Below are 54,294 nucleotides of genomic sequence, written 5' to 3'. Positions count from 1 at the left end.
CCGCTCATGTCGTCGTGGTGCCGCCGCCTCGGCGGCGGCACCACGACGGATCAGCCCTTGACGCTGCCGGCGAGCAGCCCACGAACGAAGTAGCGCTGCAACGACAGGAACACGATCAGCGGTACGACGATCGAGACGAACGCTCCGGCGGTCAACCGTTGCCACTCGTTGCCCCGGGTGCCGGCCAGTTCGGCCAGGCGCACGGTGAGTGGCGCGGTGACGTCGCTGCCACCGGCGAAGATGAGCGCGACCAGCAGGTCGTTCCAGACCCAGAGGAACTGGAAGATGCCGAGCGCGGCCAGGGCCGGCGCGACCAGGGGCAGCACGATGGTGCGGAAGATCTTGGGGTGGCTGGCCCCGTCGACCCGCGCCGCCTCCATCAGGTCCCTGGGTAGCTGCGACATGAAGTTGTGCAGCAGGAACACGGCGAACGGCAGGGCGAAGCAGGTGTGCGCGAACCACACCTGGGCGAAGTTCTGCGCGCCGTCGAGGTTCCAGGCGGGCATCAGGGTGACGCCGCCAAGGCTGACTCCACGCGAGAAGAAGCTCAGCAGCGGCACCAGGGCCATCTGCAACGGCACGATCTGGAGCGCGAAGATGCCGATGTAGACCCAGTCGCGGCCCCGGAAGTTCATCCAGGCCAGCGCGTACGCGGCCAGGGACGCGAACGCGATCGGGAAGAGCACCGACGGCACGGTGATCACGATCGAGTTGATGAAGTAGCCGGCGAGCTGCCCGGACGAGGCGGACTGCCCGAACAGCACGTCCTGGTAGTTCTCCAGGGTGAACTGCGGGTCGCTGAAAAAGTTCCACCAACCGGTGGTCTTGATCTGCTCCTCGGGTCGGAACGAGGAGACGAGCAGGCCGAAGGTCGGGATGGTCCAGACGACCGCGATCACGATGGCGGCCACTGTGGCGATGCGACTGTTCAGCCGTCCGCGTACCCGCGCGGCCCGGGTGGACCGCTTGTTGGTGTCCTGCGTGCCGATGGTGGCCGGGGGAGTGGTGGTGGTCATCTCAGCTCTCCCGTCGCTGCTGACGCAGGTTCCGGATCTGGAAGATCACGATGGGGATCACCAGGACGAAGAGGAAGACCGCAAGCGCGGAACCCTGCCCGTTCTGGCCGTAGCGGAACGCCTGGTTGTACATCTCGTTCGCGATCACGCTGGTGTCGTAGTTGCCGTTGGTCGTGGTGCGGACGATGTCGAAGACCTTCAGCGTGGCGATCGAGATGGTGACCACCACCACGATCAGCGCGGGTCGGATGCTGGGCAGGGTGATCTGCCAGAACATCTGCCACGGGGTGACGCCGTCGAGGCGGGCCGCCTCGACGATATCGGCCGGGATGGCCTTGATCGCCGCGGAGAGCACCACCATCGCGAAACCGGCCTGGATCCACACCATGATCACGATGAGCAGCAGGGTGTTCAGTGGCGAGTCGAGCAGCCACTGCCGGGGTTCGCCGCCGAGGCTGACCACGATCTGGTTGAGCAGACCGATCTGCTCCTGGTCCTCGCCCCGGTAGGCGTAGACGAACCGCCAGATGATGGCGGCGCCGACGAACGAGATCGCCATCGGCATGAAGATCAGTGACTTCGCCACCACCTCCAGCCGGGCCTTGTCGACGAGCACGGCGTAGAGCAGGCCCATGGTGGTGGCCACCAGCGGGACCAGGATCACCCAGACCAGCGTGTTGAGCAGCACCCGCTCGATCGCGTCCTCGGCGAACATCCACCGGTAGTTGTCCAGGCCGACGAAGTTCTGGCTGCTGCCGTCCATGAACGACAGCAGGATGGTCCGGATCGCCGGGACGACCAGGCCGATCAGGAGCAGCAGCACCGTCGGCAGCAGGAAGAAGAGCGCGAAGAGTCCCTCCCGGGGCTTGGTCCGCGCGGGCAGCGGAGCACCGCTGGCGGACGCCGCGACGAGTTGCGCCTCGCGGCGCCGGGCGAAGAACGCCGGTACCGCGTCGAGCAGAACGAGCAGGCCGCCGACCACCACCGCGAAGCCGATTAGCCCCCACAGCAGCATCATGAATTTCGGGGCCTGGTCGGCGAAGTCGAAGTTCATCAACCCTCCCAGGGGATGGAGCCGGTGGGCCGGCCCGCGCTCGCGGACCGGCCCACCACTGGACTCACTTCCAGCTGCCCTCGATGCCCTGAAGCACGGTGGCGGTGTCCTTGCCGTTGATCCACTCGACCATGCCCTTCCAGAAGGTGCCCTGGCCGACGGCCGCGGGCATCAGGTCGGAACCGTCGAAGCGGAAGACCGAGCTGTCGTCCTGGAGGATCTCCACCGAGAGCTTGTCGATCGGGTTGGCGACGTTGGCCAGGTCGAGCTTGTTGTTCGCCGACACCCAGTCGCCGATCTTCGCGCGGCTGTTGGCGTACTCACCGGAGGCGAGGTACGTCTGCACCGCCTGAACCTCGGGGCGGTCGTTGAACGCCGCCACGAACTCGCCGCCGCCCAGCACCGGCTTGCCCTTGGCCGGGTCGATGGCCGGGAAGTAGAAGGCGAAGACGTCACCGTCCTCCGCCACCTTGGTGCCCGACGGCCACTGGTTGGCGTAGAACGAGGCCTGCCGGTGCAGCGCGCACTTGCCCTGCGTGATCGGCACGCCGGCCTCCTGGAAGGCGGTGGTCGCGATGCTGCGAACCCCGCCGAAGCCGCCGTTCACGTACTTCTCGTTCTTCAGGATGGTGCCGGCGCGGTCCAGCGCCTCGGCGACCCGAGGGTCGTTGAACGGGATCTCGTGCGTCGTCCACTGGTCGTAGACCTCGGGAGTCTGCGTGCGCAGCATCAGGTCTTCGATCCAGTCGGTGGCCGGCCAGCCGGTGGCCTCGCCGGACTCGATGCCGGCGCACCACGGCTTGGTGCCGCTGTCCGCGATGGTGTCGCTGAGCTTGATCAGCTCGTCCCAGGTGGTCGGGACGGTCCAGTTGTTCTCCTGGAACATCTTCGGCGAGTACCAGACGAACGACTTCACGTTCGACCCGAGCGGTGCGCCGTAGAAGGTGCCGTCGACGGTGCTGTACTTCAGCCAGTCGGCCGGGTAGTTCTCCTCGGCCATCGCCTTGGTGTCTGCGCTGGCCGGCTTCAGCTGGCCGCGCTCGGCGAACCGCTGGATCAGGCCCGGCTGCGGGATGAAGGCGATGTCCGGGGCGTTGCCGCCGTCGGCGCGTACGGGCAGCTGGGCCTCGAACTCGCCACTGCCTTCGTGGTTGATGTCGATCCCGGTGCACTCCTCGAACTGCTTCCAGGACTCGTCGAGGCGGTCGGCCTCGATGTCCCGGATCGACGAGTAGATGCTGACCTTCTTGCCGTCGTGACCCTGGTACTTCTCGTATGGCGCGCACTCTGCGGAACCGGCGTTGTTGTTGCCGCTGTTGTTGTCGCTGCTTCCGGTGCCGCAGGCGGCAGCGCTGAGTGCCAGCCCGATCGCGCCGGCGATCGCGAGGGCTTGGCGGGGCCTGGCGTGAAACGCCATGCCGTCCTCCTTCCTATCCGGCGCTGGCCGAGGGTCGCTTCCAGTGACCTGGCGCCGGTCCGATGGGCGTTTTCACATGTAAGCGCTTGCATCGGATGCGGTCCAGCCCTGGACGGACACGACCGAGTAACAATCCAGAAACCTGCTCAGGAGCGGCTGGGTGCGCTCCCACCAGCGCGAAAAGGTTTCGTCGATGCACTGGACGACGCCTCCGACAAGGGGCGTCGATGCATCAATCAAGGCCGGGACGGCGACCGGAAGGGCAGCGGAGCGGGCCGCAACTCAGCTGTTCAACCGCCAGACGGCGAAGTTGAGCGCGGCGGCGAAGGTGACCCAGGCCCAGTAGGGCAGCATCAGCACCGCCGCCGGGCGGCTGGCCCGCCAGAACAACAGGACGGTCGCGCCGATTGCCAGCCAGAGCAGGACGATCTCGGCGAAGGCCAGCCCGTAGCGACCGGCAGCGAAGAAGAGCGGGGTCCAGGCGGCGTTGAGGACGAGTTGGACCACCCAGGCGACCAGCGCCGGGCCGAATCCCACCCGGCGCCAGGCCAGCCAGCCGGCCAGCGCGATCGTCACGTAGAGGATGGTCCAGACCGGCCCGAAGAGCCAGGACGGCGGCGCCCAGGCGGGCTGCTCGATGCTTGCGTACTCGGCCGAGGAGCCCGTGGCGGCCAGGTTGCCGACGGCGGCGGCGGCGAGAACCGCAGCCGCGAATCCGGCAAGTGCCCACCACCGTCGGGCCGTACCGGTGGGCTGCCGGGTGTGCTCCGCAGTCGTCCGCATAGGCTCAGGTTCTCCACCGGCGGGGACGGCAAACCTGCCCGCCGAACCGGGTGTCCCGCGCCTGACGCGGCGGCGTCCCGACGCGGCCGGGCGGCGATCGACCAGCCGGCGCCAGACGACAAACACGCCGAGGTCGCCGCGTCCGGTGGCTCCTGTCGGGAGGACGGAGTTCCGGTCGCGACGACCCCGGCGGGTCCGGTTTGCCGCGGCGCCCTGCGCCGCCGCATCAACTGAAGATGCTGACCCCACCCGGGCCGACCAACAGCCCGACCACGATGAGGACGATGCCCCAGAGAATCTGCCGGCGGAACAGCGCGAGGATGCCGGCAACCACCAGTACGACTGCGAGAATCCAGAGAATCAGCTCCATGGTTGCTGAATACCCCCCGCCCCGATCCCGGAAACCTGTGGCTGATCAAGGTGATCACCCAGGTGGAAGATGCTGTACGCCTGCTTGATCACCGGGTGCGCGACGTTTCGCACCCGGACGCCACCGGGCGTGGTGCCCCGCTCCGAGCCGTGATGTGCGTGCCCGTGCAGGGCCAGCGCGGTCGGCGCGGAGTCGATCGCCTGGCCCAACTGGTAGCAGCCCAGGAACGGGTAGATCTCCAACGGCTCACCGGCGAGGGTGTCCGGCACGGGGGAGTAGTGGGTCAGCGCCACCAGCAGGTCGCAGTCCAGCGAGCGCAACGCCTCGCCCAGCCGGTCGGCGCTCTCGGTCGTGGTGCGGACGAACGCCTTCATCTCCGGCTCGCCGAAGTCGCTGGCGCAGCGCCCGGCGAAGCCGCCGCCGAAGCCCTTGACCCCGGCCACCCCGAGCCGGCCGCCGGGGCAGTCCAGCACCACGCCGTTGCCCTCCAGCACCGTGATGCCGGCCTCCTCCAGCGCCCCGATCACCTGCGGCACCTGGTCACACTGGTGGTCGTGGTTGCCCAGCACGGCGATCACCGGTACGCCCAGCCCGCCGAACTCCTGCGCCACGCACCGTGCCTCGGCCTCGGTGCCGTGCCGGGTCAGGTCGCCGGCGAGCAGCAGCACGTCGGCGTTGCCGGGCAGCTCCTCCAGGGCCGGCCGGAACCGGCCGACCACGTCCTCGTCCAGATGCACGTCGCCCACGGCGGCGATCCGGATAACCATCGAACCTCCCTCAGGGCAGTTGCTCGATCTCCGTGGGCGCCTGCTTGCGGATCACTCCGATGTCGCTGGTGATCGGCACGTCGGGAAAACGTTCGGAGACCCGACGCAGGATCTCGTCCCGCCGGTGTGCGCTCTCCACCTCGCCGTACAGCACGAGGGCGCGCTCCGTGCGGACCACGGTGATTCCCTGTTCGGCGACGGCCGGATCCTCGGTGAGCAGCCGATGGATCTCCGCCTCGACGTACTCGTCGGGTGGCCCGGGTCCGAGGTTGTGCTGGGTGGTCACGGTAATCCCCTCCCGTCGGCCGTGCCCGGTTGCGGCACGACGTCCAGCCTGTCCAGCAGCACCAGGAACGCCTCCGCGTACGGCGAGTGCTGCGTCTCCTTGCGTACCCGTTCCCAGTCGATCTGCTCCCGCAGCGACCGGGCCAGCGGCAGCCCCCGCGCGAAGTCGCAGTAGTGCTGGGAGAAGCTGAGCAGCTTGTGCACCATCAGTTGGGTAGCCGACAGCACCGGCATGTGGATGGCGTCGACCGGGCGGATCACCGTGTCGGTGAAGGTCTCCTCGGTCACCGGCGTCTCGATCGGCCGGTGGATCAGGTCCACCATCCGGCCGCCGTCGTAGACCTTGACCAGCCAGTCCTCCGGCGGTCGCTCGGCGGTGAAACCGGCCGCCACCAGCGCCTCCAGCGCGGCTTCCACGTCCGGCTCCCGGATCAGGAAGTCGACGTCGTGCTCGCTGGAGTGGCCGCCGTGGGCGTAGACGGCGAAACTGCCGCCGAGCGCGAACGGGATGTCGGCCTGCTTGAACACGGCGGCGACCTTCTTCAGGGTGTGCAGGAGAGTCTCGTCTTCGCGCTCGGCCATCTCGCCTCTCCCGTCGACTCGGCACCGGGTGGATGGCGGATCGGTACCCGGCATTCCGGTTGTCCACACCTGTGCGGCTTGCGGAAGGGCGCGAAGGGTACGGAACCGGGATCAACCACACAGGGGGCGGGCGCGGGTCGGATAACCTGTCGAGAGTGGCCAGATCACTAAGAGTCAGGCGACCGGTGTGGCTGGCCCGGGCAGCCGCTGAAGGCCGCCGGCCCCGACTCCGTACGGTGGCGCTGATCGGCATCGACGGATCGGGCAAGACCACGCAGGCGTACCAACTGGCCGCGACGCTCACCGCAGCCGGGCATCCCGCCACCTACCACCGCAACGCCGGTGGGCGACGCTGGTTGGGTCGAGTCGCGCACCGGCTGGGCCGCCCCGACGCCCAGGCGTTGCTCGGCCGGGGTGGCCTGCTCGCGCTGGAGTCCCTGCTGCGTTGGCTGGCCATCGCGATCGCCCTGCTCGGCGGCCTGCTGACCGGCCGGGTGGCGGTGATGGACCGCTACGCCGCCTGCCAGTACGCCAGCCTCCGAGCGCACGGCGGGCAGGGTTGGGAGCGGCTGATCCGGGCCATGTACCGCCTCTTCCCGCCCCCACAGGTGACATTCCTGCTCGCGGTCGATCCAGCCGAGGCGTACCGCCGGATCGAGCGGCGCGGCACCGACCACGAGAGCCTCGGGTACCTCACGGCCGCCGACCTCGCCTACCGCACCCTGCCCGAGTACCCCACGTTCGTGGTGGTGGACGCGGGGCGGCCGGCGCCGGAGGTGGCCCGGGAGATCGAGGGACACCTGACCGGCTGGCTGGCCGCCGGTGACGGTCCAGCCGGCCGCAGCCCGGATCCGGGCGACATCCGGCTCGCCTCCCCGCTACCCGGCCTGATCCTGGCCCAGGCCGGGCCCTGGACCTGCGTGCTCTGAGCCTTTTCGGTCGACCCCACGCCGCCGCCCGGGCCCGGGTCAGGCCCGGCCGTAGACCGGCACGGCGGCGCCGCTGGTCGGCGCGGACTCGTCCGAGGCCAGGAAGCGGATCACCGACGCGATCTCGGCCGGGTCGACCCAGCGTGAGTGGTCGGCGTCGGGCATCGCGGCCCGGTTGCCCGGGGTGTCGATGACGCTCGGCAGCACGGTGTTGCAGCGCACTCCGGCCGCCTTGTACTCCACTGCCACGGCGGAGGCGAAGGCGAGCACCGCGGCCTTCGCGGTCACGTAGCCGGCGACGCCCGGGAAGGGACTGAGCGCAGCGCGGGCCGCTACGCAGACCACCGCGCCGCCACCGGCGGCGACCAGGTGCGGCAGCGCCGCCCGGGTGACCAGATGGGTGGGACGCAGGTTGAGGGTGAGCATCCGGTCGAACTCCTCGACCGGCGTCTCGTGCACCAGACCGGTGCTGGCGTACCCGCCGACCAGGTTGACCACGGCACGCAGCGGCGCCGCCGGGTCACCGGCGGCCACCTCGGCGACCCGCGCCACGTCGGTCGCCTCGGTGAGATCCGCGACCAGCCGGACCGGCGCGTTGGCACCCGGGTCCGGCGTCGGGCCGGGCGGTCGGCGCTGCGGTGCGACCACCCGCCAACCCGCTGCGACGAACACGGCGGTGACCGCCGTGCCGAGCCCGCCCGTGCCCCCGGTGACCAGCACACTGCGATCCGCCATGGGCCCACGCTAGTCGCGGCGTCCGGTCGGCCCGGAGCCCGGGTACGGGTGCCAGCTCAGCATTCTGCTCGAAAGCGGGCATAGGACCGGGCCACCGATTGTTCATCAGGGCGTGGGGTAATACCACCGGCGTGGATGAACCAACCGGTCCGCGTACGCGTATCTGGCAGTGACCAGGATCGCAGCACTGCGGTGACCCGGGTCGCTGTGCCCGTGGCCAGGCAGTGTTGCCATGGACCGGGACGGTCGGCGATACGTCGATCCGTCGACCTCACGGGGGTGCCTGTCAGCCAGTGGCGGGCAGGGTGCTGACAGCAAACATGGACCGTGCTCTCAGCTGATTATCAGGCATTCGTGACACTTTCGACCCATGACATGGAATCCCCGACACGTCTCATCTGTTGTGTAGGTGTCAGCACCGGTGGGCACAGCGGAGGTTACGGGGGAGGGCTGATGAGCGTGGAGACGGCAAGGAACCGGGCAACCGGCGCGAGCGAGGGGACCGTGGGCAACGTGGACAAGAACATCGGATTGCGAACTGATGAGGTCGCCGAGGAGCGGGACCTCGTCGGAGTCTACCTGCACGAGATCTCCCGGACGCCACTGCTGGATGCCGCCAAGGAGGTCGATCTCTCCAAGGCCATCGAGGCGGGCCTCTACGCCGAGCACCTGCTCAGCGAGGACCGCGTGCCCGCCAGCGCCACCCGGGAGGAACTGGGCTGGCTGGTGGCCGAGGGTGAGCGGGCCAAGGACCTGTTCATCCGGGCCAACCTGCGGCTGGTCGTGTCGATCGCCCGGCGCTACGTCCGCTCGGGCATGCCCATGCTGGACCTGATCCAGGAGGGCAACACCGGTCTGGTCCGGGCGGTGGAGAAGTTCGACTACGAGCGTGGCTACAAGTTCTCCACCTACGCGACCTGGTGGATCCGACAGGCGATCAGCCGGGCCATCGCCCAGCAGGAGCGCACCGTGCGGCTGCCGGTGCACCTGGTGGAGGACGTCAACCGGATGCGGAACGTGGCCCGTCAGCTCACCCGCGAGCTGGGCAGCGACCCGGAGCCGGAGCAGATCGCGGCGGCCCTCGGGGTCACCGTCGAGCGGGTCAACGAGCTGGTCCGCTGGTCGCAGGACACCGTGTCGCTGGACACGCCGGTCGGCGACGACGGCGACACCAACCTCGGTGACCTGGTCGCCGACAGCGACGCGCCGTCGCCGGAGGAGATCGTGCTCACCGGCCTGGAGCGGCAGCGGATCGAGGGTCTGCTCAACCACCTCGACGACCGCTCCGCCGGCATCATGCGGGCCCGCTACGGCCTCGAGGACGGTCGGGAGCACTCGCTGACCGAGGTGGCTTCGCGGTTCTCGCTGTCCCGGGAGCGGATCCGGCAGCTGGAGATCCAGGCGCTGGGCCGGCTCCGGGAGTTGGCTCGCGCGGAGGGCCTACAGGCGGCCTGACCTGGTAGTAATGACGACGAACGGCCGGCGTCCGATAGGGGGACGCCGGCCGTTCGCGGCATCACCTCAGCGGACCCGGCCGTAGCCGTACGGGGGCAACAGGTCCACGCTCCGCTTCTCCACGTTGCGGCCGAAGGTCGGCGCGTGGATGACCTGCCCACCGCCGACGTAGATCGCCACGTGCCCGAGACTGCGATAGAAGACGAGGTCACCGGGGCGTAGCTGGCTGCGGCTGATGTGCGACACCACGCCCCACTGCATCTTCGTGTTGTGCGGCAGCTGCTTGCCCGCAGCCCGCCAGGCGGCCGAGGTCAGCCCGGAGCAGTCGTAGCCGTTCGGCCCGTCCTGACCCCAGGCGTACGGCTTGCCCAGCGCACCGTAGGCGTACCGGACGGCGGCACCCGCCTTGCCGGAGACGGCGGGTGCGTCATCGGCGCTGTTCGAGCGGCTGGCCGGGCGCTCGGTGGCCCGGCCGTACGCCTGCCGCCGCAGCTCGTAGAGCTTGGCCAGGTCACGTTCGATCCGCTGCTTCGTGGTGCTCAGTTCCTTGGAGCGCGCCGCCTGCTGGCTGAGCGTCACGTCGAGCCGGGTCTTCTGGTCGAGCAGCCGCTGCTGGTCGGCGGTGTAGCCAGCGATGCTGGCCTGGCGCTGCCGGGTCAGGTGGTCAAGCGTGCCGAGCCGGTCGAGCACTGACGCCGGGTCGTCGGCGTGCATCAGTGCGTTCATGGCGCTCAGGTTGCCGGTCTTGTACGCGGTGGCGGCCATCTCGCTCACGTCCGCCCGGCTCTGCGCGGCCTGCTGTTCCAGCGGGCCGACCTGCTCCTGCAGCCGGCGCACGGCGGCCTGGTTCTCCTTGATCTTCTCGCGTAGCTCGTTGTGGGCCTCCACCACCCGTTCCAACTCGGCGGAGGACTTCTCGATCCGCCGGGTCAGCTCGGCGGGCGAAGGCTCGGCCCGGGCCACCGTGGCGGGCGCCAGCAGGGCCAGCGTGAAGGCGGCGACCGTCAGGGCACGCAGCGTGCGTATCAGGGGCGACAAGAGCGGGTTGCTCCTCTCCCAGGCCGTCGCGGGCTGCTGAGGCGCTGCGGACGGCACCGACCCGGTGCCGTCCGGATGGACGGCGGCCGACCGGGCCGACCCGCCCAAGGTAGTACGGGGCAGGTGTCATCCGCAGGGAAAGGCGGGACCGGTGGTGACCCTGAGACGAAACTCATTCGCTTACGACCGGATAGTGTCGTGTGGGGGAAATGTTCGGATGGTCGCTCTCGGCGTATGACGCCGGGTGGCTGACCGTCATAACCGACAAGCCGGACTTGGTGTCCGTGATCCCCCCGGCCTGACCCACGAGAAGCGCCGATGACCACCGGAAACGGCCCGGCGCAGCTGGCGAACGCGGCACACAATGAATCGCACGGTCGCAATTCCCGCCAGCCTGCTATCGATGGGCAGGCGGGGGCCGGCCCGGCCTCACCAGCCGTGAAGGGAGGGGCCGTGAATCCTGACGGTACGACCACCCGACCGCTGCGCTCGGCGCGTACCACCACCGGCGCACCACGCACCAGCACCGGCGCACCGCGTCGTGCCGCTGGCCGGGAGGCGGCGCTGTTCTACGCCCGACCCGGGATCATCGTCACGGCCGACCGGTTCACCGTCGGCAGCACCAGTTGGCGGATCGCCGAGCTGACCCACCTGCACACCACCCGGGGGCCACACGACCGGGTGGCGACCCGGGCCGTACTGATCTCCGCAGCGGTGATCGTCGGCGCCGGCCTGGTGCTCGGCTTCACCGGTGGACTGCAACGGCTCACCGCCGGGGCGTACCTCCTGCTCGGTGCCGTTTTCCTGGTGCCGGTCCTACTCGCCGCAGCCGGCGACCGGTGGCGTCCGCCGGCCTACGAGCTGTGGGGCCGGCGTGGGGACGCGGAGGAACTGCTCTTCAGCAGCGACAACGAGCAGCAGTTCGGCCAAGTGACCCGGGCGGTGCGGCGGGCGCGGGAGACGCACAGCTACGGCGGCTGGGACGACCCGCTCACCACCGGGCGCCCATGGCGACCGCAGCGTTGACCGAGCCGGAACCCTGACCGGTACCGCCAGGCAAGTGGCCCGGACACCGGTCGGTCCGTCGGCGTGATCAGCCGGCCACCGGCTCCGGGGCCTGCTCGCGTTCCCGCTGCTCGGTCAGGACCAGGGCGCTCACCCGGCGCTCGGCCCAGAACGAGAGGAACGGCACGGTGCCGGCCAGCATCACCAGGACCATGCGCTTCAGCGGCCAGTTGGCCCGCCGGGACAGATCGAACGCGGCGACCAGGTAGACCATGTAGAGGAAGCCGTGCGCCTGGCCCACGGTCTCCACCACGATCGGCTCGTCGAAGCCGTACTTCAACGGCATGCCGATCACGACCAGCAGGATCAGCACCACACCGACGATCCAGGCGATCACTCGGTAGCGGGTGAGGGCAGCACGCACTTTCTCGTCCGTCCTTCCGGGCCGGCTCAGCCGGGGTAGTCGCCGGGCTTCGCGCCCGGATTGGCGTTCAACCATGACAGGTAGCGGTTGTAGGCAGCCAGGTCGGCGTCCTCCCCGCCGTCGTCGACGGCGGCCCGGGTGACGCGTACCGGCCGGCGGATCGCGGGCCGGGTTCGGACCGTACCGTCCTGCTCTGCGCTGGGATCGGCGGTGGCCGCCGGAGCGGCGTCGGCCGTGGGACGAGCGCCAGCCGGGGTGGACCCGTCGGTCGACGGCGCGCCGCGCAGCGCGTGCCGGACCTCACGCCACCAGACGAACACCACGAATCCCGCGAAGATCGGCCACTCCACCGCGTAGCCCCAGCTGATGGCGTTTCCAGCGGCGGCCCGGCTGACCTGCCACCAGCCCAGCCCGAGGAAGGACGTCACCAGCACGACCATGGCCACGTGGCGGGCGATCCACGCCGGGGTCCAGAGCCGCTTCATGCCACGAGGGTACCGGGAGCGGCGCTGCTCTCCGACGCGGTGTCGTAGTGGCGGCGATGGTTTGGCCGCAGCCGGCGTGGGCATCCGTACAGACGCCAGCCCATGACGCACGAGGGGGCACGAGATGACCGCTTCGGGACAGCAGGACGGATTTCCCGCCGGTGGCACGGAGGTGAGCCCCGAGCAGCGGATCCCCGAGTGGGGCGATGACCGGGTCGCGACGCCGGCACTCGATGCGGACCTGCCCGGCATCGACCCGGCCGAACTGGCCGACGACGATCTCATCCGCGAGATGCAGAGCCTGCACCGCACCCGGCTGGACACGCTGCGCCACGCGACCGACTCGGCGCTCGCCAACCACCTGCGGCGTACCGCCGATCTGGAGACCGAGTACCTGGCCCGGCACCCCGGCCGGGAGGTCGATCCGAGCCGGCTGCGGGACGCGTGATGGCGTACGCGGAGCGGGGCGTCTCCGCCCCACCCGAGGTCGTCTACCACACGGCGACCGACCCGGACCGGGTCTCCGCCTGGCTGCCCGAGCCGCTGCTGTCGGCGTCCCGCGACGGCGACGCCAGGCAGTTGTGGGCCCGCTGGGAGGCGCCGAGCACGGCATGGTCGGCCGAGCTGACGGTGGAGCCGGTCGATGCCGGGGGTGCCCGGCTCCGGCTCGATCTCGCCGGCGGCGACCAGGAGACCGGCGGGCTGGCAGAGGAGGCCCTCACCAACCTCGCCCGTGTGGTGGCCGACAACCTGCAGGCCGGCTGATCCGGCCCAACCCCGTCCCGTCCCCAGGGGCGGTCGACCGTTGATCTGACCCGAAGGAGGCCGGGTGAGCGAACTCAAGCAGAAGGTGACACGGCTGCGCCAGGCGTACGCCCCGCACGAGCACCGCCCGCTCGGCGGTTACCTGGTGGCGATGGGCACCTACGCCGGGGTGGCCGGTGCCATCGCCGCTCTGGTCAAGGCGACCGGCCGGAGCGTGCCGGAGCGGCCCGCCACGTCCGACGTGGTGCTGCTCTCCATCGCCACTCACAAGCTCAGCCGGCTGCTCTCCAAGGACGCGGTGACCAGCCCGCTGCGCGCGCCCTTCACCCGCTACGACCGGCCGATCGGCAGCGGCGAGGTGATGGAGCAGGTCCGCGACTCGGGCAGCGCCACCCGGCACGCCATCGGTGAACTGCTCAGTTGCCCGTTCTGCCTGGCGGTCTGGGTGGCCACCGGCTTCACCGGCGGCCTGGTGCTGGCACCGAGACTGACCCGCCTGGTGGCCACCGCGCTGACCGCGGTGGCCGCGTCAGACTTCCTTCAGATGGCGTACGCGACGGCCCAGCAGAGCGCGGAAGGCCACAAGGACTGACAAGCATTGCGTATGCCGCCGGCCGGGGATTCCTCCGGCCAGCGGCATACGGTTGGTTTTCTAGCGCTGCATTCCGGACCAGCCGTGGCTTTCTAGCGCTGCATTCCGGACCAGCCACGCGGAGACTCCGGCTCGCGTTCGTCCTCGTCTGCTCCGGTGATGATGTCCCGGTCGACGGCGGTACGTTCGTGTTCGTTGGCGAAGTCCGCCTCGGGCAGGGTGTCCGTACCCTCCGGGGGCTGGCCGAGCGCGGTGACCCGCTCGTGGTGCTCTTCCTCAGGATGCGACATTCCGCTCCTCTCCTTGTCGCCGGTCCTCTTCGTGGCTGACCGGCGCACCTGCCGCGCGGCGGCGGATCAGCTCGTCGAGCCACCCAGCAGATCGGCCAGCTCGTCCACCGCGTACTCGCCCTGGGGGAGCGCGTTCAGCCGGGAGAGCAGTTGTGCCGGTAGCTCCGCGGCGACCGCCCGGCGGTAGATGTCGACCTGGCTGATCCGCTCCTGACCGTGGTAGAGATCGTCGAGCAGTTCGTCGAGCGGTCGGGTGTCCACCTCCTCGGCCTGCACCTCGTCGGGTACGGCGGCCGCCGTACCGGGCAGCTCGGTGGTGGGCGGATCGATCGCGGCGGTGTCGACCACCGGCACGTCGGCCAGGATGGCCTCCGGCAGCCGTGCCTCGGTCGTCGGTGCCGCAGGTGCCGTGGGTGCCCCGGTCACGGGTACGTCGTCGGTCACCCCCGTCAGCTACCCGCACCCCCACCCCCCAAACGCCACCCCCACCCCCGTCTCCCACCCCGTCTCCCACCCCGTTGATCATGAAGTTATTGCCACGGAAAGCGCTTGCCGGGAGCAATAACTTCATGATCGGCGCGGAGAGAAGGGGGCAGAGAGGGGGCAGAGAGGGGGCGCGGACAGGGGGCGCGGAGAGGGGGGTGGGGAGGGGGTGGGGGTTAGGCGGGGGTGGGGGTGGGCCTGGGCGTTGGGGTGGGCGTTGGGTGGGTGGGGGTGGTTCGGCGGGTGCGGACGGCGGTGGCGAGGTGGGTCAGCACCTCGTCGGTGGTGTCCCAGCCGATGCAGGCGTCGGTGACCGACTGGCCGTAGGTCAGCTCGCGGGTGGGGTCCAGATCCTGGCGGCCCGCTTCGAGGAAGCTCTCCAGCATGATGCCGACGATGCCGCGCTGCCCGGCGGCGATCTGACCCGCCACGTCGGCGGCCACCGTGGGCTGGTTGCGGTGGTCCTTGCCGCTGTTGGCGTGGCTGGCGTCGATCACCAGCCGCTCCGGCAGGCCCGCCGCGCGCAGCAGGTCCAGCGCGCCCGCCACCGAGGCCGCGTCGTAGTTCGGCCGCCCGCCACCGCCGCGCAACACCAGGTGACCGTCGGCGTTGCCCCGGGTGTGCATGATCGCCGGCGTGCCTGAGACGTCGATGCCGGGGAAGACGTGCGGTACGCCGGCCGCGCGGATCGCGTCCACCGCCGTGGCGATGCTGCCGTCGGGGCGGTTCTTCATGCCGATCGGCATGGACAGGCCGGAGGCGAGCTGGCGGTGCACCTGGCTCTCGACGGTACGCGCCCCGATCGCTCCCCAGGCCACGGTGTCCGCGATGTACTGCGGGGTGATCGGGTCGAGGAACTCGCAACCCACCGGCAGGCCAAGACGCAGCACGTCGAGCAGCAGTGCCCGGGCCTTGCGCAGCCCGGTGTTGACGTCACCGGAGCCGTCCAGCGCGGGATCGTTGATCAGGCCCTTCCAGCCCACCGTGGAGCGCGGCTTCTCGAAGTAGACCCGCATCACCACAAGCAGGTCGTCGGCGACCCGCTCGGCCGCCTCGCGTAGCCGGTGGGCGTAGTCCAGGGCCGCGGCCGGGTCGTGGACCGAGCAGGGGCCGACCACCACCAGCAGCCGGTCGTCCTGTCGGTCGAGCACCCGACCGACGGCGCGTCGACCAGCCAACACGGCCGAGGTCAGGTCGTCGTCCAGGGGCAACTCGTGGTGCAGCAACGCCGGGGTGGTCAGCGGCACGACACGGTCGATCCGCTGGTCGATGACCCGGTGGTTGTCCGGGGTCGTCACGGTGGGCATCCTTCCGCCGACCGTCCCCGGGGCCGGTGCCCGGGTCGAGCCGGCTGCTCGTACGCGAAAGGGCAGGAACGAAAGCTCCTGCCCGGCCGGCTCGAAAACGGTGACGTCAGATCATGGTGAGGTCACCGGCTTGCGAGCCGGCTGCCTAAACCATCGATACGACCGCGTCACGGCGGTAAGCGTACCCGACCGTGGCCGAGCCACCACCCCCTTGTCGGCAGCGCCTCGTCCGGCGTTCATTCCCGTCGATGAGGGTCGCGGGTAGCCAGCGCCAGTGAACGTCATCGAGGGAGGTCCCGATGGATCGTCGTACCCTGCTGCGCTGCGTGCCACCGTCGCCGGTGGCGCCGCCGCCTTCTCCGGCAGCCTGTGGCCGGTGCCGCCGTGGCCGCTCCCGCGCAGCCCGATCCCGCGCAGCCCGATCCCGCGCCAGCCTGCTCCCGCGCAGCCCGGTCCTGCCCAGAGGCCGCCGCCTGCGACCCGGACCGCCGGGTGATCTACCTGACCGAGGACGAGACCAACGCCTGCTTCTACCGGTTCCGGCCGGCGACCTGGGGAAACCTCTCCGCCGGAACGCTGGAGGTGCTGGTCGCCGGTACCGCCACTAGCGGCCCGGCCACCTGGGCAGGGGTGCCCGACCCGGCGGCGGCGAGCACGCAGACCCGCAGCCAGGTCTCCGGCGTCAAGCACTTCAACGGTGGTGAGGGCTGCTGGTACGCCGACGGCACCTGCTGGTTGACCACGAAGGGCGACAACCGGGTCTGGGCGTACGACGCGGTCAACCAGCGCATCGACCTGGCGTACGACGACTCGCTGGTCTCCGGCGCCGCGCCGCTGACCGGGGTGGACAACATCACCGGTGCCCGCTCCGGCGATCTCTACGTCGCGGAGGACGGCGGCGACATGGAGATCTGTGTCATCACGCCTGACGAGGTGGTGGCGCCGTTCCTGCGGATCACCGGCCAGTCCTCCGCAGAGATCTGCGGGCCGGCCTTCTCCCCGGACGGCACGCGCTTCTATTTCTTCTCGCAGCGCGGTACCTCCGGCTCGTCGTCGGGCGGGATCACCTACGAGGTACGCGGCCCGGTCCGCTGAAGTACACGGCCCGTTCCGCTGAGGTACGCGGCCCGGTCCGCTGGGGTGGACGGCCGGCGCTGCTGAAAGTGATAAGAGGGGGCCCCTTTACTACGCCAGGCGTTAACAAGGGGCCCTTCCTTTCCCGCGTGCCGGCGGGTGGGGTGGGGTATGAGAAGCGGCATGAGTGATGAACGGAGCGACCAGGAGCGGGTGGAGTCCCGTGCCCACCTGCTACCCGAGGAGGCCGCCGCCGGCAGCGACGACGCGCACGCACAGGCCGAGGCGATCCTCGCCGAGTCCGACATCCGGGAGGCCGACCGGAACGCCGCCCCGGACACCGTGCTGGAGCGGCGCACCTCGGATCAGACCGTGACCCCCATCGAACCGCCGGACTGAGCCCGGGCCCCGCGTCCCCGGCGGGAGCCCCGGTAGGAGTGCTGCCGCAGCCAGCGCAGCGGTCCGGCCAGGCGCAGTTCCTCCGGCAGGTTGCCCACCGGCTCGAAGGCCAGCACGGCGTCCTCCCGGGCGTCGAGCTGGTCGCCGAGGCTGACCTGCCCGAACGGCCGCCACGGCCCGGCGGCGGAGGTGACCAGTGAGGACCTGCCTGGGCCGCCCGGGCCGCCGGCCAACTGCTCGGCGGGTCGAGTGCCGGGCGGTGTCGGTGTCCCGGAACCGCCGGCTCGCCGGTGGATGTCTCGGAACCTGACCGGGCGTGAGATCGGATAGCGTCGGTGCCATGCCCGACAGTGGTTACCCCTGGCCCATCTCGACGACCCGACTGGAAAATGGCCTGCGCGTGGTGGTCAGCGAGGATCGCACCGCCCCGGCGGTCGCGGTCAACCTCTGGTACGACGTCGGCTCGCGGCACGAGCCGACCGGACAGACCGGCTTCGCGCACCTCTTCGAGCACCTGATGTTCGAGGGTTCGAAACATGTCGCGAAGACCGAGCACATGAAGCTGGTGCAGGGGGCGGGCGGGTCGTTGAACGCGACCACCAACCCGGATCGCACCAACTACTTCGAGACGGTCCCGGCCGAGCACCTCGAATTGGCGCTCTGGCTGGAGGCCGACCGGATGGGCGGGCTGGTGCCGGCGCTGACCCAGGAGACGCTGGATAACCAGCGGGACGTGGTCAAGAACGAACGTCGCCAGCGCTACGAGAACGTGCCGTACGGCGACGCCTGGTTGCGGTTGCTGCCCCTGCTCTATCCGCCGGGCCACCCGTACCATCACGCCACCATCGGCTCCATGGCCGACCTGAACGCCGCCGATCTGGCCACCTTCCAGGCGTTCCACCAGACCTACTACGCGCCGAACAACGCGGTGCTCACCGTTGTCGGCGACACCGACACCGATGAGGTCGTCGCGCTTGCCGAGAAGTACTTCGGCGCCATCCCGGCCCGGTCGGAGATCCCGCCCGCGCCCGACGGCCGGGTCGTACCGGCCGGTGGCGTGCCGGTCCAGGAGATGGTGATCACCGACGTGCCGGCGCCCCGGGTGTACGTCGCGCACCGGACCCACCCGTACGGCAGCCCGGGTTACGACGTGGTGACCGTGCTCGCCACCGTGCTCGGCAGCGGCCGGGGCAGCCGGCTCTACCAGCGGCTCGCCGACGGTGAGCGGATCGCCCAGCCGGATCTGGTCGGGGCGTACGGGGTGGACCTGGCGCACGGGCCGGCGCCGCTGATCGCCACCGCCACCGCGCGGCCCGGGGTGAGCGGGCAGCGGCTGGCCGCTGGGCTGGCCGAGGTGGTCGACGAGCTGGCCACGGTGCCGGTGACCGCCGCCGAGCTGGACCGGGCGAAGGCGCTGCTGACCACCGCCTGGTGGCGGCAGATGTCCACGGTGGACGGTCGGGCGGACGCGCTCGGCCGGTACGCCACCCAGTTCGGTGACCCGGCCACCGTGGCCGAGCGCCTGCCGGCCTGGCTGGCGGTGACCGCCGAGCAGATCACCGAGGTGGCCGCCGAGTTGCTCGGCGCCGACGACCGGGTGACCCTGACCTACCAGTCCGAGGAGCAGCCGTGACTCTCATCGCCGATCGTCCCGGTCCGGGCGCGGCCCGCCCGTACCGCTTCCCCCAGGTGGTCCGGCGCAGCGTGGCGGGCGGCCAGGTCGTCGCCGCGCACCTGCCCGGGCAGAACCTCGCCGTGGCGTTGCTGCTGCTGGACGCCGGGGCCGGCCGGGAGCCGGTCGGCAGGGAGGGGCTCGGTGGGGTGCTGGCAAAGGCGCTGGAGGAGGGCACCGTCCAGCGCAACGCCACCGCGTACGCGCTGGCCATCGAGGCGCTCGGCACCGAACTGGTGACCGGGCTGGACTGGGACACCTTCCAGGCCAGCGTGCAGGTGCCGGTGGACCGGCTGGGCGCCGCCGTGGAACTGCTCGCCGAGGCGGTACGCACACCGAAGCTGGACCCGGCGGACGTCCGGCGGGTCCGTGACGACGAGGCGACCGCGCTGCGGATGGACTGGGCCAATCCCGGTCCGCGCGCCGACGCGGTGCTCCGAGCCGACCTGTTCGGTGCCGCCAACCGCTGGGGCCGCCCGCTGTACGGCTCACCGGACTCGGTGGCCGCGCTGGACGTGGAGGACGTCACCGTCTTCCACTCCGAGTGGTTCATCCGGCCCGGAACCCTGGTGGTCGTCGGTGACCTGGACCGGATCGACCTGGACGGGCTGGCCGCGACGGCGTTCGCCGGTACCGTCGGCGGGCCGGTGGACCGGGGCGTGCCGATCGAGGTGCCGCTGCACACCACCCGCCGGATCATCCTGGTCGACCGGCCCGGCTCGGTGCAGTCCACGCTGCGCCTCGGCCATCCCGCGCCGCACCGCGCCCACCCGGACCATGTGCCGATCGCGCTGGCCGGCACGGTGCTCGGTGGTGCCTTCACCTCCCGGCTGAACCATCTGATCCGGGAGGTACGTGGCTACACGTACGGCATCCGTGGCGACTTCGCCTCGTCGCGCCGGTTCGGCCGGTTCGCGGTCAGCTCCGGCGTGCAGACCGCCGTCACCGCCCCGGCCCTGGTGGAGTCGGTCGGGGAGATCGCCCGTACCCAAGCCGGTGGGGTGACCGAGGACGAGCTGGCGGTGGCCCGGTCCTGGCGGGCGGGGCAGCTCTCCGTCGAGTTGCAGAGCCCACAGGCGATCGCCGGGGCGCTTACCACGCTTGTGGTACACGATCTGCCGGACGACTACCACGCCCGACTGCGCGAGTCCCTGCTCGCCGCCGACGTCGCGCAGGTCTCGGCTGCGGCCGCCGCCCACCTGCACCCGGAGTCGCTGACCCTGGTGGTGGAGGGAGACGCCGCGGTGATCCGCGACGAGTTGGCCGCCACCGGTCTCGGCGAGCTGGTCGACCACGCGGACTGACCCGACCGCTCCGGCCCGCCCCGGTCGCCGTCGGGCTCAGCCCGGCCCGTCGGGCTCAGCCCGGCCCGTCGGGCTCAGCCCGGCCCGTCGGGCTCAGCCCGGCCCGTCGGGCTCAGCCCGACGCATCGGGCCGGAGCGGCACGGACGGGTCGGGCCGGTGTGGCACCGACTGGTGGGGCCGGTGTGGCACCGGGCGTACGCCCGACCGGGGCCAGCGGGTGGCGACCGAGGCGAGACAGACCAGCACGGCGAGCACGGCGAGCACCGGGCCGGTGCCGAGCAACGGCTTGATCGCCGGAACGAACTGGTCGAAGAAGAGGCCGCTCTCGTCGTACCGGGTCGCGAGGGCGATGGCGGAGCCGGCGGCGGCGAGCCCGGACACCGCGCTTATGACGATCGGAAACCGCCGTCGGGCCGCCGGTGCGAGCAGCACCCAGGCCGCCGCGAGGTAGAGCGCGGCGACGGCGGCGGCATGCCAGCGCCAGCCGGGGAACCGGTCGAGTCGTATCTCGAAGGCGCCATAGGCGGACCAGGGCAGCGACCCGATCGCCAGCAGGTTGCCGGCCGCGCCCACGGCGACGCCGCCGGCGGCGAGGATCGTCCGGATCTGGGGTCTCATGGCACCTCCAACGCCCGGGCCGGGGTCGACGCGGCTCGTCGGGGACGTCCCGCCGCGTTGCCGGAGAGCCTACTGAGGATTCGGGGTGTGATGTCGGTCGCGGCGGACGGGCGAGGCGGCTGAGATGTTGCGGTGGGGGAGGGCGGTGCGGCGTCGTTCTTCCGCCGGATCCGACCGAGCGCCGGGTGGCTCTCCGGCCGGCGGTGGGGTCGAGCGACCGTGGTCGGGCCCGGGCGGTGGGAAAGCATTCCCGGTCCACCTGCCGTAATGGGTAGCCTCGCGGGCATGAGGATCGGCATTGTGGGGGCCACCGGCCAGGTCGGTGGCGTCATGCGGCAGGTGTTGGCGGCCCGGGAGTTCCCGGCGGAGCAGGTGCGGTTGTTCGCCTCGGCGCGGTCGGTCGGGCGTACGCTGCCGTGGCGCGGCGAGGAGGTCACCGTCGAGGACGCGGCCAGCGCCGACTACTCGGGGCTGGACATCGTGCTCTTCTCGGCGGGCAAGGGCACCGCGAAGGAGTTGGCGCCGCGGGTCGCCGCCGCCGGTCCGGTGGTCATCGACAACTCGTCGGCCTTCCGGATGGATCCGCAGGTGCCGCTGGTCGTCGCCGAGGTGAACCCGCACGCCGCCGCCGACCGGCCGAAGGGCATCATCGCCAACCCCAACTGCACCACGATGGCCGCGATGCCGGTGCTACGCCCGCTGCACGCCGAGGCGGGGCTGGTCAGCCTGGTCGTCTCGACGTACCAGGCGGTCTCCGGTGCCGGGTTGTCCGGCGTCGCCGAGCTGGACGAGCAGGTCCGTAAGGTCGCCGAGGGCGCCTCCGGGCTGACCTTCGACGGCAGCGCGGTGGAGTTTCCCGCCCCCCGCTCGTTCGCCCGGCCGATCGCGTTCAACGTGCTTCCGCTCGCCGGTTCGATCGTCGACGACGGGTCGGCGGAGACCGACGAGGAGCAGAAGCTGCGCAACGAGAGCCGCAAGATCCTCGAAATTCCCGAGCTGAAGGTCTCCGGCACCTGCGTCCGGGTACCGGTCTTCACCGGGCACTCGCTCCAGATCAACGCCCGGTTCGCCCGGCCGATCAGCCCGCAGCGCGCCCACGAACTGCTCGCCGACGCGCCCGGGGTGGCGTTGACCGACGTGCCGACGCCGTTGCAGGCCGCCGGGCAGGACCCGACCTTCGTCGGCCGGATCCGCGCCGACGAGACCGTCGAGCACGGGTTGGCGCTGTTCTGTTCCAACGACAACCTGCGCAAGGGCGCCGCCCTCAACGCCGTACAGCTCGCGGAGCTGGTCGCCGCCGAGCGCTGAGGCCGGCCCCACCCCGGTTCGTCGGACCGGCCAGACTCCGGTCCGACGGACCGTGGCGGGCCGATCGGTGGCGGCGTTACTGGTCGCGGCCGTCGGGTAGACGCATGGTTGCCCTACACCCGAGAGGGAGGCGCCATGACAACCGTCGGAGAGTTCATGACGACCCGGTTGGTGACCATGGACGGCAACGACACGCTGGCCGCGGCGGCCCAGGAGATGCGTGACTCGGCGATCGGCGACGTGGTGGTGACCGACGGCGACAACGTGGTCGGCATCGTCACGGACCGGGACATCGCGGTGCGCGGCGTGGCGGAGAACATGGACCCGAACACCACCCGGCTGAACCAGATCACCAGCAAGGACGTGGTGACGGTGAGCCAGTACGACGACGCCGTCGCCGCCGCCGACCTGATGCGGACGTACGCCGTACGGCGATTGCCGGTGATCGAGGACGGCCGGCTGATCGGCCTGGTGTCAATGGGTGACCTGGCCGTCGAGCGTGAACCGCAGTCGGTGCTCGCCGACATCAGCGCCGACGAGCCCAACAACTGACCCGTACCGCAGTCGGAAGCCGGCTTCCCCCGACCAGGGGAGCCGGCTTCCGCCGCTTCCGCCTCCGCCGCGTCCCCCGCCTCCGCCGACTCCGCAGGCTGTCCCGGCCCCACCAGCGCCCGAGCGGATCTCACCGGCGAGCGGATCTCACCCGATCCGGGCGAGGTTGACCCCGCGCCGGGCGGGGACCCTCCTCGGACGCGAGAAGCCGGCCGGCGGGGACGGACGCCCGCCGTGACCGGCCGGGACCGACGGGGAGGACAGGAGCCGATGGCGGACGCGACCATGCGGTTCTTCGAGGAACTCGACCAGCGGGGGTACGACCCGCTGCTGGCGAAGTCCTCCGGAACCCTGCGCTTCGACCTGCACGAAGGGCCACAGACCACGCACTGGCTGGTGCGCATCGACCGGGGGACGATCCAGGTCAACCGGCAGGAACTGGAGGCGGACACCGTGGTCGGCGTCAGCCCCGCGATCTTCGAGGATCTGGCCACCGGCCGGGAGAGCGGGCTGGCGGCGCTGCTGCGCGGGGACATGACGGTCAGCGGTGACGCCCGCATGCTTGTGCAGTTCGAACGGATCTTCCCCGGGCCCCCGCACGCACTCGGGCCGCGCCGCTACCGGGCGGGGGTGCGCTGATGGCCCCCTCCCACACCGTCCGGATCCTGGACGGCAACACCTTCGTCGTTTGCGAGGCCACCGGGGACATCGAGGCCACGCCGACCGAGCCCACCGGGCTGTTCTCCATCGACACCCGGTTCCTGTCGAAGTGGGTGCTCACGGTCAACGGCGAGCGGCTCAACGCCCTCTCCTACGACGACCTCCAGTACTACGAGTCGCGCTTCTTCCTGGTGCCCGGCCTGGCCACGCACTACGTCGACGCGAAACTGTCGATCATCCGGGAGCGGGCCGTCGGCGGCAGTTTCCGGGAGGGCATCACCATCCTCAACCACGACGAGAAGGCGGTCGACCTGGAGGTCAGGATCGATGCCGGCTGCGACTTCGCCGACCTGTTCGAGGTCAAGGACGAGATCCTGAACAAGAAGGGCGAGGTCTACACCGAGGTGGAAGCGGACCGGCTGCGGCTCGGCTACCGGCGCGGGAACTTCAAGCGGGAGACCATCATCTCCTCCTCGGTGCCGGCGCGGTACGACCGCAACGGCTTCGCCTACTTGATCCATCTGGAACCGAACGAACAGTGGCACACCGCAATCGACGTGCAGACCCGAGCGCTCGGCCCGGGTGGCCGGGACCTGCGGATGGGGCTGCGGGTGCACGGCACCGAGCGGCTCGCCCTGGAGCAGGACCTGGAGGAGTGGATCGCCGACGCGCCCAAGGTGAACAGCGAGCACGGGCAGCTCGCCGCCACGTACCGGCGATGCATGATCGACCTGGCCGCGCTGCGCTTCTCGCCGCTGTCGCTCGGCGGTCAGACGCTGCCCGCCGCCGGGCTGCCCTGGTTCATGACCATGTTCGGCCGGGACAGCATCCTGACCTGCCTGCAAACCCTGCCGTTCACACCCGATCTCAGCACCACCACGCTGCGGATCCTGGCCGCGCTCCAGGGCACCCGGTTCGACGACTTCCGGGAGGAGGACCCGGGCCGGATCCTGCACGAGATGCGCTACGGCGAGAGCGCCGCCTTCGAGGAACAACCGCACTCGCCGTACTACGGCTCGGTGGACGCGACGCCGCTGTTCGTGGTGCTGCTCGACGAGTACGAGCGGTGGACCGGCGACGTGGCGCTGGTCAAGGAGCTGGAGCAGGAGTGCCGCCGGGCGCTGCGCTGGGTCGATGACTACGCCGACCTGGTCGGCAACGGCTACATCTGGTACGAACGGCGCAACACCGACACCGGCCTGGAAAACCAGTGCTGGAAGGACTCCTGGGACTCGATCTCGTACGCCGACGGCACCCTGCCGCCGTTTCCCCGGGCCACCTGCGAGGTGCAGGGGTACGCGTACGACGCGAAGATGCGCGCGGCGCGGATGGCCCGCGAGTTCTGGGACGACCCGGCGTACGCCGAGCAGTTGGAGCGCGAGGCGGCGGCGTTGAAGGAACGGTTCAACCGGGACTGGTGGGTAGCCGACGGCGGCTACTACGCGCTCGCGCTCGACCCGGACGGGCGGCAGTGCGACGTGCTCAGCTCCAACATCGGCCACCTGCTCTGGAGCGGGATCGTCGCCGAGGACCGGGCCGAGCAGGTCGCCCAGCACCTGGTCGGCGATCGGCTCTTCTCCGGTTGGGGGGTGCGGACGCTGGCCGAGGGCGAGGTCCGGTACAACCCGATCGGCTACCACAACGGCACGGTGTGGCCCTTCGACACCTCGTTCTGCGCCTGGGGGCTGCGCCGGTACGGCTTCGCCGAGGAGGCCGCCACCATCGCCAGCGGGATCCTGGACGCCGCCCGCTACTTCGACGGCCGGTTGCCGGAGGCGTTCGGCGGTTACCCGCGCGAGCAGACGAAGTTCCCGGTGGAGTACCCGACCGCGTGCAGCCCGCAGGCATGGTCGACAGGTGCCCCGCTGTTGCTGCTGCGTACGATGCTCGGCCTGGAACCGCACGAGGGACACCTGGCGGTCGAGCCTCGGCTGCCGATCGGGATGGGCCGGATCGAGGTGCTTGACATCCCGGGCCGGTGGGGCCGGGTGGATGCCTTCGCCCGGGGCCGCCTCGACCTGCACAAGCTCGCCGAGTGAACCGAACCTGGCCGGGTTAAAGTCTCCGGCATGCCGGAACTCGTGTACCCGCCCGTGATCGCCGCAGCCAAGACGATGTTCCGGGTTCTCGACCTGAAGCTCAGCGTCGAGGGCTCCCACCACGTGCCGCGCTCCGGTGGGGCGGTGCTGGCCAGCAACCACGTCAGCTACCTGGACTTCATCTTCTGCGGGCTGGGCGCGCTGGAGTCGAAGCGGCTGGTCCGGTTCATGGCGAAGGACTCGGTGTTCCGGCACCGGGTGTCCGGGCCGCTGATGCGCGGGATGCGACACATCCCGGTGGACCGGCGCGCGGGTGCCGAGTCGTACGCCGCCGCGCTGTCCGCGCTGCGGGCCGGCGAGGTGGTCGGCGTCTTCCCGGAGGCGACGATCAGCCGCTCCTTCGTGGTGAAGGAACTCAAGAGCGGGGCCGTCCGGATGGCCCGCGAGGCGGCCGTACCGGTGCTGCCGGTGGCGCTCTGGGGCACCCAGCGGCTCTGGACCAAGGGCCGTCCGCGCACCCTTACCCGCCGGCACACGCCGATCACCGTGTTGGTCGGCGAGCCGATGGAGCCTGCCGCGTTTCCGGACGCCGCCGCGATGAGCGCGGAGCTGGGTAACCGGCTGCACGCGCTTGTCGACCGGGCCCAGCGGGAGTACCCGGACCGGCCCGCCGGGCCGGCGGACCGCTGGTGGTTGCCGGCGCACCTCGGCGGCACCGCGCCCACGCCGGAGCAGGCCGTCGCGCTCGACGCCGAGGAGCGCCGCGCCCGTACCGCCTGACCGGCCCCGCGCCCGTACCGCCTGACCGGCCCCGCGCCCGTACCGCCTGACCGGCGCCCTACCGCTGCCCGGACACCGCGCCGTACGGGACCTGGTCGGCGTGCCGGGGTCGGTAGTAGTCATCGCGGGAGTGGAACTCGACCGGCAGCGAACCGGGCAGGACCACCCGAGCCTGGCCGGGGCGCGGTGCGACGCGGGCGAGCCGGGACAGCGCGTCCCGCTCCGGCGGGGAGAGGTCCACCAACTCGGGCCGGGTCAGCCGGAACGCGGCCACCGCCCGGCGGATCCGCTGACCCAGCTCGTTGACCTGCGGCCCGGGGCCGATCAGCGCGAGGGCGGGCTGCTGGATGGTACGCAGCGCGTCGCAGACCACCAACAGCCGCGCGGGAGTCTCCCCGGTGGCCGGTACCGACTCCAGCCGGGACGGCCACTGCCAGCGGATCTGCCCGCTCACCAGCGCCGGCCTCTGCCGTCCCCGGCGGTGTCGGGCACCGACGAGGGCCAGGTGCGAGCCGGTGCCGACGTAGACCATCCGACGGTCGGTGACGGTGAGCGTGACCGGGGCGGGCAGCATCCAGCGCAGCCAGGTCTCGGTCGGACCGAGCAGGTAGCCCGCCACGTCCAGCCGGTGGCGCCCGAGCACCTGCTCACCGTTCTCCGGCACCAGCTCGTACCGCCGGTCCAGCAGCGGGCCGGTGCCGTCGTCCGTCACATCGAACCGATGCGGCGTGATGAAGAAGGGGGACGCGTCATCGTGCATCGTCACGGACCTCCGGTGCAGACGGCATCTGCGGATGAGCCTCGCCCAGCTCTGCAGTGGTGTCATGACGCCTGTTAGGGGGTCGGCCAATCGGTCGCCGCGTGCGACCGGTAGATGCCGATCTCCTCCGGTCGGATGAGCCCGTCCTCGATCGCCCGCGCGAGCAACGCCGCCTTCGTTGCCGCCGGCCTGCCCACCCGGCTGTATTTGATCCGCGCCCGGTCCACGTACTGCTTGACCGTGTGTTCGCTGATCCGCATCCGCCGGGCCACCGACGCCTTCGACATCGACTGGAACCACAGCAGCAGGGCCTCGCGTTCCTTGTCGGAGAGCACCGGCCGGTCCGGCCGCGAATCGCCGACCATCGCCCCGGCCAACGCGGGTGCCACGTACGGCCGGTCGGCCGCCGCGTCCAGGACGGTCGCCACGCAGTGCTCCCGTCCCTCGTGCTTGGCGAGGAAGGCCACCGCCCCGGCATCCACGGCGGCGAGCATCGTCTGCGGGTCGGAGTGTTCGGAGTAGACCACCACCCGCCGGCCTGCGGCGCTCAGTTCGGCCAGCTTGTCCAGCACGAGCCGGCCGTGCAGCCGGAGGTCGAGCAGGATGACGTCGGCCGTGGGGGCGGCCCGCAGCACCTCGTCGGGATCGTCACCGGTGGCCAGTACGGTCAGCCGCGGCTCGGTGGCCAGCCAGGCGCGTACCCCGTCGATGACCACCGGGTGGTCGTCCACGATCGCCACGCCGACGGGCCGCTCCGGCTCTACCGGCGCCAGCGCGTCTGCGTCCATGTGATCTTCCCGTCCCGTTCGTAGTGTTGCTCGACCTGTCCATCACCATCCTCCGCCGGAGGACCGTTGGCCTCGGCATCCGCCGGGCCGGAGGGCACCGGACCGCCACCGGCACCGGCCGGACCGCCATCGGGGGTGGACGGATCGCTATCGGGGGTGACCAGACCTACCTCCACCTCGTCCGAACTGGAGACGACGGTCAGCCGGGCCCAGTCCCGGGCGTCGGCGAGCACGGCGATGAGCGGGTCGGTAAGGCACCGGCGGACCTGCACCGGCAGCGGCGGCGGGCTGCCGATGGTGATCAGGTCGATCCGCAGGCCGTTGCGTTCGGCCAGGTCGGCGGCGGCCCGCAGCTCGTGCAGCAGGGGATGGGGCACGTCGTCGGACTCGGCGATCAGCCGGCGTAGCCGGGCGGCGGCGTGGGCGCAGCGCCGCTGCACCTGCGGGTCGGTCGGCTCGGCCCGCCCCTGCGCCAGCTCCGTAAGTATTTCCCCGGCGGCGGCGCTGACCAGCGCCAACCGTTCGCGCCGGTCCCGCCGTGCCCGCTCGGCGGCCTCGCGTTCGGCCACCATCGTGTTTGTGGTGGCCGCAGTGGCGGCCCGGTCCCGGGAGAGCGCGGCGAGCGTGGCGCCCCCGGCGAAGACGGCCGCCGGCAACGAGGACGTGCCGTACAGGGCCATGGTGGCGCGGGCCAGGTCCGCAGCCTCGGTGGCACCCTGGCACACGACGGCGGTCAGTCCGATGCACGCGTGGGCGGCCAGCAGGGCGAAGATCCAGCGCACCGGCCGTCGCCAGAGGACCACCACGAAGAACCAGGCGAGTCCGCCCCAGACCCAGTTGGCCGGGCCGAACAGCTGGGACCGGCCCACCGCGGCGAAGACCGCCACGTCCACGGCGAGCAGGAGCGCGGCCGATGGCGGTGCAGGTAGGGGAGCGTCGCGTAGCAGTCGGCTGCCGGCGACCACCCCGAGCGCCGCCACCAGCAGCCAGCCGCCGATCACGACCTGCGGCAGTGCCAGTTCCGCCCGGTTGGCCAGCACCGCGGGCAGTCCGATGGCCAGGTGCCAGACCAGCGCGATGGTCACCACCACGATCCGGGCACCCCGGTCGGAGATGCGGACCACCGCGGCCGCCGCCCGCCCCGCCCGGGTCGCCATGACCAGTTCGGGGGTACGCGGCGCCGGCAGGCTCTGCGTCCGGTCGGTCGTGCCCGGGTCAGCCGACATCGGACCACTCCAGCCGGATCCGGGTGCCGCGACCGGGCGCGGAGTCGATGTCGACCCGCCCGCCGACCGTCGCCATCCGACCGCGTACCGCCTCCCGTAGGCCGTACCGGTGGGCGGGGACCGTGGCCGGGTCGAAGCCGGGACCGTCGTCGAGCACCTCGACCGCGACGGTGCCGGCGAACTGCCGCAGCCGCAGCCGGGTCATGGCGCCGGGCGCGTGCAGGGCCACGTTGGAGAGCGCGGCGTGTGCGCTCTCCGCGATCGCCTCGGCGACCGGGGGTGGCACCGTGCACGGCGGCAGGTCGGCGTTGACCGGCAGGCCGGGCAGGCGTTGCAAAACCGCCCGCAGCCGTTCGTCCACCCGGGACGTGCCCGGGGTCGACCGCGCTTCGGCCAGGGCGGCGAGGGTACGCAGGTCGGCGGCGCACCGCTCGCGCAGCGCCACGGACGGCCCGGCGACCGCGCCCTGCCCGACCATGGTGAGCGTGGCCAGGACCGTGTCGTGCAGGTCGCGGTTCTGCTGCCGCTCTGCCTCCCGGGCGGTACGCGCGATAAGCGCCTCCCGGTTGGCTCGCTGGTTGGCCAGGAAAGCGGTGTCGGCGCGGGCGATGCGCCGCCGCATCACCGCACCCAAGAGCGCCGTGCAGCCGATCTGTCCCAGCAGGGTCGCCGCGTGGGCGCTGGCCTCGGTGCTGTCGCCGGCCGTCAGGGTGCCGACGACGTACCCGACGGTGACCAGCAGGCCCGCCGGGATCGACAAGCGCGCCGGTGCGGTCGCCTGCGCGTTGATCACGGTGGTGCTGGCGAGTACGGCGATCCAACTGGCCTCGCCGGGCAGCACCTCCGGCGCGACCAGGACCGGGATCGCCAGGCAGGCGGCGGTGGTCAGTGCCACGTCCCCGGCGACCAGTGCCGGACCGATGCCGTGTCGCCAGGCGCGCAGCGCGTACCAGACCGACCACGCGGTCAGCGCCACCACCGCCGGCACCAGCAACTCGGTCCGCACCGGCGGGGTACGCACGGCGAGCGCCACCACCGCGCAGGCCAGGCCGCAGGAGAGCCGCAGCAGGGCCGGCAACCGGGTGAAGATGAAGGCCAACGCGCTGGCGGCCGGTCGCTCCACCGGGTCGGACATCGGCCGGGCCGGCAGCGCCGGCCCGACCGGTGGCGGCACGCTCAGGTTGGGCAAGGCCGGCATCGGGTAGGCGTCCTTTGCGACAAACGACCCGATCCGGGTCCGCGCTGCGGAGATCGACGTCGGAGAATAACACGGGGCAGCGGGCCTGGCTGCGATGGGTGAACGTCGTGTCGGCTACGGGTTGCCCGCGCCCGTGCCCGGCGCTCCCCACGCGCCACCCGAGGCCGCTCGACGGGCGCTCGACGGCCGCTCGACGCATGTTGGACGTATTCTATTCAAAATCGTCAATATTGAGGGGGTGGCATGAAGATCCGACTCGCGGTCGGTGCTGCACTCGCCGCCGGGCTGGTAGCCGGCGGCGTCGGTGTCGGCGGTCTCGCCGGCGCGGCACCGAGCACCGAAGGCCGGCCCGCCGCCGTCGGCGATCCGGCGCCGGGTGCCGCAGCCGGCGGGGCGCCCGGCGCGCTCGCCGTCGGCGATTTCGACTTCACCCGGCCGGAGACCGTCGCCACCGGGCTCCAGGTGCCGTGGGGGATGGACTTCCTGCCCGACGGCAGCGCCCTGGTCGCCCAGCGCCCCACCGGCCAGGTGGTACGGGTACGCCCCGGGCAGTCGCCCGAGCCGGTGGCCCAGATCTCCGGCGTGACCGCCACCAGCGAAGGTGGCCTGCTCGGTCTCGCCGTCTCGCCGAGCTACGCGCAGGACGGCTGGATCTACGTCTACTTCACCACCGCGACCGACAACCGGATCGCCCGCTTCCGACTCACCGCGCCGCAGAACCAGGAGCCCATCCTCACCGGGTTGGCCCGCGCCGCGATCCACAACGGCGGCCGGATCGCCTTCGGACCGGACGGGCTGCTCTACGTCGGCGTCGGTGATGCCGGCCAGACGGCCACCGCACAGGACCCGCAGAGCCGCAACGGCAAGATCCTGCGGATCCGGCCGGACGGCACGGTCCCGCCGGGCAACCCGATCGCCGGCTCGCCGGTCTACAGCCTCGGCCACCGCCACGTGCAGGGTCTCACCTGGGACGCCCAGGGCCGGCTGTACGCCACCGAGTTCGGCCAGAACACCTGGGACGAGATCAACCTGATCGTGGCGGGCGGCAACTACGGCTGGCCCACGGTCGAGGGGCGGGCCGGAGACCCTCGGTTCCGTGACCCGCTGCTCGTCTGGACCCCGGCCGAGGCGTCGCCCAGCGGCGCCACCATCGCCGGCAACCGGCTCTTCGTGGCCAGCCTGCGCGGCACCCGACTCTGGAACGTGCCGCTTACCGGCTCCGGTGGCGTCGGCACCCCCAGCGCCGAACTGCTCGGCAGCTACGGCCGGCTGCGCACAGTGGAGTACGGCCCGGACGGCTGGCTCTGGGTGACCACGAGCAACCGCGACGGCCGGGGCACCCCGGCGGCCACCGACGACCGCATCCTGCGCTTCCCGCCCCGCGACGGCACCACGCCGCCGCCCACCCCGACCCCGCCTCCCACGTCGACCCCGAGCCCGACCGCGCCGCCGCCGACCACCCAGCCGCCCACCACCGGCCCCGGCGCCTGCACGGTCAACTGGACGGTCAACCAGTGGGGCACCGGCTTCACCGCCGAGGTCCGCGTCACCAACCGGGGCGCCGCCCTGACCAGTTGGACGCTTACCTGGTCGTTCACCGGCAACCAGCAGGTCACCGGCGGGTGGAACGCCCAGGTCACCCAGTCCGGTCGGAACGTCACCGCCCGCAACGTGGCCTGGAACGGCAACCTGCCCACCAATGGCACGGCCAGCTTCGGCTTCCAGGCCACCTACTCCGGCACCAACAACCGCCCCACCGAGTTCCGCCTCAACAGCACCCCCTGCCAAACGGCCTGACTAACCGGAGCGCCAAGAGTTGGGCGGCGGCCGATCTCTTCACGCCGCCGCCCAAGCCTTCCTCCAAGTAGTCACTGCGTGCCTCAGAGTAATTTTCATGCGATCCTGGATTATCTTTCGTGATCGCACGATTACCGAAGGCTGCCCCCGGTCTGGAGGCGCGCGTGACACAGATGTCGTTGTTCGGGTCCGGCGCTGCGGCACCTGACCCGAAGCCGGTCGACGACCGAGTAACCCGGATGCAGCTGCTGGTCACGGTGAAGGCGGCGCCGAATCCGTCCGAAAAGTACGGCGAAACCGTGTGCGTGGCGGGGTTACGCACGGACGTGCTCAAGCCGTCGTGGGTGCGTCTCTATCCCATCAACTTCCGCCACTTGGACAGCACCGAAAAGTTCCGCAAATACGACATCATCTCGGTGGCGGTCAAGCCGGCGCGGCAGGATCAGCGTCGCGAGAGCTTCAAGCCGCTCATGGACAGCGTCCAGCAGGAACGCCACCTGGGTTCTTGGCGGTCCCGAGCGCCCCTGCTCGGCCCCTGTGTCGAGGACTCGATGTGTCGGCTGAATCGTGAGGCACAGTCTCGGCCGGACGCTCAGTCACTGGCCCTGGTGCGGCCACGTGACGTCGGTGCCTTCAAGGTCGTACCGCATCCTGGTTGGACGCCCGACGAGCAGCGGAAGATCGAGGCGTACGCCAGCCAACCCGACCTGTTCGGCGGTCCGAACCGAGCGCCGTTGCAGGCACCACGCTTCAAGGCTGCGTACCACTACCGCTGTGGCGAACGCGGGTGCAACGGTCATAAGCAGCACATCATCGACTGGGAGTTCGTAGCGCTACAGCGCCGGTTGGAAGGCCACTCGGACCGGGCCCTCGCGGAAGCTCTGGAGGAGAAGTTTCTCGGCGAGATGTGCGCGGCTGATCGAGATGTCGCCTTCTACGTCGGCAACCAGGCCAAACGCGTACGGGTGTTCAGTGTGCTCGGCGTGTACTGGCCGAAGCGGTAGTTGACCAGTCGCGGATGGCGTCGAGGATGACGCCCCGGTGGCAGCGGCTCTCGTCCGCCTCGAAGCACAGAAGCGCGATCAACTCGGTAGGCGCGGCCTTGGCGAGCCGGTCGAGCACGGACTGCGGCTCGGCGCTGTCGAGCAGAGCGGCGTAGGCGGCTCGTGCCGAGGCCAGCTCCTCGGTGCTGCCGGCGAAGCCAGGCCGGTTGTCCTTGGGGTTACCCAGTTCGCGGTGATGCTCGTACCTGATGCCGACGGCGGCAAGCGCCTGACGCAGCGCCGACTTGCTGAAGCCGCGTTTGCGCGAGATCGGCGTCATCCGAACGTCGACAACACAGGTCACGCCCTGATCTACGAGACTTTCCACGAACTCGTCTATCGAGCGCCCTTCGTACCCGACACCCAGGAGACCGGCTCGTCTGGTCGTGGCTAAGGCAGCGCTCATCAGCCCACTCTTTCATGGATCAACGGGCTGGGCGAGGTAGCTGGCTACCGTGCCCTGCCAGGAGAGAGGAACCGGCTGTGGGCCAGCCCGGAAGGCCCTGCTCACGCAGATGCGGCCGGGCTCCTACTGACGGTAGGCATAGCATGGGTGCCAAACTCGGCGAAGGAGGCTGCGGTGATCCCCACGCTGATCCTGTTCGGCCTGCTGTTCGGTCATTGGTGGCGGTCGGCCCTCGCGGTCACCGCCATCAGCTGGCCGGCCCTGCTCGTGGCCACCAGCACGCTGGGCGTGGAGCCGAGGCTGCTCATCGCGACCGGGTTCGCGCTCCTCAACACCGGCGTCGGCGTACTGATTCATCAGGGCGTCTGGTGGTTGTTCCGCAACCTGCGCAACAGGGGCCGGTCGCCCGTCACACCAACCCGAGACTGAGGGCCAGTTCGCCGATCGCCGCCGGTGCCCTCGGGTCCCGAGCCACCTGGCCGAGGAGGTACCGACCCGCCGGCCGGCGGCGCACCTCCTGCGGTGCCAGACTCTCGGCAACGAGCAGCACCCGAGCTGCGTTGGCCGGATCATCGGCCTGAAGGTAGGCGCGGGCGGCGTCGATCAGGTGCGCCGCCCGGTGTTCGACCGGCAGCAACCGCCACCCGTCCCGCCGGATCGCCGATCTGTGCCGGGCGACCGCCGCCGACCCGTCACCCACTTCCACGGCGGCGGCACACCGCGCCAACTCGACCGCGTCGGCCCGAACGCCGTCCGATGAAAATCGAGCCCGTCGCCCACCCGGGCCGCCAGCTCCGCAGCCTCGTCCAGCAACTCGCCGCTCGCGCGTTCGGCACCGGACCGGGCCGCGACCAATGCGGCCTGCACCAGCAGCGCCCCACAGAGCGACAACTCCGGCGGGCAGCCACCCGCAAGATCCGGCGGAGCAATCCGGTACGCGGCAGCCAGCAGCACCGACCGCGCCCGCGCCGAGGCCCGCAACGCCTGCCCGAGCTGCACCGCCGCACACCCCACCAACACGGGATCACCGGCAGCGGCAGCCATCGCCCGATCGGCAGCCAGCCAGGCCAGATCCGCCTCGTCCAGCTTCATCAGCAGCGCCGCGGTCAACCGATGCGCCTCCACCACCGTTGCCCGGCCAGCCGCCGGTTCCCGGGCATGGGTGCGCTGCACGCCGCCCAGCAGGCTCGGTAGCAACTCCACCACCTGTGGATATCGGGCGTGCTGAAATGCCGTCCAGGCGTACGCGACGACGCCACCGCCGATCCGGCACCGCCCGAGTCGTCTCCTCAACCGGAATCCGCTCCGCCTCAGCCTGCGCAAGAAGCCGTTGCTTCGCCGCTTCTCGTTCCGCCGCTTGCACCCGCTCGCCAATGCTGTCGCGGGAACCGCTGTCGCTCATCCCTACCTCCGCAGTGCTTCCGCTCCTGCCTCGTGCGGGATCTACTCTGGTAACCGCGTGACTACGCTCGGAAGTATCTCGATGCTTTCAAGACCTTTCACAGGGGCTCGGATGGATGACCTCGGTGCGCAATTGAGGAACGCTCGCGTTGAGGCCGGTGTAACCCTCGCCGCTATCGCGGCGCGCACCTGCTACTCGGCCTCGCACCTGAGCAACGTCGAAGCGGGACGCCGGACCGCGACGCCGGACATTGTGCTCGCCTACGCGCGAGCGTTGGGAGAAGCCGACGTGAGACGCAGAGACCTGCTAGCTGCCGCCACCATCGGCCCGATCGCGGCCAACGAGCTGATCCGCAACGGTTTCACCGCCGCCCTCGCCGGACATCGCGACAGCCCCGACCGGTGGCGTGACCGCGTCGACCAGTACGGCCGCGACTACATGGAGATCGGCGCGGACTCCCTGCAAACCAGGCTCGCCAACGACCTCGTGGTCATGCAACAACAACTCGACAACCCCACCATGTGGGCCACCGCCGCCCGCGCCCTCACCACCTACGGCAAAACCACCAAGGACCCAACTGCGGCCATCGGCTGGTACGACACCGCCCGCATCGCCGCCGACCGCTCCGACGACCTCGCCGTCCGAGTCTGGGTACGCGGCCGGGCCGCCATCGCCCTGGCCTACGAAGGTGCCGCACTTCCCGTCGCCCAGCGCTATGCCGACGAAGCACTCGCTCTGTCCGGCCGCCCGTCACTCGGCCGCCTTCAAGCGCTGATGGCCCGCGCGCACATCGCCGCCGGACGAGGCGACGCCAGCGCAGCCATCGCCGCCGACCAAGAAGCCCAACGAGTTTTCGACCAGACCGCCTCGCCCGACAACGAGATCTCCGACGCCGCCGTACCGCCCTGGCGCATGGCCACCTTCCGATCCATGCTCTACGCCCGACTTGGCATCACCCGCGCTGGCGAACAAGCCCAGACTGACGCCGACCGCCTCCGGCCACCGTCGCTGACCCGCTTCGCCACCCACATCGAACTCCACCGCGCACTCATGATGACCAAGGCCGGTGACCGAACCGCCGGACTGGCCTACGCCCGACGGGCCTGGACGGCGCTACCAGCAGACCGCCGCTCACAAACCCTCGGACTCGTCCTGCGAGAAGTCGAGAGAGCCGCCCGACGGCCACGCTGAACTCACATGCAGGCCCGCCCAAGGGCTCGCGATGCCTGAATGACGCCGACCGTGACGACACAGGAGGTGGCACCCATGTCCAGCCTGGCCGAACCGACGCCAACCTCCGGGCCAGCTACGGCCCACAGGACATACGAGGGCGTCTGGCTTAGCCGTTACCAGTACTACTCCAGCGGGCGGGGGGAATCCTTCGCCGGGCAGCACTTCGTGGTCTTGCTTCAGCACAGTGACCGGTTGACCGCGCGCAGCCTGCCCGGCTCAGCGGCATCGTCGCTGTCGCTCGATCTGACCGTGGACGGTGCCGTCATCACCGGCACGTGGGTCGAGCAGACCGACCCGGCCGGCTACTACCGGGGCGCGCGCTATCACGGCGCAATCCAACTCCTGGCCGAGCCCACCGGTCGGCGGATGGCCGGAAAGTGGGTCGGGTTCGGCAAGGACATGGAGGTCAACACCGGCCCATGGGAACTGATCTTCCAGGATGCCTCGACGTCCAAGGCGACGCTCGACCGGTACAACAAGTCGGCGGAATAGCGCGGCTGCGTACCGTCATCTCGGTGTGGCTGTCGGAGACCTCAGCCCGTCCGCTCACCTGACCGCCGCCAGGCGTCCAACACCTGTTTTTCCCTCTCTTGACTGATGCCGATCTCGGCAGCGCGGTCATGGTTGCCGACCTCCCCGCTGTCGACCAGCCACCGCCAGGTGTCCCGCACGGTAAGGGCTAGCGGCCGGGTACGTAAGCCGGCGGCCTGTGCCTCTGCGGTGTCGACGTGCCACACGCCATCGAAGGTGCGCCAGAGCGGCAGCTCGGACCACTGTCGAATGCCGTGCCCGAGCAGGAAGTCATTCGGCACCCAGGTGAAGGAGGCATCGCCCCGGGTCGAGTGGGCGCAGTCAGCGAGCAGGTCGCCGAAGGTCGCGCCACCCACCGGGGCGCAGACATTGAACGCACCTGACGCCCTGTCAGTGATGGTACGCAGCGCGAATGTGGCCAGGTCGCGTACGTCGATCGGCTGAATGGCGCGATCGGGGAAGCCTGGTGCCAGCACCTCCCCACCAGCGGCCACCCGACGCAGCCACCAGGGCAGGCGGCCGACGTACTCACGCGGGCCGAGCACCACACCGGGCCGCAGAATCGTCGTCCGCGCCGCTCCGAACGCGGCGATTGCTGCCGCCTCACAACCGGACTTCTGGTAGCCGTACCGGGTAGGCCCGTCTTCGGTGTCGGTGCCGTAATCCGGGCCGGCACCAGGCGGGCAGTAGAGCGTCTCGGATCGGTCGCTCAGCGGCTTCACCGGCCAGTCGCGATACACACTGACGGTCGACATGAAGACGTAGCGGCCGGCGACGGGCGCGAGCGTACGGGCTACATCGAGCGTGTTCCTCGGTACATATCCTGACGTGTCGATCACGGCGTCCCATGGACCGGCGGCTGCGAGGCCAGCCACGTCTTCGGGGCAAGTCCGGTCTCCCCGGATAGTCCGCACGGCTTCTAGGAACGGGTCCGAGGTGCCTCGGTTGAACGTGGTCACCTCCCAGCCTGCGTCGATCGCGGCTGTCACGATCGCGTGGCCAACGAACCAGGTTCCGCCGAGCACGAGCAAGCGCATAGAAGCATCATGCCCACCTGACGATTACTGACGCGCGAGCGTTGGGAGGAGCCAACGTGAGACGCAGAGACCTGCCAGATGCCGCCACCATCGGCCCGATCGCGGCCAACGACCTGATCCGCAACGGTCTCACCGCCGGACGCCGCGACAGCGCCAATGGGGGTAGCTCGGACCGCTCGCTACAGGCGCTTTGCCATCTGCTGGGCGGTGACCTCGTAGCCGCACGCCTGGTACAGCGAGATCGCGGGCGTGTTGTGGCCGAACACGTTGAGCCCCAGCCGATCTGCACCCGCTTCCCGTGCCACCGCCTCTACTGCCGCCAGGATCGCTCTCCCATAGCCGGACCGCCGGTAGGGCTCTTCCACGCTGATGTCGTAGAGCCACGCGGTGTCGGTCGTCTTGGTTCGTGGCTCCTCCAACCCGACCCACGCGTAGCCGACAACCTGGCCTTCAATGTTTTCGGCTACCAGAATCCGCTGGCGCTCCGTCGCCAATCCCCGGGGCAGGAACTGAGCCTGATCCTGTCGCGCCTTCTCCCTCGCGGCCTCGGCCGGCATCGTCTCGGCGAGGGCCTGGACATATTCCAGGTCACGTCGCGTCGTGTAGTTCTCGTACTCGTCTTGACGCATCGCGCGCAGGGTGACAGTCGGTGGATTCACCCGAACATGCTGGCACGCCGGGCGGTTGTCCGGCTGTCGCCCCTGGCGGTGCATCCTACGGTCCGACCATGATTCTTCGGAAGGAACCGAAGGTCAACGGAGGCCAGCGGCGTGGAGCTGCCGGGTGGCGGTGGGATCGATGCTGATCCGCACCAGTGAACCGGGCACGTGCCCTCCGCCATTATTGAACGCGCTCAACATCGCCATGATGATCATCGCTGGCAGGAACAGCGTCCTGACCAGCATGGCCCACCATGCCTTGAGCCCGATTCGGCTGCCGTCCTTGACCCGTACGAGCTGCGTGCCGGTGAGGACCGCGCCGAGCGCCCGGCCGTTGCCGAAGCAGAGGCTGTAGAGCAGCGGCACCAGGACGAACAACGAGAACACCAGCACGGCGACGATGTCGTCGGAGAAGGCCATCGCTCTGTCCGCCAAGGCCACGGCGACGACACCCATCCCGACGCCGAACAGGTAGACCGTGAAGTCGATGAGCCATGCCAGGAACTGACGCCCCGAACCCGCTCGTACGTACAGGGCACCGTTGTCGAACATCGCGATCCGCTTGGCCGTTCGCGCTCCGAGCACCCGCTCCGCCTGTGCGCTGGCGGCCTCCAGCCGGGTGATCGCCCGGCCCGTGGCGTGAACTGTCACAGCATCCCCTGTCGCGTCGCCGGCATCGTAACGAGCGCGCTCCGAGGCAACCTGCTGCGACAACCGCTCGTTCTCCCGGGCTACCTGCCCATCGGATAGCTTGCCCTATGCCCGTCATCGATCTGAGTGCGCCGGCCCGCCCCTCATCGCCCCGCAGGACGACAAAGCCGCGGCTCGTGGCGGCGCTGGCAGTCTTGGGGCTCGGGTGCCTCAGCGGGGAGCCGGTGAACCCGCCGCAGCTTGCCCCTGAGATGCGGTGCGAGTCATGGCAGGAATCCATTGCGGGTGAGGTGGGTTCGGCCACCGCTCCGGTAGGAGGTGCCCCACCAGGGGCAACCGCGACAGCGCGGGTAGTGGCCGTTGTGGATGGGCAAACCGGATGTGTCAATTCGGTGCACCAATGGCGTGAATCGGTGTTGCTGTTCCAGTCCGGGGATCACGACCTGGTCGCCTACGTCAAGATGGACGGCGAACGCGAACGGGGGCGTTGGACGGTGATGGTGTCGGGCAAGCCGCTTGGCGAGGAGTTCGTGCGGTGGGAAGGCGACGACCTGGACACCGGGCTGTCGCGGGTGATGGCCATGCTTCGGGAGCGGGTTCCGGGACTGTTTGGCTGAGCGAGGGCCTCGGCGTCGCTGCCCCCGCCTGAAGCCCTGCGCCATCGACGAGAACCAGCACCTCTTCGGCCGACTTTGGCTGTACGGGAGGTGTGGTGATCGACTCGACCGGGACCGGCAGGCTGCTGAGCTGGGGGAGTGAGGGTGCGCCCGGCAGGATTCGAACCTGCGGCCTTGGGATTAGAAGTCCCCTGCTCTATCCGCTGAGCTACGGGCGCGTGGTACCGCGCGAGAAGGGTACCGCCGCCCGGGCCCGGCGTGCGGAAACGGGTGGCCGGGTCAGCTTCGCACGCCGGGGGTGTCGGGGTGGGTGGCCGTGGGGCCGGCGCAGAGGAAGGCCTCGGCCCAGCGTCCGACCTCGGTGAAAACCTTTTCCCGTACGGCGGGACCGGAGAGCGTCAGATCGTGCAGGCCGCCGTCGAAGCGGGCCAGGGTGACGTGCCGACCGAGGCGGGGCGCCCAGCGGACCATGTGCTCGACATCGAGCACGGCGTCGGCGAGGGTGGCTGACTCGTGCCACTTGGTGCCCCGGTAGGAGCGGGTCGAGCAGGCGAGCAGCACCGGGACCGGGATGTCCAGTCCGGCGCGCAGCCGCCGCTGACCGGTGCGGACGGCGTCCAGCCAGCCGGCCCGGACGGGGAAGCCGGCGAGCGGCTTCCAGGCCAGGTCGTACGCCCACTCGCCGCGATGATCGGCGTGGATGCTCTCGCCGTACACCGTGCCCAGGCCGAGGGGGAGGATGCGGTGCGGTGCCCGGCGGCCCAGGCGCGCGACGGCGGCGGCGATGGGTCTGCGCACGAACCAGGGGGCGTTGAGATCGAAGAAGGGGCTGTTGAGGAAGATCCCGTCGACCTGGTTGGCGTCCCGGCGGGCGTGTGCCCAGAGCGAGACGATCAGGCCGCCGGTGGAGTGGCCCATGGCCAGCAGGGTGTCGTGCCCGTCCTCGTTGCGGACGATCTGTGTCGCGGCGTCCAGTTCGGGGAAGTAGTCGCCGAGGTCGCGGCAGAAGTTGGCGGTCTGGTGCGGCAGCAGGCTGCGGCCGTACTTGCGCAGGTCGAGTGCGTAGAAGTCCCAGCCCCGGGCGGCGAAGAAGTCGGCCACGTGGGTCTGGAAGAAGTAGTCGACGAAGCCGTGCACGTAGAGCACGGCCCGGTTGGTGGGTTGCTCGGCCCGGCGGCGGACCAGGGTGGCGACCACCCGGCCCTCGTCGTCGCTGCCCAGGTCGATGGTGTGCCGCTCGTACGGCGGTCCCAGGAGATCCGGTTCCACGTCGCCGACGGTACGCCGGCGGGCTACCGGACGGTAGGCCGGCTTCCCGCATATTGGCGCGGGCGCCAGCCGGTGGACCTGCCGGCGCCGTCGGCCGGGTAGCCCCCGCCCGCAGATTGCAGCGGGCGGGGGCGTACGCGCTCAGTCGCCCTGGGCCTCGCGGCCGGTCGGCTCGTGCGAGGTCGTGGCCCGGCCCCGGTCGGGACCGTACGGCGAGACCTGGTCCACCGGCACCGAGCGGTGCTCCCGGCTGGCCGAGGTGTCGCCGCCCTCGATCGGGCCGTCGCTGTCCTGGACCAGTCGGGTCTCGCCGCTGCGGCGCATCTCCGGTTGCTGCACATTGGGCATGCCGATCACCTTTCCCAGGTCGGCACGCGCCGGCCGGTCGGGTCCGGCCGGCGGCGTGTCACCTCTCGTCGGTAGTCGTCCCGACCCCGGCCAGGTCGTCGACCGGCGTCTCGTCCGGCGCTTCGGTCTGGCCGGGCGGGGTGTTGACCCGCAGGTGCTTGTTGTTGCGCGGCTCCTGCCGGGTCTTCGCGTCGTTGAGCTTGCGGCGCAGGTCGTCCCGGACGTCGTTGAGGGCGGCCCGCAGATCTTCCTCGCTCGACGTGGTAACGATCTTCGGCCAGCCGGCGATCCGGCACTCCAGCGTGACCCGCTGGCCCTTCGCCTCGCGATCCTTGATCGAGAGTTCGAGATCGGTGGCGTCGGCGTCGAAGGCGGCCAGCCGGGCGTCGAGCGTGGCGAACTGGGGGATGATCCAGTTCTGGTCGCCCTGGGAGAAGCCGGCGTTGAATCGGAGGCACTTTTCCACGGTGGCCGGGTTCGCGTTCATCGCTGCACCTGACCGGGGACGCGGGCGGAACGGACGGCGGTCATCTTCATGATGGTTGACCCTTCGTTCGACGTCGTGCACAGGTGCGGTTGAAAAGATCCCTACCCAGGTCGGGTGCGTCCGGAACGTGACAATTCCGTTGCCTTTTGATCATCGATCGCCGGCCGGCGGTGTCCCAGGGCCGTAGGCCCTATCACACCGGGACCTTGATCAGGCGTTCGTCCACAGGCGGCCTGGTTGTCCACAGGCGTGGGGTGCAGGGCTGCGCTGGGGTGGTGCCGCAGCGCAGGCTCGGTCCCGAGTCGGCTCGCGAAGACAGGCCCGGACCCCACTGGAGGGGCGATGTTCGATACCCATGTAACGATTGTCGGAAATGTTCTGACGGCGCCGGAATGGCGGCGTACCACCCAGAGCAACACGCTTGTGGCCAACTTCAAGGTCGCCTCGACCGCCCGGCGGCTCGACCGCGACAGCGGGCGCTGGGTGGACGGCAACAGCCTGCGGGTACGCGTCAACTGCTGGCGCAAGCTCGCCGAGGGGGTGGCGGCCTCGGTGATGGTCGGTGATCCGGTGGTGGTCTGCGGGCGGCTCTACACCCGGGACTGGACGGACGAGGCCGGCACCCACCGCACGCTCTACGAACTGGAGGCGGTCGCGGTCGGCCACGACCTGTCCCGGGGGCGGGGTCGGTTCCTGCGCAACCGGCCCAGTCTCAGCACGAGCGTCGTCTCCGACGCCGAGACCGAGCAGCGGGTGCACGGTGAGGTCACCGAGCCGGTGCCGGACGACGAGGCGCCCGCCCGGTTGGACGACGGCCGGCTGGACGACGACTTCGAGCTGCCCGAGTTCCTGCCGTTGCGGGTCGACGGGGCACGGCGTGCTCGCGCCTACTCACCGCACGATTCGTACGACGACATCATCAGTCGTGGGCAGGCCCGCGCCGACGAGCTGACTCGGGCCGACTCCGGGTCCCGCCCGACCTTCCCCGACGAGTTGGCCGCGTTTACCGCCGAGGACCAGCCGTACGCGCCCGCCGACGAGCTGGCTGCGGTGGACATCGACGGCCCGGACGCGGCAGCCGGCGCGGGCTCCCGGCCGGCGTCCGCCGACGAACTGGCGGCATCGCCCGACGAACTGGCGGCATCCGCCAACGAGTTCTCGGCAACCGGCGACCTGGCGGGACCGGCCGACGAGCTCTCGGTATCGGCCGACGAGCTGGCGTCGGCCAGCGAGATCAACGGGACCGGTGACGGACCGGCGGGACGCCCGGAGGAATCGGGGGCGGGCGTCACCGGTCGCGGTCGACGGGGACGCGGACGCCAGCCCCAGCCGGCCTGACCAGACGACCCACTCCGCCCGCTCCACCCACTTTGCCAGCTCCGGATCGAGTGGATCTTGGTGCGAAAGTGCCCCCAGGAGGGCGGTTTCGCACCAAGATCTACGGGCGGATCGCAGCGGGACGTGATCAGCGGTGGGGCGGGTTAGGGTGATTGGCCGATCGGGGGCGACGGGGGTGCGGGATGCGGGTGTGGCAGGCGGGTGCGGGGGCTGACGCGGTGGGACTGGTCGCCGGGTACGCGCTGGACGCGTTCTTCGGTGACCCGCGTCGGGGGCATCCGGTCGCCGGCTTTGGCCGGGCCGCCGCGGCCCTGGAACGTCGCCTCTACCGGCCCGACCGGCGCTCGGGTGCCGCCTTCACCGCGCTCGCCGTCGGCGCGCCCGTGCTGGTCGGGGCGGTCGCTGCGGTCGGCACCCGACGTCGGCCGGTGGCTCGGGCGGTGCTGGTCGCCGCCGGCACCTGGGCGGTGCTCGGTGGGCGGAGCCTGCGCCACGAAGCGGACGCGATGGGCCGGGCCCTGCGCGACGGCGACGTACCGGCCGCCCGACAGCGGCTCGGAAACCTCTGCGGTCGGGACCCGTCGACGTTGGAGGAGCCCGAACTGGCCCGGGCGACGGTCGAGTCGGTCGCGGAGAACACCTCCGACGCCGTGGTGGCCCCGCTGGTCTGGGGCGCGGTCGCCGGGCTGCCGGGTCTGCTCGGCTACCGGGCGGCGAACACCCTCGACGCGATGGTCGGGCACCGGTCGGCCCGCTACGCCCGCTTCGGCACCCCGGCCGCCCGCCTGGACGACCTGCTCAATCTGGTGCCGGCGCGGCTGACCGGGCTGCTGACCGTCGCCGTCGCGCCGGTCGGGCGGGGCGACCAGGGGCGGGCCTGGCGGGTGTGGCGGCGGGACCGGGCCGATCATCCCAGCCCGAACGCCGGGCAGTGCGAGGCCGCGATGGCCGGGGCGCTGGGCGTACGACTGGGCGGGCGCAACGTCTACTTCGGCCGTTCCGAGGTGCGCCCGTTCCTCGGCGACGGTCCCCGGCCCGAGGCGCGGCACCTGGCCCGGGCGGCCCGGATCTCGGGTGCGGTCGGGCTGGCGGCGCTCGGGCTGGCTGCGGCGTACCCACTGACCGTCGGTCGCCTGGCCGCCGCCCTGACCCGCCGCGCCGCCCGGGCCGGTGCCGCCGGGGCGGTGGGCCGCTCGAGCGGTCTGTTCCGGGGCGGTGCAGTCGGTGCGGTGGGCCGGTCGATGACGGGTGCGGGCGGGGACGGGCGGCGGCGATGAGCGGGGGACTACTTGTCGCCGGGACCACCTCCGACGCCGGCAAGAGCGTGCTCACCGCCGGGATCTGCCGTTGGCTGTACCGCCAGGGTGTGAAGGTGGCGCCGTTCAAGGCACAGAACATGTCCAACAACTCCGCGGTCGTGGTCGGGCCGGACGGTCGGGGCGGCGAACTCGGTCGGGCACAGGCGATGCAGGCGGCGGCCTGCGGGCTCGCCCCGGACCTGCGGTTCAATCCGGTGCTGCTCAAGCCGGGCAGCGACCTGTCCAGCCAGGTGGTGCTGCTCGGCGAGGCGGTCGACACGATCACCGCCGACACCTTCCGGTCGCTGCGTCCCCGGCTGGCGGAGACGGCGTACGCCGCGCTGGCAGAGCTGCGGGAGGCGTACGACGTGGTGATCTGTGAGGGGGCCGGCAGTCCCGCCGAGATCAACCTGCGCGACGCCGACTACGTGAACATGGGCCTGGCGCGGCACGCCCGGCTCCCCACCATCGTGGTCGGCGACATCGACCGAGGCGGCGTCTTCGCCGCCATGTTCGGCACCCTGGCCCTGCTCGACCCCACCGACCAGGCGTTGATCGCCGGCTTTGTGGTCAACAAGTTCCGGGGCGACCATGGCCTGCTCGCGCCGGGGCTGGAGATGCTGCGCCAGCTCACCGGGCGGCCGACGTACGGCGTGCTGCCCTGGGCGCTGGACCTCTGGCTGGACGCGGAAGACTCGCTCGCCTACGGGCGGGTGCTCGGTCGCCCGGCCGCCCCGCACGGCACCGAGTGGCTGGACGTGGCAGTGGTCCGGCTGCCCCGGGTCAGCAACGCCACCGACGTCGAGGCGCTCGCCACCGAGCCGGGGGTACGGGTGCGGCTCACCGTCGAGCCGGCCGAACTGGCCGCCGCCGACCTGGTCGTACTGCCCGGCTCCAAGTCGACAGTGGCCGACCTGGCCTGGCTGCGCGAGACCGGCCTCGCCGACGCGGTCGCCGCGCACGTGGCGGCGGGCCGGCCGGTGCTGGGCATCTGCGGCGGCTTCCAGATGCTGGGGCGGACCATCCACGACGAGGTGGAGAGCCGTCGGGGCAGCGTTCCCGGCCTCGGCCTGCTCCCCATCGAGATCACCTTCGACCCGCGCAAGACCGTCCGGTTGGCGCAGGGCAGCGCCGTCGACGACCTCCCGGTGCGCGGCTACGAAATCCACCACGGGTACGTCTCGGCCGCCGACCCGCAACTGTCTCCGCTGCTCCGGGAGAGCGGCGGTACCGGTGAGGGTGCGTTGCACGGCGGCGGTGCCGGCGAGGGGGCGCTGCACGGCGTGGTGCACGGCACCCACTGGCACGGCACGTTCGAGTCCGACGAGTTTCGTCGCTGGTTCCTCACCCGGGTGGCCCACCTCGCCGGGCGTACCGGCTTCCGGGTCGCGCCCGGCACCTCGTTCGCCGCCGCCCGCGAACGTACCCTCGACCTGCTCGGCGATCTGGTCGAGGAACACCTGGACACGGCGGCGCTGTGGCGGCTGATCGAGTCCGGGCCCCCCACCGACCTGCCCTTCGTCCCGCCCGGCGCGCCACCCGGCTGACCCCGCCGCGTGCGGTCCGCCCTGCTGGCTCGGCTGTCAGTAGCGGACGTCGGCGGGCTGGTCGGAGAAGGGCAGGCCGGCCGACCGCCAGGCGTCCACCCCGCCGATCATGTCGGTGGCCCGGTGCAGGCCGAGAGCGCGCAGGCTCGCCGCCGCGAGGCTGGAACTGTAGCCCTGGCGGCACACCACCACGATCTCCAGGTCGTACCCGGTGGCCTCGGGGATACGCCAGTCGCTGGCCGGGTCGAGCCGCCACTCCAGCACCGTCCGGTCGATCACGATGACGCCGGGCAGGTCGCCCTGCTCCCGGCGCTGCAATTCGGTACGGGTGTCGATCACGAGCGCACCCCTGGTGGCGGCCTGCACCGTCTCCTGTGGGGTCAACCGGGTCATGCCCGCGCGGGCCTGTTCCAGCAACGCCTCGACGCCGGGACTCATCACGGAATGGGACACGGCACGATCATGCCGCCCGCCCTCATGGTTGCGGTCGGAAGCGGCGCGGGACAACCCGATCGGTAACGTCGGTGCCCGTGGTGGCGGTCTTCGAGGCGTACACCGGACTGGCCCGACGGCTGCTGGTCCGGCCGGCCCGGTTGGGGCGTACCCGGTTGGTGGCGGTCGACGGGCCGAGCGGCGCGGGCAAGACGGTCTTCGCCGCCCGCCTGGCCGATGCCCTCGCTGCCGCCGGCAGCGGCCGGCCGCCGGTGGTGCACACCGATGACCTGCTCGACGGGTGGGACGACCAGCTCAGCTTCTGGCCTCGGCTGGAGGAGTCGGTGCTGGCGCCGGTACGCGCCGGTCGGGCCGGCGCGTACCACCGTTACAGCTGGGTGCGCCGCCGCTTCCTGACCCAGCCGGTGCCGGTGCCGGCCGCGCCGGTGCTGATCCTGGAGGGGGTGAGCGTGGCCCGTGCCACCGTCGGTGCCGACCTGACCCTTGCGGTCTTCGTCACCGCCCCGGCACCGCTGCGGCTGACCCGGGCAGTGACCCGGGACGGCCCGTCGATCCTGCCGGAGCTGCGCCGCTGGCACGTCGGCGAGCAGGCCCACTTCGCCGCCGACGGCACCGAGGCCCGAGCCGACCTGGTGATCGACGGTGCTCCCGCGCTGCCGCACGACGCCGACCGCTACTACCTACGGATCGGCCGTCCCGGTCACCGGCGGTAGCGGATCGCCGCAGCCCTTGCCGGCGTCCACACCTCGCCCGCTGCCCGGCCCGGTACGCCCGCCGCCCGGCTGCGGCTGACCTGCGGATGCCGGCGCTGCCCGCCGGTGAGCTCGGCATACGATGCCGGGCATGACCATACCGATCATGACCGAGGCTGACCTGCGGGCTGCCGTCGCGCGGGAGTTGCCCGGCGTTCGGGCCGACCTGGAGCGGTTGGTCCGCATCCCCGGCATCGCCTTCGACGGCTTCGACCACGCGCACGTGGAACGGTCCGCCGAGGCGGTGGCCGAACTGCTGCGCGGCTGCGGGCTCGACGTGCAGATCGTGCGGGCCGGTGGTCAGCCGGCGGTGATCGGCCGGAAGGCGGCACCGCCCGGCGCGCCCACGGTCATGCTCTACGCCCACCATGACGTGCAGCCGGTCGGGGACCGGACGCTCTGGGACTCCGACCCGTTCGAGCCGGTCGAGCGGGACGGCCGGCTCTACGGGCGCGGTGCCGCCGACGACAAGGCCGGCATCATGGCGCACGTCGCGGCGCTGCGCGCGTTCGGCGACCGGTTGCCGGTCGGCGTGGTGGTCTTCGTCGAGGGTGAGGAGGAGTACGGCTCCGACTCGCTGGAGCAGTTGCTCGTCGAGCACCGGGACGCGATCGCCTCGGACGTCATCGTGATCGCCGACTCGGCCAACTGGGATGTCGGCGTACCGGCGCTGACCACCTCGCTGCGCGGCATCGTCAACTGCTTCGTCGAGGTACGCACCCTCGACCACGCGGTGCACAGCGGCATGTTCGGCGGTGCGGTGCCGGACGCGCTCACCACCCTGGTCCGGCTGCTCGCCACGCTGCACGACGACGCCGGCAACGTCGCGGTGGCGGGACTGGTCGGCGCGGAGACCGCCACCGTCGACTATCCCGAACTGCGGTTCCGCGCCGAGGCCGGGCTGGCGCCGGGCGTACAGCTGATCGGCACCGGCCGGATCACCGACCGGCTCTGGACCAAGCCGGCGCTGGCGCTGCTCGGGATCGACGCCCCGGCCACCGCGGAGGCACCGAACGCCCTGGTCCCGGCGGCCAAGGCCAAGCTGAGCGTACGGCTGGCGCCGGGCGACGACCCGACCCGGGCGTACGCGGCGCTGCGCGACCACCTGGAGCGGCATGTCCCGTGGGGCGCCCAGGTGAGCGTCACCTTCGAGCACGACGGTGCCCCCTGCGTCATCGACGCGACCGGGCCGGTGTTCGACGCGGCCCGGTCAGCGTTCCGGACCGCCTGGGACGGCACGGACCCGGTGGACATCGGCGTCGGCGGTTCGATCCCGTTCATCGCCACGTTCCAGGAGCTGTTTCCGCAGGCGGCGATCCTGGTGACCGGGGTGGAGGACCCGCACGCCCGGGCGCACGGGCCGAACGAGAGCCTGCACCTGGGCGAGTTCGCCCGGGTCTGCCTGGCCGAGGCGTTGCTGCTGGCCGCAGTGGCCCAGGCGGGCCGCGGCGCGGGGGGCGAGGCGGGTCGCGGCTGAATCCGTAACTTCGCGGTTGAGGTGGGCGTTTCCGGTGTGTCGGACGTCGCGCTGTTGTAGCCTCTCGAACATGCGTACGAATGAGGTGATGGCCCGCCTGGAGGCCGCCGTCAGCGCACTGGGGGACGTCGATGTCTCCGCGTGGCCCGAGGACACGCTCAAGGAACAGCTCGGTGAGCTGTCCGCCGCCCTGGTCGCCCTGGACACGTCGCTGTCCCGCATCGCCGAGGAGGTCCGCGCCCGCGGCCTGCGCGTCGAGGAACCGGTGCCGGCCTGACCCGGTTAGGAGGGGTCCCCTCCTATACCCCAGGCGTTAACCGGGGGCCCTTCCTTACGCTGGGGCGATGCGATTCTTCGAGCTGGCCGCCACCTCCACGGCGGTCGGTGCCGCCAGCGGCCGGCGGGCCAAGGTCGAGCTGCTCGCCGACGCGCTCCGCCGGCTCGAACCTGCCGAGATCGCGGCGGGGTCCGGTTGGCTCGCCGGTGAGCTGCGGCAGCGGCAGACCGGGGTGGGTTGGGCCAGCCTGCGTGACCTGCCACCACCGGCGGCGGAGCCGACCCTGACCGTGGCTGCGGTCGACGCCGCCATCGACCGGATCGCGGCGGTGCGCGGCACCGGGTCGCAGGCCCGCCGCCGGGCCCTGGTGGAGGCCCTCTACGCCGCCGCGACCGTCGACGAACAGCGCCTGCTGACCGGGCTCTTCCTCGGCGAACTGCGGCACGGTGCCCAGGCAGGGCTGCTCGCCGACGCGATCGCGCGGGCGGCCGGGGTTCCGGTCAGCACAGTACGAAGGGCCCTGCTGCTCGCGGGCGACCTGCGGGAGGTGGCGGTGGCCGCGCTGACCGGCGGAGCCGCCGCGCTGGCCGGCTTCGGGCTGCGGGTCGGTCGGCCGCTTGCGCCGATGTTGGCGCAGAGCGCGTCGTCGGTCGACGAGGCGCTCACGGCCACCGGCACACCGGCCGTGGTCGACGTCAAGCTCGACGGCATCCGCATCCAGGTGCACCGCAGCGGCCGGGACATCGCCGTCTTCACCCGCAGCCTGGACGAGATCACCACCCGGGTACCGGAGGTGGTCGCGGCGGTGCGCGCCCTGCCCGCCCGGGAACTGGTCCTCGACGGGGAGGCGATCGGGTTGGACGAGACAGGTCGGCCGCTGCCGTTCCAACAGACCTCCAGCGCCGCGGCCCGCCGTTCCGGGGCGACCGGCACCCGAGCGGACAGCACCGAGCCGGTCGCTCCGGCGGTACGCGCCGCCGCGGCGCGTACCGGTGAGACGGTGCTCACGCCGTACTTCTTCGATCTGCTGCACCTCGACGGCACGGATCTGATCGACCTGCCCGGCCGGGACCGGTGGGCCGCCCTGGGTGGCACCGTGGACGCGTCGCTGCTTGTGGGGCGGGTGGAGGTGGACGGGCCGGAGCAGGCCGGGGAGGCGTTCGCCGCCGCGCTCGACGCCGGCCAGGAGGGCGTGGTGGTGAAGGCGCCAGACGCACCCTACGACGCCGGTCGGCGCGGTGCGGCCTGGGTCAAGGTGAAGCCCCGGCACACCCTGGACCTGGTCGTGCTCGCCGTCGAGTGGGGCAGCGGGCGGCGTACCGGCTGGCTGTCAAACCTGCACCTGGGCGCCCGTGACCCGGCGACCGGCGGGTTCGTGATGCTCGGCAAGACCTTCAAGGGGCTCACCGACGAGTTGCTGCGCTGGCAGACCGAACGCTTCCTCGACCTGGCCACCGAACGCGGCGACTGGGTGGTCCGGGTCCGTCCCGAGCAGGTGGTGGAGATCGCCTTCGACGGCGTGCAGCGCAGCTCGCGCTATCCCGGAGGGCTGGCCCTGCGCTTCGCCCGGGTGGTCCGTTACCGCGACGACAAGACCGCCGCCGAGGCCGACACCATCGACGCGGTCCGCGCCATCCACACCGCCCGCAGCGGTGCCTGACGGATCAGCCGGCGGAGGTCTCGGCGGCCCGGTCGCGGGGGCGGTCGTCGGTCACCCCGGCCAGGCGGCGGGCCTCGCGGCGGGCGACCCAGCCGTAGCCGAACAGGGTCATCGCGGCGAAGATCGACCACTGGACGACGTAGCCGAGGTTCTGCCAGTTGTTGGCGTGCCCGACCGGTACCGCCTTGAACACCGGGTCGGCGGCCGGGGTCTGCTCGTCGAGCAGCAGGTACGCCCCGTGCACCGGGTACGGCAGCTCCCGGGCGAGCTGGGGGACGGCGATGCGGCGGGTCTCCAACCGGCCGTCGCGCCGGCTCACCGTGCCGGCGCCGCTCTCGCTCGCGTGCACCCGTCCCTCGACGGTCACCTCGCCCGCCGGTGCCGCCGGCACCTCCGGCTGCGCCGTCGCGCCGCCGGGAGCGGGTGGGATCCAGCCCCGGTCCACCAGCAGGGCGGTGCCGTCGGCCAGGATCAGCGGGGTGACCACCTCGAAGCCGACCTTGCTCTCGACCGTGCGGCCCCGGACCAGGACGACGTTGTCGGTGTCGTACCGGCCGGTCACGGTGACCCGGGTGAAGGTCCGCTCCTCGGCCGGTGGCGGGCCGGCGGTGCCGGGGCCGCCGGTCGGCGCGGGTACCGCCTCGCGCAGCGGCACCGGCGCCATCCGCAGGCCGGCGTCGATCCGTTCGTTGACCGCCGTACGGCCGTGGTAGCGGTCCAGCTGCCAGTTGCCGAGCAGCACCATCACCGTGGCGGCGACCAGCGTCAACGCGAGGATGCCCAGCCAGCGCGGCGTCAGCAGGAACCGGTACACCCCTGGAAGGCTACCGCTATGACCGTCGCCACTGCGCCGGGCCGCCGGGGACGTGTCCCGTGGGCCGGGCCGGGTCGGAATGGGAGGGGCACCGGGCGGCGTGTGCGTCTCGCGGGGGTCGGCTATCGTCACGCGGGCGGAGCGCGCCGACGGTCGGCACGCCCTCCGCTCGCGAGGAGTCGATGATGACCGTCGTGCCGCGTCTGGTGCTCAGCGCTCCCTCCTCCGGACACGGCAAGAACGCCTTGGCGATCGGCCTGCTCGCCGCGCTCGCCGACCGGGGTCTGGAGGTGGCCGGGTTCAAGGTCGGTCCGGACCAGGTCGACGCGGCCTATCTGGGGCTCGCCGCCGGTCGGCCCGGGCGCAACCTGGATCCCCGGCTGGTCGGCACCGACCGGCTCGCCCCGCTGCTGGCCCACGGGGCGGCGGGCGCCGGCCTGGCGGTGGTGCAGGGCAGCATGGGGCTCTACGACAGCCTGACCGGCCGCTGCGAGACCGAGTCGACCGCCGCGGTGGCCACCGCGCTGCGCAGCCCGGTCGTGCTGGTGATCGATGTCGCCGCGATGGGCCAGTCGGTGGCCGCCCTGGTGCACGGCTTCCGGGCGTACGACGAGCAGCTGTGGATCGGCGGCGTGATCCTCAACCGGGTCGCCTCGGCCCGGCACGAGGCGCTGCTGCGCGAGGCGCTCGACGACATCGGCGTCCCGGTCTACGGCGCGCTGCGCCGCCAGGACCTGCCCTCGGTGCTGCCGGCCCGCCGGCACGGGGTGATGCCCGTGGTCGCCGGGGGCGGCGAGTCCAGCAGGGCGGTACGCCGCCTGGGCGAGGCGGTGGCCGCGACCGTGGACCTGGAGCGGCTGCTCGGGATGGCCCGCTCCGCTCCGCCGCTGACCGCCCAGCCGTGGTCGCCGCAGCCGCCGGTGGGCGCCGACGGGATGCCGGGCGGCCTGCCGTCCGGTGCCGAGCGGCCGATCGTGGCGGTGGCCGGGGGACCGGGCGGCAGTTTCGGCTATGCCGAGGCGACCGAGTTGCTGCGGGCCGCCGGTGCGGAGGTGGTCACCCTCGACCCGTTCGTCGACGAGACGCTGCCGGCCGGCACCCGGGCGCTGGTGATCGGCGGCGCGCTGCCCGAGTCGTACGCCGAGCAGCTCTCCGCCAACCGCCGGCTCTGCATCGCCGTGGCCGAGTTGGCGCGGACCGGCCGGCCGGTGGTCGCCGAGGGTGCCGGCCTGCTCTGGCTGGCCCGGGAGGTGGACGGGCTGCCCATGTGCGGCGTGCTCGACGCGATCGGCAGCCTGCGCGACGGGATGGTCGTCGGCTACCGGGAGGCGACGGCCCAGAGCGACAGCGTGATCGTCAGCCGCGGTGAGGTGGTCACCGGCCACAAGGAGCACCGTGCGGTGCTCACCCCTCGGGGTGGGCAGCGGTCGGCGTGGAGCTGGCCGGGCGGTGCGCCGGAGGGGTTCGTCTGGCGCGGCGTGCACGCCTCCCAACTCGTCCCGCACTGGGCCGCGAACCCGCAGTTCGCGGCGCGGCTGGTGGCCGCCGCCGCGACCGAGCCGGCCAGCCCCTCCGCCGGTCCGCAGCCCGGCTCCTCCGCCAACCCGCAGGCCGGCCCCTCCGCCGGTCCGCAGGCGGGGCCATCCGCCAGCCCGCAGGTCGGTCAGGTCGGCCCGCAGGCTGGTCAGGTCGGCCCGCAGGCTGGTCCGGTCAGCCCACGATCCGGTCCGACGGCGGGGCAAAGTCCCGAACCGGTTTCCCCTTGAGCGCGTCGCGGAGCGTGTTCGCGACCGCCGCGATCGGCACCTGTGACTGGCCGTCACCCACCGCGTTGAACGGGTTGTCCGGGTCGGAGATGAAGCTCGCCGCCGCCAGTTCCGGGGTGTAGCCGACGAACCAGGCCGACCGGGTGCTGTCCGTGGTACCCGTCTTGCCGGCCACCGGGCGGCCCACCGTGCTCCGCACGCTGTCCGCCGTCGACCAGCCACCGCAGCCACCCTTGGCCGGGCTGTCGCCGGTGGGGCAGCGGGCGGCGTCGGTCGCGGCGCGGGCCGCGTCGGCGCTGACCACCTGGCGGCAGCGTGGCTTGGCGACCTCCCGCTCGATGCCGCCGGCGGTCTTGAAGGTGGCCGGCTTGCCGTCCCGGTCGTAGATCGCGGAGACCGGCATCGCCTCGCAGTACCGCCCGTCGGCGGCGACGGCGGCGTACGCGTTCGCCATCTCCAGCGGGGTGGCGTCGGAGACGCCCAGGGTGAACGCGCCCCACTTGTTGGCCTTTGACGGAGCGGCGTGTTCCCGGTCCACATCGGTACGCCAGCGCAGTCCCAACTGCTCGGCGAGCCGCACGGCCCGCTCCGCCCCGACCTGCTCCTCCAGCCAGACGAAGTAGGTGTTCACCGACTTGCCGAACCCCGACCACATGGTCTGCGGTCCGCTCATCGCGCCACTGGCGTTGGAGGGCTGCCAGCCGTCGTAGATCTCCGACCGGTAGGTGTGCGGCGCGTTGAAGGTGGTGCTCAGGGTCATCCCGGCGTCCAGCGCGGCCAGCATGGGGAACATCTTGAACGTCGAACCGGCCTGGTAACCGGGCAGGTCACCACCGCCCATCAGGGGGGCCACCGTGTTCGGGTAGTTGGCCTTCACCTTCGGCCCGGCCTCCGGGTTGGAGCTGAGCGGGTTCTCGTCCAGGTTCAGCGAGTAGGTGCGGTTCACCGCCATCGCCTTGACCCGACCAGTGCCCGGCTCGGCGACCACGATGCCGTTGGCGAAGGGGCTGCCGGTGTTGCCCTCGGTGCCGACGTTCTTCTCCGCCACCGCCTGGATCTTCGGGTCCATGCTGAGCACGATGCGGTAGCCGCCCCGGCGTAGCTTGTCCATCCGATCCAGCTGGTTGTCCCCGAACGCGGGCTGCGCACTCCACCAGTTCTTCAGGTAGTCGCAGAGGAAGCCCCAGCTGTTCCACTTCTCCGGCACGGCGGCGCAGTCGTTGGGCGGGTAGCTCAGCTTCAGCCGGATCGGCTCGGTCTTCGCCGCCGCC

59 protein-coding genes, 1 tRNA gene and 3 pseudogenes (1 of these 63 only partly in view) are annotated in these 54,294 nt (G+C 71.4%); 29 read left to right on the top strand and 34 right to left on the bottom strand.

Translation table 11 applies throughout. From position 1 onward, the window contains the following. Positions 1 to 50: 50 nt before the first annotated feature. The 8 genes from AC507J_RS20365 to AC507J_RS20330 form a co-directional block, all read right to left on the bottom strand. Positions 51 to 1,016 (bottom strand): carbohydrate ABC transporter permease, encoded by a 966-nt coding sequence (locus AC507J_RS20365; protein ID WP_496290748.1) that lies wholly within the window; start codon positions 1,014 to 1,016, stop codon positions 51 to 53. A 1-nt stretch (position 1,017) separates the two neighbouring features. After that, complete coding sequence (locus AC507J_RS20360) at positions 1,018 to 2,070, bottom strand: carbohydrate ABC transporter permease (protein WP_496290747.1); 1,053 nt, start codon at positions 2,068 to 2,070, stop codon at positions 1,018 to 1,020. 64 nt (positions 2,071 to 2,134) lie between these two features. Continuing rightward, on the bottom strand, positions 2,135 to 3,487 hold the full coding sequence (locus AC507J_RS20355) for an ABC transporter substrate-binding protein (RefSeq protein WP_496290746.1): 1,353 nt from the start codon (positions 3,485 to 3,487) through the stop codon (positions 2,135 to 2,137). Positions 3,488 to 3,769: 282 nt separating this feature from the next. Further along, on the bottom strand, positions 3,770 to 4,270 hold the full coding sequence (locus AC507J_RS20350) for a TspO/MBR family protein (protein WP_496290745.1): 501 nt from the start codon (positions 4,268 to 4,270) through the stop codon (positions 3,770 to 3,772). A gap of 226 nt (positions 4,271 to 4,496) precedes the next feature. Continuing rightward, on the bottom strand, positions 4,497 to 4,640 hold the full coding sequence (locus AC507J_RS20345; protein ID WP_018786997.1) for a GPGG-motif small membrane protein: 144 nt from the start codon (positions 4,638 to 4,640) through the stop codon (positions 4,497 to 4,499). Then, on the bottom strand, positions 4,631 to 5,407 hold the full coding sequence (locus tag AC507J_RS20340) for a metallophosphoesterase family protein (protein WP_496290744.1): 777 nt from the start codon (positions 5,405 to 5,407) through the stop codon (positions 4,631 to 4,633). Before AC507J_RS20340 ends, AC507J_RS20345 begins: the two co-directional genes overlap by 10 nt. Before the next feature lie 10 nt (positions 5,408 to 5,417). Continuing rightward, positions 5,418 to 5,693, bottom strand: a complete 276-nt coding sequence (locus AC507J_RS20335) for a hypothetical protein (protein ID WP_496290743.1) — start codon at positions 5,691 to 5,693, stop codon at positions 5,418 to 5,420. Continuing rightward, positions 5,690 to 6,328, bottom strand: a complete 639-nt coding sequence (locus tag AC507J_RS20330; RefSeq protein WP_496290742.1) for a nucleotidyltransferase family protein — start codon at positions 6,326 to 6,328, stop codon at positions 5,690 to 5,692. The genes AC507J_RS20335 and AC507J_RS20330 overlap by 4 nt, the downstream gene beginning before the upstream one ends. Positions 6,329 to 6,429: 101 nt before the next feature. Between AC507J_RS20330 and AC507J_RS20325 the strand changes: the two genes are divergently transcribed. After that, on the top strand, positions 6,430 to 7,203 hold the full coding sequence (locus AC507J_RS20325) for a dTMP kinase (protein WP_496290741.1): 774 nt from the start codon (positions 6,430 to 6,432) through the stop codon (positions 7,201 to 7,203). 39 nt (positions 7,204 to 7,242) lie between these two features. Here AC507J_RS20325 and AC507J_RS20320 read toward each other — a convergent pair whose 3' ends face one another. Further along, entirely contained in the window at positions 7,243 to 7,938 is a 696-nt protein-coding gene (locus tag AC507J_RS20320; protein ID WP_496290740.1) for an SDR family NAD(P)-dependent oxidoreductase, read from the bottom strand. 453 nt (positions 7,939 to 8,391) lie between these two features. Between AC507J_RS20320 and AC507J_RS20315 the strand changes: the two genes are divergently transcribed. Continuing rightward, positions 8,392 to 9,393, top strand: a complete 1,002-nt coding sequence (locus AC507J_RS20315; protein ID WP_496290739.1) for a sigma-70 family RNA polymerase sigma factor — start codon at positions 8,392 to 8,394, stop codon at positions 9,391 to 9,393. A 66-nt stretch (positions 9,394 to 9,459) separates the two neighbouring features. Here the strand turns inward: AC507J_RS20315 and AC507J_RS20310 are convergent, their stop codons facing one another. Further along, entirely contained in the window at positions 9,460 to 10,431 is a 972-nt protein-coding gene (locus AC507J_RS20310; RefSeq protein WP_496290738.1) for a C40 family peptidase, read from the bottom strand. 453 nt (positions 10,432 to 10,884) lie between these two features. Here AC507J_RS20310 and AC507J_RS20305 point away from each other — a divergent pair, with 453 nt between their 5' ends. Continuing rightward, on the top strand, positions 10,885 to 11,457 hold the full coding sequence (locus tag AC507J_RS20305) for a DUF6232 family protein (protein WP_496290737.1): 573 nt from the start codon (positions 10,885 to 10,887) through the stop codon (positions 11,455 to 11,457). A gap of 67 nt (positions 11,458 to 11,524) precedes the next feature. On the opposite strand, the gene AC507J_RS20300 is transcribed toward AC507J_RS20305, so the two are convergent. Then, positions 11,525 to 11,860, bottom strand: a complete 336-nt coding sequence (locus AC507J_RS20300) for a DUF3817 domain-containing protein (protein WP_496290736.1) — start codon at positions 11,858 to 11,860, stop codon at positions 11,525 to 11,527. A gap of 26 nt (positions 11,861 to 11,886) precedes the next feature. Next, a complete protein-coding gene (locus AC507J_RS20295) occupies positions 11,887 to 12,345 on the bottom strand; it encodes a hypothetical protein (RefSeq protein ID WP_496290735.1) in 459 nt (152 codons plus the stop codon). 124 nt (positions 12,346 to 12,469) lie between these two features. Here AC507J_RS20295 and AC507J_RS20290 point away from each other — a divergent pair, with 124 nt between their 5' ends. From AC507J_RS20290 to AC507J_RS20280, 3 genes are all read left to right on the top strand, one after another. Next, positions 12,470 to 12,793 (top strand): DUF6158 family protein, encoded by a 324-nt coding sequence (locus AC507J_RS20290; protein WP_496290734.1) that lies wholly within the window; start codon positions 12,470 to 12,472, stop codon positions 12,791 to 12,793. Then, positions 12,793 to 13,110 (top strand): hypothetical protein, encoded by a 318-nt coding sequence (locus AC507J_RS20285; RefSeq protein ID WP_496290733.1) that lies wholly within the window; start codon positions 12,793 to 12,795, stop codon positions 13,108 to 13,110. The genes AC507J_RS20290 and AC507J_RS20285 overlap by 1 nt, the downstream gene beginning before the upstream one ends. Before the next feature lie 64 nt (positions 13,111 to 13,174). Next, on the top strand, positions 13,175 to 13,702 hold the full coding sequence (locus AC507J_RS20280; protein WP_496290732.1) for a DUF1360 domain-containing protein: 528 nt from the start codon (positions 13,175 to 13,177) through the stop codon (positions 13,700 to 13,702). Positions 13,703 to 13,794: 92 nt separating this feature from the next. Here AC507J_RS20280 and AC507J_RS20275 read toward each other — a convergent pair whose 3' ends face one another. From AC507J_RS20275 to AC507J_RS20265, 3 genes are all read right to left on the bottom strand, one after another. Then, entirely contained in the window at positions 13,795 to 13,992 is a 198-nt protein-coding gene (locus tag AC507J_RS20275; protein WP_496290731.1) for a hypothetical protein, read from the bottom strand. A 66-nt stretch (positions 13,993 to 14,058) separates the two neighbouring features. Continuing rightward, complete coding sequence (locus tag AC507J_RS20270; RefSeq protein ID WP_496290759.1) at positions 14,059 to 14,322, bottom strand: hypothetical protein; 264 nt, start codon at positions 14,320 to 14,322, stop codon at positions 14,059 to 14,061. A 329-nt stretch (positions 14,323 to 14,651) separates the two neighbouring features. After that, positions 14,652 to 15,782, bottom strand: a complete 1,131-nt coding sequence (locus tag AC507J_RS20265; RefSeq protein ID WP_496290730.1) for a 3-deoxy-7-phosphoheptulonate synthase — start codon at positions 15,780 to 15,782, stop codon at positions 14,652 to 14,654. 462 nt (positions 15,783 to 16,244) lie between these two features. Here AC507J_RS20265 and AC507J_RS20260 point away from each other — a divergent pair. Together AC507J_RS20260 and AC507J_RS20255 are read left to right on the top strand one after the other, a co-directional pair. Beyond that, positions 16,245 to 16,877, top strand: a pseudogene (locus AC507J_RS20260) (alkaline phosphatase PhoX); the annotation flags it as partial. A 162-nt stretch (positions 16,878 to 17,039) separates the two neighbouring features. Then, positions 17,040 to 17,255 carry a hypothetical protein gene (locus AC507J_RS20255; protein WP_496290729.1) on the top strand — a complete coding sequence of 72 codons (216 nt, stop codon included), beginning with the start codon at positions 17,040 to 17,042 and terminating at the stop codon, positions 17,253 to 17,255. On the opposite strand, the gene AC507J_RS20250 is transcribed toward AC507J_RS20255, so the two are convergent. Continuing rightward, on the bottom strand, positions 17,222 to 17,488 hold the full coding sequence (locus AC507J_RS20250) for a hypothetical protein (RefSeq protein WP_496290728.1): 267 nt from the start codon (positions 17,486 to 17,488) through the stop codon (positions 17,222 to 17,224). The two genes, AC507J_RS20255 and AC507J_RS20250, sit on opposite strands and share 34 nt — an antisense overlap. A gap of 107 nt (positions 17,489 to 17,595) precedes the next feature. On the opposite strand from AC507J_RS20250, the gene AC507J_RS20245 reads away from it, so the two are divergent. Continuing rightward, positions 17,596 to 18,888, top strand: coding sequence for a M16 family metallopeptidase (locus AC507J_RS20245; protein ID WP_496290727.1), 1,293 nt, complete (start codon positions 17,596 to 17,598; stop codon positions 18,886 to 18,888). Continuing rightward, positions 18,885 to 20,231: a M16 family metallopeptidase gene (locus AC507J_RS20240; RefSeq protein WP_496290726.1), complete on the top strand. Its 1,347-nt coding sequence runs from the start codon at positions 18,885 to 18,887 to the stop codon at positions 20,229 to 20,231. Before AC507J_RS20245 ends, AC507J_RS20240 begins: the two co-directional genes overlap by 4 nt. 112 nt (positions 20,232 to 20,343) lie before the next feature. Here AC507J_RS20240 and AC507J_RS20235 read toward each other — a convergent pair whose 3' ends face one another. After that, positions 20,344 to 20,850, bottom strand: coding sequence for a hypothetical protein (locus AC507J_RS20235; protein ID WP_496290725.1), 507 nt, complete (start codon positions 20,848 to 20,850; stop codon positions 20,344 to 20,346). 285 nt (positions 20,851 to 21,135) lie between these two features. Between AC507J_RS20235 and AC507J_RS20230 the strand changes: the two genes are divergently transcribed. The 5 genes from AC507J_RS20230 (at position 21,136) to AC507J_RS20210 (ending at position 26,189) form a co-directional block, all read left to right on the top strand. Further along, a complete protein-coding gene (locus tag AC507J_RS20230) occupies positions 21,136 to 22,158 on the top strand; it encodes an aspartate-semialdehyde dehydrogenase (RefSeq protein ID WP_496290724.1) in 1,023 nt (340 codons plus the stop codon). A gap of 135 nt (positions 22,159 to 22,293) precedes the next feature. Beyond that, positions 22,294 to 22,710, top strand: a complete 417-nt coding sequence (locus AC507J_RS20225; RefSeq protein ID WP_496290723.1) for a CBS domain-containing protein — start codon at positions 22,294 to 22,296, stop codon at positions 22,708 to 22,710. Between the two features lie 270 nt (positions 22,711 to 22,980). After that, complete coding sequence (locus AC507J_RS20220; protein WP_496290722.1) at positions 22,981 to 23,349, top strand: SCP2 sterol-binding domain-containing protein; 369 nt, start codon at positions 22,981 to 22,983, stop codon at positions 23,347 to 23,349. Further along, the gene (locus AC507J_RS20215; protein ID WP_496290721.1) at positions 23,349 to 25,409 is read left to right on the top strand and encodes an amylo-alpha-1,6-glucosidase; all 2,061 of its coding nucleotides are present in this window, start codon (positions 23,349 to 23,351) and stop codon (positions 25,407 to 25,409) included. The genes AC507J_RS20220 and AC507J_RS20215 overlap by 1 nt, the downstream gene beginning before the upstream one ends. Before the next feature lie 30 nt (positions 25,410 to 25,439). Further along, entirely contained in the window at positions 25,440 to 26,189 is a 750-nt protein-coding gene (locus tag AC507J_RS20210; RefSeq protein WP_496290720.1) for a lysophospholipid acyltransferase family protein, read from the top strand. 58 nt (positions 26,190 to 26,247) lie between these two features. Here AC507J_RS20210 and AC507J_RS20205 read toward each other — a convergent pair whose 3' ends face one another. The 4 genes from AC507J_RS20205 to AC507J_RS20190 form a co-directional block, all read right to left on the bottom strand. Beyond that, positions 26,248 to 26,949, bottom strand: a complete 702-nt coding sequence (locus AC507J_RS20205; protein ID WP_496290719.1) for a hypothetical protein — start codon at positions 26,947 to 26,949, stop codon at positions 26,248 to 26,250. Positions 26,950 to 27,023: 74 nt separating this feature from the next. Then, the gene (locus AC507J_RS20200) at positions 27,024 to 27,737 is read right to left on the bottom strand and encodes a response regulator transcription factor (protein ID WP_496290718.1); all 714 of its coding nucleotides are present in this window, start codon (positions 27,735 to 27,737) and stop codon (positions 27,024 to 27,026) included. After that, positions 27,710 to 28,894, bottom strand: coding sequence for a hypothetical protein (locus AC507J_RS20195; RefSeq protein WP_496290758.1), 1,185 nt, complete (start codon positions 28,892 to 28,894; stop codon positions 27,710 to 27,712). The genes AC507J_RS20200 and AC507J_RS20195 overlap by 28 nt, the downstream gene beginning before the upstream one ends. 58 nt (positions 28,895 to 28,952) lie before the next feature. Then, a complete protein-coding gene (locus AC507J_RS20190) occupies positions 28,953 to 30,161 on the bottom strand; it encodes a sensor histidine kinase (RefSeq protein ID WP_496290717.1) in 1,209 nt (402 codons plus the stop codon). A 243-nt stretch (positions 30,162 to 30,404) separates the two neighbouring features. On the opposite strand from AC507J_RS20190, the gene AC507J_RS20185 reads away from it, so the two are divergent. Both AC507J_RS20185 and AC507J_RS20180 read left to right on the top strand, forming a co-directional pair. Continuing rightward, positions 30,405 to 31,958: a PQQ-dependent sugar dehydrogenase gene (locus AC507J_RS20185; protein WP_496290716.1), complete on the top strand. Its 1,554-nt coding sequence runs from the start codon at positions 30,405 to 30,407 to the stop codon at positions 31,956 to 31,958. Between the two features lie 173 nt (positions 31,959 to 32,131). Further along, positions 32,132 to 32,962 carry a DUF8757 domain-containing protein gene (locus AC507J_RS20180; protein WP_496290757.1) on the top strand — a complete coding sequence of 277 codons (831 nt, stop codon included), beginning with the start codon at positions 32,132 to 32,134 and terminating at the stop codon, positions 32,960 to 32,962. Here the strand turns inward: AC507J_RS20180 and AC507J_RS20175 are convergent. Next, a complete protein-coding gene (locus tag AC507J_RS20175) occupies positions 32,928 to 33,407 on the bottom strand; it encodes a DUF488 domain-containing protein (RefSeq protein WP_496290715.1) in 480 nt (159 codons plus the stop codon). The two genes, AC507J_RS20180 and AC507J_RS20175, sit on opposite strands and share 35 nt — an antisense overlap. A gap of 174 nt (positions 33,408 to 33,581) precedes the next feature. Between AC507J_RS20175 and AC507J_RS20170 the strand changes: the two genes are divergently transcribed. Then, entirely contained in the window at positions 33,582 to 33,836 is a 255-nt protein-coding gene (locus tag AC507J_RS20170) for a hypothetical protein (RefSeq protein ID WP_496290714.1), read from the top strand. On the opposite strand, the gene AC507J_RS20165 is transcribed toward AC507J_RS20170, so the two are convergent. Continuing rightward, entirely contained in the window at positions 33,817 to 34,044 is a 228-nt protein-coding gene (locus AC507J_RS20165) for a hypothetical protein (RefSeq protein ID WP_496290712.1), read from the bottom strand. The genes AC507J_RS20170 and AC507J_RS20165 overlap by 20 nt on opposite strands. Then, positions 34,011 to 34,700, bottom strand: coding sequence for a hypothetical protein (locus AC507J_RS20160; RefSeq protein ID WP_496290711.1), 690 nt, complete (start codon positions 34,698 to 34,700; stop codon positions 34,011 to 34,013). Before AC507J_RS20160 ends, AC507J_RS20165 begins: the two co-directional genes overlap by 34 nt. A 220-nt stretch (positions 34,701 to 34,920) precedes the next feature. Here AC507J_RS20160 and AC507J_RS20155 point away from each other — a divergent pair, with 220 nt between their 5' ends. Further along, positions 34,921 to 36,000: a helix-turn-helix domain-containing protein gene (locus AC507J_RS20155; protein ID WP_496290756.1), complete on the top strand. Its 1,080-nt coding sequence runs from the start codon at positions 34,921 to 34,923 to the stop codon at positions 35,998 to 36,000. 69 nt (positions 36,001 to 36,069) lie between these two features. Next, positions 36,070 to 36,534 (top strand): annotated as a pseudogene (locus tag AC507J_RS20150) (XRE family transcriptional regulator); the annotation flags it as partial. 41 nt (positions 36,535 to 36,575) lie between these two features. On the opposite strand, the gene AC507J_RS20145 reads toward AC507J_RS20150, so the two are convergent. The 3 genes from AC507J_RS20145 to AC507J_RS20135 form a co-directional block, all read right to left on the bottom strand. Then, entirely contained in the window at positions 36,576 to 37,610 is a 1,035-nt protein-coding gene (locus AC507J_RS20145; protein ID WP_496290710.1) for an NAD-dependent epimerase/dehydratase family protein, read from the bottom strand. A 179-nt stretch (positions 37,611 to 37,789) separates the two neighbouring features. Continuing rightward, entirely contained in the window at positions 37,790 to 38,269 is a 480-nt protein-coding gene (locus tag AC507J_RS20140; RefSeq protein ID WP_496290709.1) for a GNAT family N-acetyltransferase, read from the bottom strand. 93 nt (positions 38,270 to 38,362) lie between these two features. After that, complete coding sequence (locus AC507J_RS20135; protein WP_496290708.1) at positions 38,363 to 38,983, bottom strand: RDD family protein; 621 nt, start codon at positions 38,981 to 38,983, stop codon at positions 38,363 to 38,365. Positions 38,984 to 39,333: 350 nt separating this feature from the next. Here AC507J_RS20135 and AC507J_RS20130 point away from each other — a divergent pair, with 350 nt between their 5' ends. After that, positions 39,334 to 39,537, top strand: a complete 204-nt coding sequence (locus tag AC507J_RS20130) for a hypothetical protein (protein ID WP_496290707.1) — start codon at positions 39,334 to 39,336, stop codon at positions 39,535 to 39,537. A 145-nt stretch (positions 39,538 to 39,682) separates the two neighbouring features. Here the strand turns inward: AC507J_RS20130 and AC507J_RS20125 are convergent. The 4 genes from AC507J_RS20125 to AC507J_RS20110 form a co-directional block, all read right to left on the bottom strand. Next, positions 39,683 to 39,755, bottom strand: a tRNA-Arg gene (locus AC507J_RS20125). 61 nt (positions 39,756 to 39,816) lie between these two features. Further along, positions 39,817 to 40,806, bottom strand: coding sequence for an alpha/beta hydrolase (locus AC507J_RS20120; RefSeq protein ID WP_496290706.1), 990 nt, complete (start codon positions 40,804 to 40,806; stop codon positions 39,817 to 39,819). Positions 40,807 to 40,947: 141 nt separating this feature from the next. Further along, positions 40,948 to 41,154, bottom strand: coding sequence for a hypothetical protein (locus tag AC507J_RS20115; protein WP_496290705.1), 207 nt, complete (start codon positions 41,152 to 41,154; stop codon positions 40,948 to 40,950). 58 nt (positions 41,155 to 41,212) lie between these two features. Further along, positions 41,213 to 41,641, bottom strand: coding sequence for an HPF/RaiA family ribosome-associated protein (locus tag AC507J_RS20110; protein WP_496290704.1), 429 nt, complete (start codon positions 41,639 to 41,641; stop codon positions 41,213 to 41,215). A gap of 342 nt (positions 41,642 to 41,983) precedes the next feature. On the opposite strand from AC507J_RS20110, the gene AC507J_RS20105 reads away from it, so the two are divergent. From AC507J_RS20105 to AC507J_RS20095, 3 genes and pseudogenes are all read left to right on the top strand, one after another. Next, on the top strand, positions 41,984 to 42,979 hold the full coding sequence (locus AC507J_RS20105) for a single-stranded DNA-binding protein (protein ID WP_496290703.1): 996 nt from the start codon (positions 41,984 to 41,986) through the stop codon (positions 42,977 to 42,979). A gap of 182 nt (positions 42,980 to 43,161) precedes the next feature. After that, a complete protein-coding gene (locus AC507J_RS20100; RefSeq protein ID WP_496290701.1) occupies positions 43,162 to 44,256 on the top strand; it encodes a cobalamin biosynthesis protein in 1,095 nt (364 codons plus the stop codon). After that, positions 44,253 to 45,965, top strand: a pseudogene (locus tag AC507J_RS20095) (cobyric acid synthase); the annotation flags it as partial. The gene AC507J_RS20100 and the pseudogene AC507J_RS20095, both read left to right, overlap by 4 nt. Here AC507J_RS20095 and AC507J_RS20090 read toward each other — a convergent pair. After that, entirely contained in the window at positions 45,861 to 46,262 is a 402-nt protein-coding gene (locus AC507J_RS20090; RefSeq protein ID WP_496290755.1) for a rhodanese-like domain-containing protein, read from the bottom strand. The pseudogene AC507J_RS20095 and the gene AC507J_RS20090 overlap by 105 nt on opposite strands. A 92-nt stretch (positions 46,263 to 46,354) precedes the next feature. Between AC507J_RS20090 and AC507J_RS20085 the strand changes: the two genes are divergently transcribed. From AC507J_RS20085 to AC507J_RS20070, 4 genes are all read left to right on the top strand, one after another. Continuing rightward, positions 46,355 to 46,990: a uridine kinase family protein gene (locus AC507J_RS20085; protein WP_496290700.1), complete on the top strand. Its 636-nt coding sequence runs from the start codon at positions 46,355 to 46,357 to the stop codon at positions 46,988 to 46,990. A gap of 145 nt (positions 46,991 to 47,135) precedes the next feature. Then, positions 47,136 to 48,506, top strand: coding sequence for a dipeptidase (locus AC507J_RS20080; RefSeq protein WP_496290754.1), 1,371 nt, complete (start codon positions 47,136 to 47,138; stop codon positions 48,504 to 48,506). 70 nt (positions 48,507 to 48,576) lie between these two features. Further along, entirely contained in the window at positions 48,577 to 48,783 is a 207-nt protein-coding gene (locus AC507J_RS20075) for a hypothetical protein (protein WP_341717271.1), read from the top strand. 67 nt (positions 48,784 to 48,850) lie between these two features. Continuing rightward, complete coding sequence (locus tag AC507J_RS20070) at positions 48,851 to 50,443, top strand: ATP-dependent DNA ligase (protein ID WP_496290699.1); 1,593 nt, start codon at positions 48,851 to 48,853, stop codon at positions 50,441 to 50,443. 4 nt (positions 50,444 to 50,447) lie between these two features. Here AC507J_RS20070 and AC507J_RS20065 read toward each other — a convergent pair whose 3' ends face one another. Continuing rightward, the gene (locus tag AC507J_RS20065) at positions 50,448 to 51,257 is read right to left on the bottom strand and encodes an SURF1 family cytochrome oxidase biogenesis protein (protein ID WP_496290698.1); all 810 of its coding nucleotides are present in this window, start codon (positions 51,255 to 51,257) and stop codon (positions 50,448 to 50,450) included. Positions 51,258 to 51,442: 185 nt separating this feature from the next. Here AC507J_RS20065 and AC507J_RS20060 point away from each other — a divergent pair, with 185 nt between their 5' ends. Beyond that, positions 51,443 to 53,023 (top strand): cobyrinic acid a,c-diamide synthase CobB, encoded by a 1,581-nt coding sequence (locus AC507J_RS20060; RefSeq protein ID WP_496290697.1) that lies wholly within the window; start codon positions 51,443 to 51,445, stop codon positions 53,021 to 53,023. On the opposite strand, the gene AC507J_RS20055 is transcribed toward AC507J_RS20060, so the two are convergent. After that, a protein-coding gene (locus tag AC507J_RS20055) for a transglycosylase domain-containing protein (protein ID WP_496290696.1) crosses the window boundary here: on the bottom strand, positions 52,968 to 54,294 show its 3' portion. The gene runs 806 nt beyond the window's last position; 1,327 of the gene's 2,133 nt are visible here — the last part of the coding sequence; the start codon falls outside the window, past its right edge; the stop codon is at positions 52,968 to 52,970. The two genes, AC507J_RS20060 and AC507J_RS20055, sit on opposite strands and share 56 nt — an antisense overlap.

It is taken from the genome of Micromonospora sp. PRAS1, assembly GCF_059553435.1.
The sequence above is the reverse complement of the archived record's forward strand: the minus strand, read 5'-3'. Positions and strand labels throughout refer to the sequence as shown.

Bases quoted from the DNA above. Each gene is read 5' to 3' on its own strand.
- AC507J_RS20110 (WP_496290704.1), bottom strand. From the start codon at position 41,641: ATGAACGCGAACCCGGCCACCGTGGAAAAGTGCCTCCGATTCAACGCC.
- AC507J_RS20215 (WP_496290721.1), top strand. From the start codon at position 23,349: ATGGCCCCCTCCCACACCGTCCGGATCCTGGACGGCAACACCTTCGTC.
- AC507J_RS20290 (WP_496290734.1), top strand. From the start codon at position 12,470: ATGACCGCTTCGGGACAGCAGGACGGATTTCCCGCCGGTGGCACGGAG.
- AC507J_RS20275 (WP_496290731.1), bottom strand. From the start codon at position 13,992: ATGTCGCATCCTGAGGAAGAGCACCACGAGCGGGTCACCGCGCTCGGC.
- AC507J_RS20155 (WP_496290756.1), top strand. From the start codon at position 34,921: ATGGATGACCTCGGTGCGCAATTGAGGAACGCTCGCGTTGAGGCCGGT.
- AC507J_RS20180 (WP_496290757.1), top strand. From the start codon at position 32,132: ATGTCGTTGTTCGGGTCCGGCGCTGCGGCACCTGACCCGAAGCCGGTC.
- AC507J_RS20330 (WP_496290742.1), bottom strand. From the start codon at position 6,328: ATGCCGGGTACCGATCCGCCATCCACCCGGTGCCGAGTCGACGGGAGA.
- AC507J_RS20350 (WP_496290745.1), bottom strand. From the start codon at position 4,270: ATGCGGACGACTGCGGAGCACACCCGGCAGCCCACCGGTACGGCCCGA.
- AC507J_RS20220 (WP_496290722.1), top strand. From the start codon at position 22,981: ATGGCGGACGCGACCATGCGGTTCTTCGAGGAACTCGACCAGCGGGGG.
- AC507J_RS20060 (WP_496290697.1), top strand. From the start codon at position 51,443: ATGACCGTCGTGCCGCGTCTGGTGCTCAGCGCTCCCTCCTCCGGACAC.
- AC507J_RS20285 (WP_496290733.1), top strand. From the start codon at position 12,793: ATGGCGTACGCGGAGCGGGGCGTCTCCGCCCCACCCGAGGTCGTCTAC.
- AC507J_RS20115 (WP_496290705.1), bottom strand. From the start codon at position 41,154: ATGCCCAATGTGCAGCAACCGGAGATGCGCCGCAGCGGCGAGACCCGA.
- AC507J_RS20295 (WP_496290735.1), bottom strand. From the start codon at position 12,345: ATGAAGCGGCTCTGGACCCCGGCGTGGATCGCCCGCCACGTGGCCATG.
- AC507J_RS20230 (WP_496290724.1), top strand. From the start codon at position 21,136: ATGAGGATCGGCATTGTGGGGGCCACCGGCCAGGTCGGTGGCGTCATG.
- AC507J_RS20320 (WP_496290740.1), bottom strand. From the start codon at position 7,938: ATGGCGGATCGCAGTGTGCTGGTCACCGGGGGCACGGGCGGGCTCGGC.
- AC507J_RS20075 (WP_341717271.1), top strand. From the start codon at position 48,577: ATGCGTACGAATGAGGTGATGGCCCGCCTGGAGGCCGCCGTCAGCGCA.
- AC507J_RS20185 (WP_496290716.1), top strand. From the start codon at position 30,405: ATGAAGATCCGACTCGCGGTCGGTGCTGCACTCGCCGCCGGGCTGGTA.
- AC507J_RS20205 (WP_496290719.1), bottom strand. From the start codon at position 26,949: ATGCACGATGACGCGTCCCCCTTCTTCATCACGCCGCATCGGTTCGAT.
- AC507J_RS20190 (WP_496290717.1), bottom strand. From the start codon at position 30,161: ATGCCGGCCTTGCCCAACCTGAGCGTGCCGCCACCGGTCGGGCCGGCG.
- AC507J_RS20360 (WP_496290747.1), bottom strand. From the start codon at position 2,070: ATGAACTTCGACTTCGCCGACCAGGCCCCGAAATTCATGATGCTGCTG.
- AC507J_RS20090 (WP_496290755.1), bottom strand. From the start codon at position 46,262: ATGAGTCCCGGCGTCGAGGCGTTGCTGGAACAGGCCCGCGCGGGCATG.
- AC507J_RS20210 (WP_496290720.1), top strand. From the start codon at position 25,440: ATGCCGGAACTCGTGTACCCGCCCGTGATCGCCGCAGCCAAGACGATG.
- AC507J_RS20225 (WP_496290723.1), top strand. From the start codon at position 22,294: ATGACAACCGTCGGAGAGTTCATGACGACCCGGTTGGTGACCATGGAC.
- AC507J_RS20100 (WP_496290701.1), top strand. From the start codon at position 43,162: ATGCGGGTGTGGCAGGCGGGTGCGGGGGCTGACGCGGTGGGACTGGTC.
- AC507J_RS20245 (WP_496290727.1), top strand. From the start codon at position 17,596: ATGCCCGACAGTGGTTACCCCTGGCCCATCTCGACGACCCGACTGGAA.
- AC507J_RS20080 (WP_496290754.1), top strand. From the start codon at position 47,136: ATGACCGAGGCTGACCTGCGGGCTGCCGTCGCGCGGGAGTTGCCCGGC.
- AC507J_RS20235 (WP_496290725.1), bottom strand. From the start codon at position 20,850: ATGAGACCCCAGATCCGGACGATCCTCGCCGCCGGCGGCGTCGCCGTG.
- AC507J_RS20345 (WP_018786997.1), bottom strand. From the start codon at position 4,640: ATGGAGCTGATTCTCTGGATTCTCGCAGTCGTACTGGTGGTTGCCGGC.
- AC507J_RS20070 (WP_496290699.1), top strand. From the start codon at position 48,851: ATGCGATTCTTCGAGCTGGCCGCCACCTCCACGGCGGTCGGTGCCGCC.
- AC507J_RS20145 (WP_496290710.1), bottom strand. From the start codon at position 37,610: ATGCGCTTGCTCGTGCTCGGCGGAACCTGGTTCGTTGGCCACGCGATC.
- AC507J_RS20265 (WP_496290730.1), bottom strand. From the start codon at position 15,782: ATGCCCACCGTGACGACCCCGGACAACCACCGGGTCATCGACCAGCGG.
- AC507J_RS20105 (WP_496290703.1), top strand. From the start codon at position 41,984: ATGTTCGATACCCATGTAACGATTGTCGGAAATGTTCTGACGGCGCCG.
- AC507J_RS20255 (WP_496290729.1), top strand. From the start codon at position 17,040: ATGAGTGATGAACGGAGCGACCAGGAGCGGGTGGAGTCCCGTGCCCAC.
- AC507J_RS20365 (WP_496290748.1), bottom strand. From the start codon at position 1,016: ATGACCACCACCACTCCCCCGGCCACCATCGGCACGCAGGACACCAAC.
- AC507J_RS20315 (WP_496290739.1), top strand. From the start codon at position 8,392: ATGAGCGTGGAGACGGCAAGGAACCGGGCAACCGGCGCGAGCGAGGGG.
- AC507J_RS20340 (WP_496290744.1), bottom strand. From the start codon at position 5,407: ATGGTTATCCGGATCGCCGCCGTGGGCGACGTGCATCTGGACGAGGAC.
- AC507J_RS20195 (WP_496290758.1), bottom strand. From the start codon at position 28,894: ATGGCGACCCGGGCGGGGCGGGCGGCGGCCGCGGTGGTCCGCATCTCC.
- AC507J_RS20200 (WP_496290718.1), bottom strand. From the start codon at position 27,737: ATGGACGCAGACGCGCTGGCGCCGGTAGAGCCGGAGCGGCCCGTCGGC.
- AC507J_RS20175 (WP_496290715.1), bottom strand. From the start codon at position 33,407: ATGAGCGCTGCCTTAGCCACGACCAGACGAGCCGGTCTCCTGGGTGTC.
- AC507J_RS20355 (WP_496290746.1), bottom strand. From the start codon at position 3,487: ATGGCGTTTCACGCCAGGCCCCGCCAAGCCCTCGCGATCGCCGGCGCG.